Source organism: Salinivibrio costicola subsp. alcaliphilus (genome assembly GCF_001996185.1).
In the GTDB taxonomy this organism is placed as follows: Bacteria; Pseudomonadota; Gammaproteobacteria; order Enterobacterales; family Vibrionaceae; genus Salinivibrio; species Salinivibrio costicola.
The window spans coordinates 1-41,127 of record NZ_MUFR01000034.1 but is presented as its reverse complement, the minus strand read 5'-3'; the positions used below and the strand labels follow the sequence as shown (position 1 = coordinate 41,127).

At 49.2% G+C, this 41,127-nt stretch carries 37 protein-coding genes and 1 pseudogene; 20 read left to right on the top strand and 18 right to left on the bottom strand.

From position 1 onward, the window contains the following. Positions 1-76 precede the first annotated feature (76 nt). Positions 77-781 (top strand): substrate-binding periplasmic protein, encoded by a 705-nt coding sequence (locus tag BZJ21_RS11830; protein WP_077669874.1) that lies wholly within the window; start codon positions 77-79, stop codon positions 779-781. A gap of 13 nt (positions 782-794) precedes the next feature. On the opposite strand, the gene BZJ21_RS11825 is transcribed toward BZJ21_RS11830, so the two are convergent. The 4 genes from BZJ21_RS11825 to BZJ21_RS11810 all read right to left on the bottom strand — a co-directional run bounded on the left by BZJ21_RS11825 (position 795) and on the right by BZJ21_RS11810 (position 5,172). After that, the gene (locus BZJ21_RS11825) at positions 795-1,991 is read right to left on the bottom strand and encodes an acetate/propionate family kinase (RefSeq protein WP_201788223.1); all 1,197 of its coding nucleotides are present in this window, start codon (positions 1,989-1,991) and stop codon (positions 795-797) included. Between the two features lie 6 nt (positions 1,992-1,997). Beyond that, a complete protein-coding gene (locus tag BZJ21_RS11820; RefSeq protein WP_077669872.1) occupies positions 1,998-3,419 on the bottom strand; it encodes a bifunctional enoyl-CoA hydratase/phosphate acetyltransferase in 1,422 nt (473 codons plus the stop codon). A gap of 43 nt (positions 3,420-3,462) precedes the next feature. Next, positions 3,463-4,236 (bottom strand): enoyl-ACP reductase FabI, encoded by a 774-nt coding sequence (gene fabI, locus BZJ21_RS11815; RefSeq protein WP_077669871.1) that lies wholly within the window; start codon positions 4,234-4,236, stop codon positions 3,463-3,465. A gap of 348 nt (positions 4,237-4,584) precedes the next feature. After that, positions 4,585-5,172 (bottom strand): nucleoside triphosphate pyrophosphohydrolase family protein, encoded by a 588-nt coding sequence (locus BZJ21_RS11810; RefSeq protein ID WP_021023764.1) that lies wholly within the window; start codon positions 5,170-5,172, stop codon positions 4,585-4,587. Between the two features lie 220 nt (positions 5,173-5,392). On the opposite strand from BZJ21_RS11810, the gene BZJ21_RS11805 reads away from it, so the two are divergent. Continuing rightward, a complete protein-coding gene (locus BZJ21_RS11805) occupies positions 5,393-5,902 on the top strand; it encodes an outer membrane beta-barrel protein (RefSeq protein WP_021023765.1) in 510 nt (169 codons plus the stop codon). A gap of 92 nt (positions 5,903-5,994) precedes the next feature. Here BZJ21_RS11805 and BZJ21_RS11800 read toward each other — a convergent pair whose 3' ends face one another. Both BZJ21_RS11800 and BZJ21_RS11795 read right to left on the bottom strand, forming a co-directional pair. Next, a complete protein-coding gene (locus BZJ21_RS11800) occupies positions 5,995-6,741 on the bottom strand; it encodes an SDR family oxidoreductase (protein WP_021023766.1) in 747 nt (248 codons plus the stop codon). A gap of 16 nt (positions 6,742-6,757) precedes the next feature. Beyond that, a complete protein-coding gene (locus BZJ21_RS11795; RefSeq protein WP_077460856.1) occupies positions 6,758-8,353 on the bottom strand; it encodes a methyl-accepting chemotaxis protein in 1,596 nt (531 codons plus the stop codon). Positions 8,354-8,691: 338 nt separating this feature from the next. Between BZJ21_RS11795 and BZJ21_RS11790 the strand changes: the two genes are divergently transcribed. From BZJ21_RS11790 to yddG, 3 genes are read left to right on the top strand one after another with little or no spacing between them, the layout of a single operon-like run. Then, complete coding sequence (locus BZJ21_RS11790; RefSeq protein ID WP_077669870.1) at positions 8,692-9,027, top strand: hypothetical protein; 336 nt, start codon at positions 8,692-8,694, stop codon at positions 9,025-9,027. A 13-nt stretch (positions 9,028-9,040) separates the two neighbouring features. Next, positions 9,041-12,436 (top strand): EAL domain-containing protein, encoded by a 3,396-nt coding sequence (locus BZJ21_RS11785; RefSeq protein ID WP_077669869.1) that lies wholly within the window; start codon positions 9,041-9,043, stop codon positions 12,434-12,436. A gap of 56 nt (positions 12,437-12,492) precedes the next feature. After that, positions 12,493-13,407 (top strand): aromatic amino acid DMT transporter YddG, encoded by a 915-nt coding sequence (gene yddG / locus BZJ21_RS11780; RefSeq protein WP_077460854.1) that lies wholly within the window; start codon positions 12,493-12,495, stop codon positions 13,405-13,407. 38 nt (positions 13,408-13,445) lie between these two features. On the opposite strand, the gene BZJ21_RS11775 is transcribed toward yddG, so the two are convergent. The 4 genes from BZJ21_RS11775 to BZJ21_RS11760 form a co-directional block, all read right to left on the bottom strand. Beyond that, positions 13,446-14,234, bottom strand: coding sequence for an iron ABC transporter ATP-binding protein (locus BZJ21_RS11775; protein ID WP_021023770.1), 789 nt, complete (start codon positions 14,232-14,234; stop codon positions 13,446-13,448). Positions 14,235-14,239: 5 nt separating this feature from the next. Next, on the bottom strand, positions 14,240-15,187 hold the full coding sequence (locus BZJ21_RS11770; RefSeq protein WP_021023771.1) for an iron chelate uptake ABC transporter family permease subunit: 948 nt from the start codon (positions 15,185-15,187) through the stop codon (positions 14,240-14,242). Then, positions 15,180-16,100: an ABC transporter permease gene (locus BZJ21_RS11765; protein WP_025744503.1), complete on the bottom strand. Its 921-nt coding sequence runs from the start codon at positions 16,098-16,100 to the stop codon at positions 15,180-15,182. Before BZJ21_RS11765 ends, BZJ21_RS11770 begins: the two co-directional genes overlap by 8 nt. Positions 16,101-16,236: 136 nt before the next feature. Continuing rightward, entirely contained in the window at positions 16,237-17,151 is a 915-nt protein-coding gene (locus tag BZJ21_RS11760; protein WP_021023773.1) for a siderophore ABC transporter substrate-binding protein, read from the bottom strand. A gap of 481 nt (positions 17,152-17,632) precedes the next feature. On the opposite strand from BZJ21_RS11760, the gene BZJ21_RS11755 reads away from it, so the two are divergent. The 5 genes from BZJ21_RS11755 (at position 17,633) to BZJ21_RS16315 (ending at position 21,314) form a co-directional block, all read left to right on the top strand. Continuing rightward, positions 17,633-17,803 carry a XapX domain-containing protein gene (locus BZJ21_RS11755; RefSeq protein ID WP_021023774.1) on the top strand — a complete coding sequence of 57 codons (171 nt, stop codon included), beginning with the start codon at positions 17,633-17,635 and terminating at the stop codon, positions 17,801-17,803. A gap of 22 nt (positions 17,804-17,825) precedes the next feature. After that, positions 17,826-18,536, top strand: coding sequence for a purine-nucleoside phosphorylase (gene deoD / locus BZJ21_RS11750; protein ID WP_077460852.1), 711 nt, complete (start codon positions 17,826-17,828; stop codon positions 18,534-18,536). Positions 18,537-18,554: 18 nt separating this feature from the next. Further along, positions 18,555-20,021, top strand: a complete 1,467-nt coding sequence (locus BZJ21_RS11745; RefSeq protein WP_028569712.1) for a lactate dehydrogenase — start codon at positions 18,555-18,557, stop codon at positions 20,019-20,021. 121 nt (positions 20,022-20,142) lie between these two features. Further along, positions 20,143-20,997: an HTH-type transcriptional regulator HdfR gene (gene hdfR, locus BZJ21_RS11740; protein ID WP_077669868.1), complete on the top strand. Its 855-nt coding sequence runs from the start codon at positions 20,143-20,145 to the stop codon at positions 20,995-20,997. Between the two features lie 140 nt (positions 20,998-21,137). Then, positions 21,138-21,314: a hypothetical protein gene (locus BZJ21_RS16315; RefSeq protein WP_158009955.1), complete on the top strand. Its 177-nt coding sequence runs from the start codon at positions 21,138-21,140 to the stop codon at positions 21,312-21,314. Positions 21,315-21,398: 84 nt separating this feature from the next. Here the strand turns inward: BZJ21_RS16315 and nagZ are convergent, their stop codons facing one another. Then, the gene (nagZ, locus tag BZJ21_RS11735) at positions 21,399-22,403 is read right to left on the bottom strand and encodes a beta-N-acetylhexosaminidase (RefSeq protein ID WP_021023779.1); all 1,005 of its coding nucleotides are present in this window, start codon (positions 22,401-22,403) and stop codon (positions 21,399-21,401) included. A gap of 143 nt (positions 22,404-22,546) precedes the next feature. On the opposite strand from nagZ, the gene BZJ21_RS11730 reads away from it, so the two are divergent. Continuing rightward, positions 22,547-23,659 (top strand): anhydro-N-acetylmuramic acid kinase, encoded by a 1,113-nt coding sequence (locus tag BZJ21_RS11730; protein WP_077669867.1) that lies wholly within the window; start codon positions 22,547-22,549, stop codon positions 23,657-23,659. A 9-nt stretch (positions 23,660-23,668) separates the two neighbouring features. After that, complete coding sequence (murQ, locus tag BZJ21_RS11725; protein ID WP_077669866.1) at positions 23,669-24,592, top strand: N-acetylmuramic acid 6-phosphate etherase; 924 nt, start codon at positions 23,669-23,671, stop codon at positions 24,590-24,592. 194 nt (positions 24,593-24,786) lie between these two features. Here the strand turns inward: murQ and BZJ21_RS11720 are convergent, their stop codons facing one another. After that, complete coding sequence (locus BZJ21_RS11720) at positions 24,787-27,360, bottom strand: EAL domain-containing protein (protein WP_077669865.1); 2,574 nt, start codon at positions 27,358-27,360, stop codon at positions 24,787-24,789. A gap of 346 nt (positions 27,361-27,706) precedes the next feature. Between BZJ21_RS11720 and BZJ21_RS11715 the strand changes: the two genes are divergently transcribed. The 5 genes from BZJ21_RS11715 to cspE (BZJ21_RS11695) all read left to right on the top strand — a co-directional run bounded on the left by BZJ21_RS11715 (position 27,707) and on the right by cspE (BZJ21_RS11695) (position 32,990). After that, positions 27,707-28,723: a sugar-binding transcriptional regulator gene (locus BZJ21_RS11715; RefSeq protein ID WP_077460847.1), complete on the top strand. Its 1,017-nt coding sequence runs from the start codon at positions 27,707-27,709 to the stop codon at positions 28,721-28,723. A gap of 180 nt (positions 28,724-28,903) precedes the next feature. After that, positions 28,904-29,854 carry a transaldolase gene (gene tal / locus BZJ21_RS11710; protein WP_077660599.1) on the top strand — a complete coding sequence of 317 codons (951 nt, stop codon included), beginning with the start codon at positions 28,904-28,906 and terminating at the stop codon, positions 29,852-29,854. Positions 29,855-29,952: 98 nt separating this feature from the next. Next, positions 29,953-31,947, top strand: a complete 1,995-nt coding sequence (gene tkt, locus BZJ21_RS11705; RefSeq protein ID WP_077669864.1) for a transketolase — start codon at positions 29,953-29,955, stop codon at positions 31,945-31,947. Between the two features lie 279 nt (positions 31,948-32,226). Continuing rightward, positions 32,227-32,439: a transcription antiterminator/RNA stability regulator CspE gene (cspE, locus tag BZJ21_RS11700; RefSeq protein ID WP_077460844.1), complete on the top strand. Its 213-nt coding sequence runs from the start codon at positions 32,227-32,229 to the stop codon at positions 32,437-32,439. A gap of 338 nt (positions 32,440-32,777) precedes the next feature. Further along, positions 32,778-32,990 carry a transcription antiterminator/RNA stability regulator CspE gene (cspE, locus tag BZJ21_RS11695; RefSeq protein WP_021023787.1) on the top strand — a complete coding sequence of 71 codons (213 nt, stop codon included), beginning with the start codon at positions 32,778-32,780 and terminating at the stop codon, positions 32,988-32,990. 226 nt (positions 32,991-33,216) lie between these two features. Here cspE (BZJ21_RS11695) and BZJ21_RS11690 read toward each other — a convergent pair whose 3' ends face one another. The 6 genes from BZJ21_RS11690 to BZJ21_RS11665 are packed head-to-tail and all read right to left on the bottom strand — an operon-like array spanning position 33,217 to position 38,092. Further along, complete coding sequence (locus BZJ21_RS11690; protein WP_021023788.1) at positions 33,217-34,389, bottom strand: tetratricopeptide repeat protein; 1,173 nt, start codon at positions 34,387-34,389, stop codon at positions 33,217-33,219. After that, the gene (locus BZJ21_RS11685; protein ID WP_077669863.1) at positions 34,389-35,021 is read right to left on the bottom strand and encodes an energy transducer TonB; all 633 of its coding nucleotides are present in this window, start codon (positions 35,019-35,021) and stop codon (positions 34,389-34,391) included. Before BZJ21_RS11685 ends, BZJ21_RS11690 begins: the two co-directional genes overlap by 1 nt. Then, on the bottom strand, positions 35,018-35,425 hold the full coding sequence (locus BZJ21_RS11680) for an ExbD/TolR family protein (protein ID WP_021023790.1): 408 nt from the start codon (positions 35,423-35,425) through the stop codon (positions 35,018-35,020). The genes BZJ21_RS11685 and BZJ21_RS11680 overlap by 4 nt, the downstream gene beginning before the upstream one ends. Further along, the gene (locus tag BZJ21_RS11675) at positions 35,425-35,973 is read right to left on the bottom strand and encodes a MotA/TolQ/ExbB proton channel family protein (protein ID WP_077669862.1); all 549 of its coding nucleotides are present in this window, start codon (positions 35,971-35,973) and stop codon (positions 35,425-35,427) included. Before BZJ21_RS11675 ends, BZJ21_RS11680 begins: the two co-directional genes overlap by 1 nt. Continuing rightward, positions 35,970-37,319 (bottom strand): MotA/TolQ/ExbB proton channel family protein, encoded by a 1,350-nt coding sequence (locus BZJ21_RS11670; RefSeq protein ID WP_077669861.1) that lies wholly within the window; start codon positions 37,317-37,319, stop codon positions 35,970-35,972. The genes BZJ21_RS11675 and BZJ21_RS11670 overlap by 4 nt, the downstream gene beginning before the upstream one ends. Then, on the bottom strand, positions 37,316-38,092 hold the full coding sequence (locus BZJ21_RS11665) for a DUF3450 domain-containing protein (RefSeq protein WP_101494588.1): 777 nt from the start codon (positions 38,090-38,092) through the stop codon (positions 37,316-37,318). Before BZJ21_RS11665 ends, BZJ21_RS11670 begins: the two co-directional genes overlap by 4 nt. A gap of 224 nt (positions 38,093-38,316) precedes the next feature. Here BZJ21_RS11665 and BZJ21_RS11660 point away from each other — a divergent pair, with 224 nt between their 5' ends. The 3 genes and pseudogenes from BZJ21_RS11660 to BZJ21_RS11650 all read left to right on the top strand — a co-directional run. After that, the gene (locus tag BZJ21_RS11660) at positions 38,317-38,583 is read left to right on the top strand and encodes a type II toxin-antitoxin system TacA family antitoxin (protein ID WP_021023794.1); all 267 of its coding nucleotides are present in this window, start codon (positions 38,317-38,319) and stop codon (positions 38,581-38,583) included. Continuing rightward, positions 38,574-39,080 carry a GNAT family N-acetyltransferase gene (locus BZJ21_RS11655; RefSeq protein ID WP_021023795.1) on the top strand — a complete coding sequence of 169 codons (507 nt, stop codon included), beginning with the start codon at positions 38,574-38,576 and terminating at the stop codon, positions 39,078-39,080. The genes BZJ21_RS11660 and BZJ21_RS11655 overlap by 10 nt, the downstream gene beginning before the upstream one ends. Positions 39,081-39,951: 871 nt before the next feature. Further along, positions 39,952-41,031, top strand: a pseudogene (locus BZJ21_RS11650) (DNA phosphorothioation-associated putative methyltransferase); the annotation flags it as partial. Between the last annotated feature and the right edge of the window lie 96 nt (positions 41,032-41,127).

Here is a 41,127-nt window from a genome sequence, read left to right as displayed (position 1 = left end):
TTACTGTGACTCTTCCTGAGATCGCAGGGTCTTTGACGTCTCGTATTAACGATAACTTTCAGATGTTCAATCATGCATCTTCAAGTTAATTGGGTATATATATGCAATACCGCATTGGCCACCATGGAGTGATACCAGTGAGTATCCCTACCAAGGTATTGATGTTGATGTGGTTAATGCTTTAGCGAACAAGATCGCTGTTGATGTAGAAACCGTTCAATGTGCATGGAAACGATGTCTGCGTTTGTTAGAAACGGGTAAAGCAGATATCGCGACAAATGTACTGAAGCGAGCCTCTAGAGAGCGCTATCTTTATTATCTTTCGCCGCCTTATCGAACCAATCTCATATACGCTTTCTATACTCACAAAGGCAGTATGATATCGATTAAACATCAATCTGATTTGTACTCTTACTCAGTGTCACTCGAACGAGGCGCCAGCTTTACATCCGATTTTGATAACGACTCGAATATTACTAAACGCCCTGTTAGTCAAATAGACTTTGCGATTAAACAATTAATCAATCAACGTGCAAGTGTGGTGATTGGCGAAAGTCATCAAATTGACTACATGGTGGCGAAGTTCGATCAAAACGATGTGCTTGAAAAGCAGCCTTTGACCTACTCCGAAGCCCTTGAAAGTTACATTGTCCTAAGCAAAACGTCATCAAATTCGCATTTAAAAAAACAGCTTACCGATGCGCTGAAACAACTGGTCGCATCGGGAGAGATAACAGAGATTATAGATAACCATAGCCGCAAAGCTACTCGCACTGACTAACGATTGTTCGTGGTTATTCCATATCGATCATCGCTACGCAATCCATCGCGATCACGCGTTCTTCATCGGTCGGGATCACCCAAACGCCCACCTCACTGTCAGCGGCTGAGATACAGATTTGGTTCAGTTGATTCGCCGATGCATCTAACCTGATGCCAAGCCAACCACATTGGCGCACGACACTGTCTCGTACGGGTGCTGCATGCTCGCCAACACCCGCCGTAAACACCAAATGATCGAGTCCTCCCAAGGCGGCAGTCAAACTCCCGATCTCTCGGGCGATACGATAACAATAATGGTCGATCGCCTGCTGGGCTCTGGGTTTATCACTACGTAATAATGTTTGCATATCACTGCTGATCCCAGACAAGCCTAACAGGCCAGACTCCTTGTAAAGGAGTTTGCTTACCTCAGCGACCGTCATTCCTTCTTCACCGATGAGGTGTAAAACCAATCCGGCATCAATTGCGCCACAGCGCGTCCCCATGGGTAACCCTTCTAGCGCTGTAAACCCCATGGTCGATGCAATACTCTGTCCTGCTTGGATCGCACATAAGCTGGCACCGTTACCCAAGTGGGCCACAATCACACGTGCTTGGGGATCATAATTAGGAATCATGGAAGGTAAGCAACGGCAAATATAATCATAGGAAAGCCCATGAAAACCGTACCGTTGAAAGCCGCGATCGTACATCGCATAAGGCAACGCAAATTGGCGAGCCTCTAAAGGCTGCTTCGCATGAAAGGCGGTATCGAAGCAGGCAATTTGAGGCGTACCTGGCAATCGCTCGTCTAGCGCTCGAATGGGTGCGAGGCTATAAGGTTGATGCAATGGCGCCAAAGACGTCAATGCGTCCAGTAGCGTCACTTTATCCGGGTCCAGGCGGGTGGCGCAATCATAGTGCATCCCCCCATGAACCACACGATGTCCGACCGCAATGAGGCGTTCGAGCACATTATGCTGCCCTAACCAATCGAGTAACGACATAATAGCCGCCTGATGATCGTTGGCCTCAGCCGGAGCAGTGGCATAGGCATGATTCCCGGCATGCATGATCACCGCGGTTCGTTCTGTCCCTAGTCCAGAGAACTGCCCCCGAAATACACACACTTGCTGATCCGTGTTGTCAGAATTAGACATTGCGCCAGCGTCGAACAACGCAAACTTTAGGCTCGACGAACCACTGTTGATTACGAGTATATTTTTCATCATCCACTAGACACGCGACTTATCGAGCGATTTTCGTTGATAGTCCGCCAGTAATAACGCTAGCGCGCTTGACGCAATTCGCGTTAAAGCGTCATCGGCTCGACTGGTTAACATAATGGGCACTCTTGCGCCCACCACGACACCGGCGCCTTTGGCATCGGCAAGATAGCTGAGTTGTTTCATCAGCATGTTGGCCGCTTCTAGGTCGGGAGCCATCAAGATATCAGCACGCCCTGCCACTGGCGATTCAATACCTTTTGTTGCACGCGAGTCCTCAGAAACGGCACTATCAAAGGCCAGTGGACCATCAAGGATCCCACCCGTGATCTGACCACGTTCAGCCATTTTGCACAGCGCGGCAGCATCAATCGTCGCATTCAACTTCGGATTAATCGTTTCAACGGCTGACAATATGGCCACCCGCGGATGGGCGTTCCCGATCGCATGCGCCAGCTCAATCGCGTTTTGAATGATATCGCGCTTTTGCGCGAGCCCTGGGTAAATATTGATCGCAGCATCGGTAATAAATAACGGTCTTGGATAGGTCGGAACATCGAATGCCATTACATGGCTTAAACAACGTTCAGTACGCAATCCTCCCTCACGTTTGACAACCTCGTGCAACAGTTCGTCAGTATGCAACGCACCTTTCATTAATGCTTCAATTTGACCCGCTCGTGCCATTTGCACGGCGCGCTCTGCAGCCGCGTGACTATGCGGAGTATCGACAATTTCGAAGTCCTGAATATCCACTTCGGCGGTGTCTGCAGCGGCGAGAATTTTATCTCTTGGCCCCACCAGCGTTGGAATGATTAGTTGCTGTTTTGCCGACGCAACCGCGCCACGAATAGAACTGTCATCAACGGGGTGGACAACCGCCGTATGCATGGGATCAGGATGATCCGCTGCGGTAAGAATCGCGTGTAACTGCCCGCGCTCAGACAAGCGCACTTCTGGCATGACTGTCCGTTGACGGCTTACTTTTTTAGTGGGGGCTAATACGCGTGCTTCGCCTTCGATGACGGTATCGCCGCGTTGATTTTCGCAACGACAGGCAAACACAATATGATGGCGTTTATCGTCCATTTGGTCGACGCGTACGATTACTCGAAGTACGTCGCCAAGCATGACCGGTGCTTTAAAGGCCAACGTTTGGCCTAAATAAACCGTCCCAGGCCCGGGTAACTTGGTACCGAGCACCGTTGATATCAATGCGCCGCCCCACATGCCATGGGCAATAATCTCTTGGAAACGGCTGCTTTTGGCAAAGTCATCATCCACATGAGCAGGATTGACATCACCGGACATTATCGCAAAAAGCTTAATGTCCTCCATGGTTAAACGTTTTTCTAAAAACGCCTCATCACCGATTGAAATTTCATCGTACGTCTTATTCTCGATGACCTCCTCGTTATGTGTCCCTGTCATAGTAAGCTCCTTAATCGTCTATAACGTCGAAAAATACGCTGATTTAAAAACGAAGATGATGACCGGCGTCGACGTAGTGCGTTAGCCCTGTCAGTACACGCCCTGCATCAGCGGTAAGGTAAACAACCGCATTCCCCACATCCTGTACCGTTGCCAGTCGACGTAACGGCGATCGCGTTTCACCGTCTACCGCCAACGCTTCAAATTCTTTTAATCCAGAGGCGGCACGCGTACGAATTGGGCCTGGAGAAATGGCATGAACACGGATACCTTGCGGCCCAAGTTCAGCGGCGAGATAGCGCGTGGTCGATTCGAGCGCGGCTTTAACCGGTCCCATCAAGTTGTAATTATCCACGGCTTTTTCTGCGCCATAGTACGACATGTTAAATAATGTGCCCCCAGCTGACATAAGAGGCTCTGCCCGCTTAGCCATGCGAATGAACGAATGGCAGGAAATATCCATCGCGAGCGAAAAGCCTTCTCGAGAGCAATCCACCACCCGACCGTGTAAATCATCTAACGGCGCAAACGCGATCGAGTGAACAACAAAATCAATCCGCCCCCATTTTTCTTTGGCACGCGCAAATAGCACATCCAATTGGTGGTCATCTTGCACATCACACAACATCATTTCAGGATCCCCCATTGACGGCTTCAGGGGGGTGACAAAGCGCTCTGCCTTAGGTGACCCATACGTCACCAGTACGTCTGCGCCTGCTTGGTGTAACGCTTGGGCGCAGCCAAAGGCAATGCTATTTTCATTCGCCAGGCCCGCCACAATGCCGACTTTACCTTCAAGTGAGAAAGGATGTTCCACGATGTTCTCCCTAGATTTATAACGAAAGCGTGAGCCGCTCCACGTGAGGCGTTCAACACATAGAGCAGTTACACTAAAAAATGTGCTGCCTACTTTAGAGGACTCACAAGCTTTTAACTTAGACCCAAATCAGGACTAAAGGCAAAATTATAGATGAAATGAGAAGCAATCTTTGTAAGAAAACAAGACACTTTTGCAAAACTTTAATGACAAGCCTGCACAATAGGCTCAATGGAGAGCTTTTACTCAATTTAAGTAGGCGTGTGATAAATGAGCTCTGAGCCCATGACGAAAAAACGCCGCTTTTTATAGAAAAAGCGGCGTTATGCTAGCGTATATCGCGTGAATTTAAGCCAATTCGGCCATTACACATTTTGCAAGATCTGCTGGGCGATAGTACACGGACTTCATGACCTTGCCTTGACGAATCAATTTACCGTCAACCGTCACATCTGTTGCGCATTTGGCAATAATCCCGTCATCTTTGGGGCTTGCCACAACCTCAATGCCTTTTTTCTCATAGTAGGCTTGGGTGTCCGCGAACGCCTGCGCATCGCGGCAAACTTTACTCATATTACTGCTATGCACTTCGTCCCAACAGGTTATGAAATCGATCCCGAGTCGATTAGCAATTTGCAATAAAATATCAACCATATAACTGACTTCAAGTTGATCACGATACCCGCGCGACCCCATCTGTACGGCGCGTCCCATGAGGACATAAACACTGTCGACGATAGCATCAACTTGTTCAACCAGTGAGTCAGCCTCAGCCAGTTCGGTCATCTCCTCAACCGCCAATGCCGTATGAAGATCATCTGCTTTGTCGTCTAATGAGGTTGGATCGTTACAAGGCAAGTCAAACGTGATTCGAAAGGCTTCAATATCACGGTAAAGGTGGTCGTAAATCGCTTGATCGAGAACTGCAAATTTCATGTTTAAAGCCCTTTGAGAAACAAACACGCATGGCGTCATGCTGGTACACAAGGGGCAATACAATAGCACTGCTGGCGGGGAGTTAAAATCAATTGCGCAGATTCTTTAATATGACCTAGCGCTACAGCGCAAATATTACTCAAGCTTGGTGTCTGCTCGCCGTTACCGTTTTATAATGAGAAAACACGTCAGGCGAATCTCGGCCAAAAGGATTGTTATTATGACCAAACGCTTATCGCTTGCTACGCTTTGTGCGGGCATGTTACTCGCCACAGCAGCACAGGCCCAAACATCGCCACTCAGTATCGGCGCTAGCGCCAGTGTTACCGATGTTAAATACGGATCTCAAACAGAGACAGGTCACACCTGGGAAGTGAATGGCACGTGGCGGCTGACCGATTATACCAGCCTGTATTCAGGGTATGGTGAAACCAGTGCCGACTTTGATAACGCCAATGGTACAGAAACAACGTTGACGTCCACCTATATTCCCGTTGGCGTACAAGTTAACTTCCCTATGACGATCGGCAGTGTCTACCTGCGTGGTGGGGGAAACTACTATCAAACCGAATTTGGGACGGATAAAGACATCGGTTGGGGCGCCAGCGGAACAGTTGGCTTTGAGTTACAACCGACCGTCGGACCTAAAATGAACTTTGAGCTCACCTATGCCGATCGCGGCGATGCCGAAACGAGCTCCGTGAGTGTCGGTACCAGTATCGGCTTTTAACCGCTCATAGCAGGGTGCCAAACAACGGTCGTTACGATATAGATTATCACCGCGCGACATAACGCGCGGTGATATCATCGAAATACGGCAGACTACATGCCACCAGCAACATCAAATAAACTACCCGTCGAATAAGATGCATTATCTGACAGCAGCCAAGCAATCATTTCTGCTACTTCCAGCGTCGACCCCCCACGACCAAGCGGGATATTATCAGCCACACGCGCGACACGATCAGGCTCTCCTCCTGCCGCATGCATATTGGTATCAATTGGACCTGGGCGCACTGCGTTGACACGAATCCCTTCACGGCCCACTTCTTTCGCTAGCCCCATAGTCAGTGTGTCTAATGCGGCTTTGGTCGCGGCATAATCAACGTATTCATTGGGTGATCCGGTTTTAACCGCTGCGGAGGAAACATTAACGATAGCGCCGCCGTTACCACCACGAGATTGCGCCATGCGATGCACCGCCTCTCGGCAGCACAAAAAGGCACTGGTAACATTGGCTTGAAACATCGCGTTGATCCGCTCCGCATCCATACCGCTGACAGACGATTGCGGCAACATGATACCGGCATTATTCACCAATGCGGTGATATTCCCTAAGCGGTTATCCGCTTCACTGAACAACCGCTTGACACCTTCTTCACTCGACACATCGGCCTGAACGGCGATCGCGTTTACTCCAATCGCTTGAAGTTCATCAACAAGCGCAAAAGCAGATTCACTGTTGCTCAAATAGTTGATGCAAATGGCATAACCACGCTGTGCCAATAACTTCGCCGTCTCGCGGCCAATGCCGCCACTTGCCCCGGTTACAATCGCAACTGGATTCATTGCTACTCCTTTTCGCTCATTCTGCTGATACCGGTGGGTAGTATCCCATTCTCACTGCGCCCCAATGTTTACCTGCAACAAAGAGCGGGACAGAAAGGTCATGCATGACTTCACCGGTATCGCGCTTATAGGTTTGCAGCAGCATGGTATCAGTATGTTGCCCACAACGCCTACCTGTACGGTCATCAAATAAGCGTTTAGTCCGGTTACCGGTGATATCTTGCGCATAATCACCGGTTAATGGCTGACAAAAACGTTGATTATGCGTGGGAACATAACCGTTCGTGTCATTGGCTATCACGTAAACAATATTGTCATCGATGTCCAAAATAGGCTCTTGAATCGGCGGTAATAATCGATCACAAAACGTATCGAAACGGGTGGTGTATTTTTGTGGATGCGTATTGGCAATGGGTTGATAGTGGCGGTCAAACAAATCGGAAGGACTAATCTCGCCCTTCGCAAGGGCCTGTTCAAAAGCCGCTTCAATCCGATCTCGACATACACTCGCCGCTTTGAAAAAACGCTGATGAGGGCTAGCATCGGAGAGCTCAGCAAAAACCGCATTGGTTTTTTCTGCGGTATCCATTAATCCCTCGGCTTCTTTACTCAAGACCGTGACTTGCTCATCACTGATTTCAAGTCCAGATCGGACCTGTACCAGCGCGGATGCAATTTGCTCTAAACTGGCGCTATTCTGTGATGACCCATGGGCTATCTCTTTTACCGCTTCTTCAACCTGATCGGCTCCCGAAGAAAGCTCGGTTAAAATGTGCCCGACACGCTCAACATTTTCAGTGCCTGACTCGACATCGGATGACAAGGCTTGAATATGTGCCATCACATTACTCGACTCTGCCATAATGTGTTTTATGATTGTCGCGACTTCACTTGTGCTCTGTGAAGTCCGCTGCGCAAGCTGTCGTACTTCATCAGCCACCACCGCAAAACCACGCCCCTGCTCACCAGCTCGAGCGGCTTCTATTGCGGCATTTAATGCCAGCAAGTTTGTTTGTTCGGCGATATCATCAATAACTTGTGCGACGGCACTGACTTTATTGACGTTGGCGTCCAGAGCTTCAATTCGCGCAACCGTTTCGGCGGTTTTTTGGTTAATATCTCGCATCTCAGCAATGGATGCGGTCAGTTCATTTACACCCTGCTGACTAAGATCCCGCATACGAGTCACTTGCTCAACCGATTCAGTCTCGACTTGGCAAGCACGCGAAAGAGTTTGCTCAATATGTTGCGCTTTATCGGTAATCTCTACCACCGCAGAAAACTGCTCTGTCAAACGAGCCGTTAAAATGTCAGAGCGATGCGAGACTTCTGCGGCCGTCATCGCGTTCATTGTGGCACGCGTTGCTAATCGTCCAACGGTTTCAGTAGGAATGTCTAGTGTAGCGTTTTCAACTGCAGATTCTTGCTCGTGTCGCGGGAACAGATAGAGCTTTACGGCAAGACCTATGCCCACAGCTTGACAGGCCAATATCAACACAACCCATGTAAATTGCGCCGATACTACAACCCATCCTCCAAATATAGACAGCGCACAAACGACGCCAAATGCGACCCAAAATCCCATTTTGTTATCCACTACGATCCTTGTCATTTTCCACCTATAATCCTTATCTTTGGAACGGATTAGCACACTCAGTACGCTAAAAACCTAACGGTTACAGACACCTGCTAATACCGAGAGACTTTCAGCCTTGGTCCATTACAGATGCCATATTTTTTGGGTCATCGCGGTGAACACGATCAAATTTAGACTAAAGCCGTATGTCTAACATCTTGGGGATTAACTGTTGCGACGCAGTTGCGATACAAAAATAAATGCGACTCATAAACATCGAGAGTGTCTTTGTATGATAATTACCACAAACGTGATTAAATCCCACGCAAAATGCGCTAAGCTCTCCCTAGATTATTGTTATTAATGAGAGAACCATGATCCCCCATCGACGAATTCGCCAATCGATTCAGGCCTTTTTTATTTTAGTCACGATGAGCTTTTCGCTGGTATGGTTCTCATTAGCGGTGCTGCCAGAAAGCGAACAATTCGCCGTGATTTGGTACGTATCGGCTGCCGGCGCATTCGGGTTTAGCTGCTTTTCAGGCTACGTGAGGCTTGTCGCAGCCGCAGGCTTTTTCACCGGCGTCTTTTATGCCGATACTATGATGGGGATTCCCGCTTCACTCAGTGCCAGCATGGCGGCTGTCAACACTGCAACCGCCGGATTAGGTTTGCACCATTTACCGATTAACGTACAAACGTTACGGTAACCCGTTCGAGAGTATGTGGCCCTTTATTCGAGGTTTAGCGCCCACACTTATCATCAGCCCTCTATTTGGTGCGACACTCGGTGCCAGTGTTCAGTCAATAGGAACCCATCAACCGTTCGATTACTTAGTACTTCGGTGGTTTATTAGCGAATTTGTCGGTTTTGTCGCCCTATTTCCTCTCTTGTTAGTCGTCAAAGAGAACCTCAGCGAACGACCTAATGATCGACTTGCGAAATCGAGCACGTTTTGGATCGCCTTGATAGCCCTGTGCTTGGCCGCGCTCAGTGCAATCAGCCTGTTGTTATATCTTTCACCTCACCCGTTTTTGGCGCTAACAGCGCTGTTTTTGTTGGCGGCAACACTGCAAAATCGCCTGATTGGCTTAGGCTGTATCGCGTTAACATTACTAAGCTTTGACATTTTATCCGCCCTCGGTGCACTGACATTTCAAGTAGAAGCGGATCAAAAAGCCTCACTGTCTCGCATGGCGATGGCTGGTGCCGCCATGATGGTCGGGGTGATAATGACACAATTCGCATATAGCTATCGACGTCATCAAAAGCATCATCTGGAGCAACATGCGTTATTAACCCAAGCGATGCATAACTCCCTTATTGGTATGGCCATACTCGACCCTCGCGGCATCGTTCAAGACGCTAACGCGAGCCTTGCGCAGTTTTTTGCCTGTGAACCGCGTGTATTGCTTGGCTCCCATGTTTCTATTTTTACCCGCGAGCAAGATCAAGCGGCATTAAAAGACTATTTTAATGAACTGATCATGGGTCATACCGATAATAAACGGCTGGAGAAGCGCTTCCTGCGCGCGGATGGGGAGCAAGTATGGGGAAGGCTCTCTGTCACTGCGGTCCGTGACAAACATGCCGGCCATGTGACGCATCTCATCAGTCAAGTCGAAGACATTAATGCACTGAAAGCGGCACAGAGAGAGCAAAAACGCTGGCTAGAACGTTGGCGTTTTGCTTTAGATATCAACAAACTCGCCGTATTTGAATTGAACATTCATACTGGCGTTATTCTGTTTTCAGGTTGGTCAGCGCCACTATTGGGGATCAGTGCAAAAAGCATCCAAACCTACCAAGCCTGGACCGCCCGAATCCATCCAGACGATTTACACGGCTGGGAGCAAGCCATGCGCCTGCTGGTTGAAGGGCGTACTGATCGTATGATCGAAGTATTTCGCTTTCAAAATGATCAGGGAGATTACCGATATCTACGGCAAGCGTCGGCGCGACAAACCGGTGAAGAGACAGAAACCGTGCTAAGTACGGTAATCGATGTCACCGAACAGCACCTAGCCAACCAACAAACCGATACCTTACGCCGCCGCCTTGAAGCCGCGACCAAAGCGGCTAACATTGGTATTTGGGAGTACAACGTCGCAGACGACACGCTCGAATGGGATGCGCAGATGTATGCGCTCTACGATATACCCGTCTCTGACGGTAAAGAAACATTGGCCACTTGGCAACATCGCCTCCATCCAGATGATGCCGATAGGGTCAAGCGTATACTCGGCAAAGCCCTCAAATATCAACAACGTATCGATACCCAATTCCGGACTCTCGATACTCACGGTCGAACGCGTTACCTGCGTGCTCTTGCCAGTGTACAAATCGATGATAGCGGCAATACCATACGATTGATTGGCGCCAACTGGGACAATACTGAAATCAATGAACTCAACCAAACCCTTGCCCAAGAGCGCGAACAATTAAACGTAGTGATGAATTCCATCAACGATGCCGTAATCACCACCGACGACCAGGGTCATTTGGCCTATCTCAACCATACGGCGCAGCGACTGACTCTCAATGGTGAGGCTCGACCCCTTGGACAAACCATCGACGACATTTTCCAACTGTATCGTCAACAACAGCGCGTGTTGCTTTCGAGTTTACATGACAATCAAACCGCGACCTTTTTTGAAACACAGATAAAAGATGCCTACCAGCTTGTGTTAGCCAATGGGGAGTGCGTCTATGTCTCCGTGGCAGTATCGCCGTTAACTAGTCATCAAGGCTATGTGTATATTTTACGTGATGTGTCTGAAGAACATGCGTTAATGGCGCAACTCGACTACAACGCTAACCACGATCCACTGACACATTTACCGAACCGCCGGGCCTTTGAAACCATCATGGAAAGGCACCTTACACAACACCATGACGATACCCCGTCGGTACTTGCCTTTGTCGATCTCGACCTGTTCAAAATCATCAACGATTCTGTCGGCCACCATGCGGGCGACGATGTTCTCTGCCAAGTGTCTCAAGCATTGGCTGATAACATTCGCAGTGATGACACCGTTGCACGACTCGGCGGCGACGAATTTGCAGTCCTCCTCACACACTGCAATATGCGGGATGCTAAACAGACAATTGCCGATTTAATCAGTCGGCTCGAGAATCTATCTTTTTCTTATGAAGAGCGGATTTTCGCCATCAGTGCCAGTGTCGGCTTAGTCAATATCGGTGATGACGCCTTAACTCTGTCCGACTTAATGAGCCGCGCTGACGTTGCCATGTATGAAGCGAAGTCAGCGGGCCGTGGACAAATCGTCGACTATAACGATATATCAGGCTTCGCCCAAGGCCGCCACAACGATATGCAAATGGTCGGAAAAATTACCCGCGCATTGGCTGAGGATCTATTTACCCTGTATGGTCAACAAGTCGCTCCCGCGAAAGGACCAACCATTGAACACTGGTATGAACTATTAGTGCGGATGATTGACACGGATGGCAATATCATGAATCCGGGGCAATTTATCCCCGCCGCAGAGACCTTTGGTTACATTCGTGACATTGATGCGTGGGTGGCCAACTATGTGCTCAATACTCGCGCCCAAGAATTGGCCGACTCTGGCCTTAAATTTAATCTCAACCTCTCCGCGCACTCAATCAGCGATCCCAAGTTCCAAACACATTTGAAAGCCCTGTTAGCCTCATCCGTCTTTCCCGCTGAGCGCTTGTGCTTCGAGATCACAGAGTCAGCCTTAATTAGCCACTTAAATACCGCCGTTTCATTTGTGGATGAGTTACGCGCCTATGGGGCTCACATCGCACTCGATGATTTTGGCGCCGGCCTATGTTCTTTCCATTACTTGAAACTCTTTAACGTTGATGTCGTGAAAGTGGATGGCCAGTTCGTTGCCAACCTCACCGATAACGAAAACGACATTGACCGCGTGATCCTCGAATCTATCGTCAGTATCTGTGACACCATGGGGTATAAAACTGTCGCGGAGTGGGTGTCTGATGAAGAAAAACTCGCGCGCGTACAAGAGATCGGCATTCATTATGTGCAAGGGTTTTTAATCGACTATCCCACGCCACTTGATACCTTGCTTGCCAACAAAGTATCGAACAAACAAAAAGATGCTGAATAGGGTTGCGAGACGCCGAAAAGATAGGCAATTTAAGCTTTTTGCTTGGACTGCCTGTTATGAATCAATACACGCTTGCAGGGTGTGGTGCAATCCTACTGTGGAGCAGCAATGTCGCATTGATCCGCCACGTGACCGAATTACTTGGCCCTGTAGGTGGCGCTGCCGCCATTTATACTATCGCGGCGCTCTGCTTAGTGGTTTTTGTCGGTACGCCCAAACTCAGCGATTTTCCACGTCGCTACTTAATTGTCGGCGGCGTGTTATTCGTGGTCTACGAATTATGCTTGTCGTTATCCCTAGCATGGGCTAATACGCGCACACAAGCGATCGAAATGGGCGTCATTAACTATTTGTGGCCGTGCTTAACCGTCTTCTTTTCCGTGCTTATTACTCGCCAAAAAGTCAGCCTTTGGCTTTATCCTGCCTTAATGATCGCGTTTTTAGGCGTTATCTGGACAGTAGGCGGCAAACAGGGGGTTTCTTGGCATCATTTAGTCGCCAATATTCACTCAAACCCATTGAGCTATATCCTAGCTTTCAGTGGCGCCATCATTTGGGCCATATATTGTAATCTGACCCGCATGAGTGCGCAGGGAAAAAACGGCATCACGTGGTTCTTTATAGCAACGGCCATCACACTCTGGGTCGGTTTTGCACTCTCTGATGCGCCTGCGCTTTCCGGTTCTTGGTCGGAGGCAGTTTATGTGCTCGTGGCCGGTGCGGCAATGGGAGGAGGTTACGGGCTGTGGAACCTTGGTATTCTTAAGGGCAATTTGGTGTTCTTAGCAACCTTGTCTTATTTTATCCCGATCCTATCAACGTTTTTATCAGCGATTCTCTTGTCGACCGAGCTGACGCTCTCCTTCTGGCAAGGCGTGGCGATGGTGACACTCGGCTCATTGGCAAGCTGGTGGCTGACGCGAGCGCCGACCACCAGCAACAAGACCTCGAGTACCGCTAAATCACACTAGTGACGATGTATCCAGCCGCTCTTGCGGCTGGATACAGTTTACTGTGCCAAGGCTAACGCCGGTGTTGCCGCGCCATAATAGAGGCAAATACGCTGACCATTGATTTGTTCAACCTCAAACTCAATCTCGTAAATACGCTCCATCACTGGCTTGGTCACTACCTCATCAACGGGACCGCTCGATACCACTTCACCATCTTTCATCGCGACCATATTGTCCGCATAACAAGCGCTAAAGTTAATATCGTGCATCACGACCACCACGGCCTTGTTATATCGATGTGCCAGGTCTCTGACCGTCTTCATGATCGCCACCGAGTGACGAATATCGAGATTATTGAGCGGTTCATCGAGAAAGATATAATCGGTGTTTTGTGCCACCACCATCGCGATGAATGCCATCTGCCGTTGGCCCCCACTTAATTGATCAATAAAGCGGTCTTGTAACTCCGTTAACCCTAATTGAGCTAACGCTTCATCAATCACCGTATCATCATCCGCAGTCAGTCGCCCTTTAGAATGGGGAAAACGACCAAATGCCACGAGCTCACGAACACGAAAGCGCATATTGACATTATTCGCCTGCCGCAACACCGCCAGCCTTTTTGCTAATGCCTCATTGCTCCATTCACTGAGCGGTTTATCGCCAATCAAGACTTCACCTGCATCACTATCAGTGAGTCGACTCGCCATAGAGAGCAGCGTACTTTTCCCCGCACCATTTGGACCAATTATCGCGGTCACGTTACCCGGTGGGAACAACGCACTGGCCTGATTTACCACCTGGGTTTGCCCGTAGGCTTTCGACAATCCAATTAATTCAATCATAATGGTTAAAACTTGTTTTTCGTTAGCAGGTACAAGAAATAGCTTCCACCAACAAAGTTAATAATCACACTGACAGTGGTTTCAAACCCGAACCACTGCTCAACAACATACTGACCGGTTAACAACAAAAAAACTGCCAATACACTGGTCGCAAGAATCAAAAAACGATGCTGATAGCTCACAAACATTTGCCGGGCAAGGCTGACCACAATCAAACCAAAGAACAATACAGGCCCGACCAAAGCCGTCGATACCGCAATCATGATGGCGATGATCACCATCACCTTCAGTGTGAGTCCGCGCATATCGACGCCTAAACTGGTGGCATTATCTTCACCAAGTAAGCAAACATCCAGCTGATTGGCATAGCGGTAAAGCGCCAACAAACACAGCCCTAACACCGGCACACTGATATACACCAGATCGCGATTCGCATTGTTGAAACTGGCAAACATGGCATCTTGAAGTACCGCAAATTCACTGGGGTCAACTAATAAGGTAAAAAACTGGCTAACACTGCCAAACACACTCCCGAGTACGATACCAATTAACAACAAGGTATAGACGTTAGCGCGATGCCGACGAAAATACAGCGTAAATAGCACGCTCGCCGTCACCGTCATCAATGCCACACTCACCGCAAAGTTTAAATAGGCATTCACCAAAAACAGACTGGTTGAACCAAAGATCACCAGTAACAGGGTTTGCAATAAGACGTACAAACTATCAAAACCAAGAATTGAGGGCGTCAATATTCGATTATTGGTGATGGTTTGAAACACTAATGAAGAGGCCGATATTGCGATCGCTGCCAGCGCAATCGAAAGCACCTTCGGCGTACGCCTAGAAAGAAAGTAAGCATAATTATCCGCGGTAAGGCCATGCCCTAAGAAATAACCGGCGACCAGTAAAACGCCCACCGCAACAAGAGAAAGTTTGAGTCCATCACGCATTGGCTTTATCCCTCATCACTAAGTAGATAAAGACCACACCACCCAAAATCGAAATGATCATGGCAATAGGGACTTCATAAGGGAAGATAATTACGCGGCCTAAAATATCGCAACTTAAGACCAGTACCACCCCCCAAAAGGCGGTCCAAGGCAAATTACGCTTAATGTTATCGCCCATGAACAATGAGACAACATTCGGCACAATCAGGCCAAGAAAAGGGATCACGCCGACGATCATCACCACGGCCGACGACAACAAGGCAACCACCATGACACCAAACAGCACCACTTTTTGATAATCCAAACCAATATTCTTGGCGAAGCTTTCTCCAATACTGGCGGCGCTAAATTGGCTCGCATAGGCATAGGCCACGGCACATACAGGCATGGCAACAAACAAGATTTCATAGTTCCCCGCCAACACCGATGAAAAATTGGCCACCGTCCACGCTTGTAAGGTTTGAATCAAATCGTATTTGTAAGCCAGGAACTGAGTAAGAGACGAGACCACGTTGCCGTACATAATCCCGATCAAAGGAACAAGCACGGTATTTTTAAATTTGAGGCGCTGTAAGAAACGGACAAATAGCCAAGTACCTGCCATCGCCGTACCGACAATCACGGTCAGGTCAAGCCATTGGTTTGCACCACTAAAAACCACGAGCGTAACCACATAGCCAAGCAGCGCGCAATCAATGGTGCCCGTGGTATCTGGGGAGGCAAAGCGGTTTTGACAAATCTGCTGCATAATCAGGCCGGCCACACTCAGCCCAGCCCCGGCAAGACAAATAGCCAGCAGGCGCGGAATACGACTGGTGGTAAAAATGGTCCAGGCTTCTGAATCACCGGCCCACAAACTATCCAAAGAAACGTGGGCGACACCGATAGATATCGACAATAGCGCCAGCACCATAAGGATAGGAATAGAAAGATACTTCACAACACGACTACCATTGGGTCTGAAACCACAAAGACCCGGGAGAAGCCCGGGTCAACTTTTATCTGTAAAAAAGCAATCTATACAGAAAGCGATGCGTCATCAAAAACGATTAAAGTACGCGATTGACATCGTCGATCATTTTATCCATCGCCGTCATCCCAGCCATGGTGATATACCAAGCAGTTGGATCTAAGTAGCTGATACGTTGATTTTGGTGCGCCGGTGTCTTATTTACCAATGGGTTATCGAAACGCGCTTTAGCTTTTCCCTGTCCCTCACCAATCGCTTGCTCACGATCAAGCACCAGCAACACATCTGGATTGGCATCGGCAATGTATTCAAAAGAAATCAGGTTGCCGTGAGAGCCAGCCACTTCTACGTCATCACTTTTCGCAGGTTTTAGTCCCAGCTCGTCAAAAACCAGACCAAAGCGGCTTTTCTCACCAAACATCGCCACTTTACTGCCGTTGCTCATCACCATAAGCGCGTTGAAGTTATCTGCCACCGCTTTTTCATGTGTTTGTGCAATTTTGGTATTTACCTGGTCGATAATGGCTTCCACTTTTTCTTGTTTGTCGAAGACATTACCCAGCATGCGCCAGTTTTGCTGAACACTCTGCCAATAATGGTCATAATCGGCTTGGAACATAATGGTTGGCGCAATTTCTTCTAATTCACTCATCAGCGACGCCATACGCGCCTCTGCGATGATCAAATCCGGTTTTGCCGTAAAGATTGCCTCATAATCAGGCTCTTTAACGGTCCCTACCGCTACATACTTATCATCTTGGTAAGTTTTTGCTAAGTAATCTGGCATCAGTGATTTCACCACGCCTACAGGTTCAACCCCCAGGCGGTCAAGCACATCGAGGCTACCTTGGCCAAGCACAACCACACGCTGCGGTACACCGTCAATCTCAACGGTACCCATGGCATGGTGGATGGTTTTTGCAGCAGCGTGACCACTTAATACCAAAGAAACGGTTAAAAGAATGAATTGGAAAAATGAACGAAAAGCTTGCATAGCCCTTTCCTCGCAAAAATTGATGGCAGCATGCTAACGCAGTTAAAACGCCAAGTCACGAATAGAAGTGAGAATTATTCATATTCATAACTCTATTGATAAAGCCGGATCAACACACCATCACGATAAGGGCGTCAGTTACTAAAACTGTTTTGATCTTGCGCAAAATAAAGACAGATATCAGCCAGTGTTGTGTCTATTTCCCGTTTTTATCCGCGAATAAACCATCGAATCGGACCTATTTGGTTACAACGCAAGCGATTGCACCGACACTATCAACATATTTAGTAATCATTGGCCGGTTTACGGGTTAACATGGATATAGTTGTGATCAAGATCGCGCGGATATATGCGCTGGTTACATACACTAGACTCATCTCGAGCGGTATGACTGAAACGATAATTAAAGACAGCTAAGACTGTCGCAAATTCGGTACCGGATTGAGCTGAACTGCATCTAACGAGTTGTTTGAGGGTTATAATGAACGAAATTTTACTTGCGGTCGTCGCTGGCGCCATTGTTGGCTTTTTCTTCAGCGCGATCAAGTTACCATTGCCTGCTCCCCCGGTGATTTCTGGGATCATGGGCATCGTTGGTATCTACCTTGGCGGCATGGCTTATCAAGCCGTGATCGAACGCTTTTTCTCTTAACTTTAGATAATTGGAGCACACTATGGCTACCCCACATATTAACGCTGCAGACGGCGCATTTGCTGAAACAGTCCTGATGCCAGGTGATCCACTGCGCGCGCAGTACATTGCCGAAAACTTTCTAGAAAACGCGGAACTGGTCACTGATGTCCGTAATATGTTCGGTTACACCGGCACTTACAAAGGCAAAAAAGTATCGGTAATGGGTCACGGTATGGGTATCCCATCGTGCTCCATCTACGTCCATGAGCTGATCAAAGATTACGGTGTTAAAAACGTCATTCGCGTCGGCAGCTGTGGCGCAGTAAAAGATGATGTCAAACTGATGGACGTGATCGTTGCACAAGGCGCTTCCACCGACTCAAAAGTAAACCGCACCCGTTTTGCCGATCATGACTTCGCCGCTATTTGTGATTTCCATCTTATGGAAACTGCCGTTGGTGAAGCGCGTAAACAAAACGTCTCTGTGCGCGTTGGTAACGTATTCTCTGCGGATCTCTTTTACAGCCCAGAAGCCGATCTGTTCAACAAAATGGACAAACTTGGCATTCTTGCCGTTGATATGGAAGCAGCGGGTATCTACGGTGTTGCTGCAGAGCTAAACGCGCGTGCTCTCACCATTCTGACCGTGTCTGACCACATTATTCGTGGTGAAGCACTGAGCTCAGATGAGCGTCAAAAGTCGTTTAATGAAATGATGACTGTCTCGCTCGAGACCGCGATCAACCTGTAAATGTGGGTTGGAGGAAACGTGCCAAGCGGTAAACTGCCACCCGCTGCCGGTCAATTGCAGCTGAATTTTTGTAAAACCTTGACCTGTCCTAACTTTGGGTCAATGGATGAGCAAGATTATTTGGTTCAGCGCTCTAATCCGGCACGCCCAACGCTAGTATGCCGAGAATGCGGGGCGTTTCCTCCTCTGCTCAACAACCAGCAAGTTCATGCCGAGTTGATAGCCCAACGTCAACTCCATGCAGATGGACTATGTGCCTGTACCAACCCCGCCTGTGAGCACTTAGGTAAGCCAGTCTTAACCTACCGTCACTGTTACCATGCCTTTGGCTACAGCGGCGATAGACAACGTTATCGGTGTAAAGGCTGTCAAAGTACCTTTGTCGACCGTTGGTCTGGGATTAACAAAAAGAGTGAGCTGCAACAAAAGTTGCTGGCCTTCCTTTTCACGGGCCATACCGTGCGAGAGATCTGTCGTCGGCTTTCTCTCAACCCAAAGACCTTTTATGATCACCTGAATCAAATAGCTGCGCGTTGTCGACAAAAACTTGCCGCGTACGACACACGCTTTTTATCTGATACCTCAACAGGCCACCTCGCGAGTGTTCATGCACCGCTGCAACCTAACAGCGAAAATGGCGTACAATGGCTAGCGACCGGAGAGGCGCATAGCGGCTATATTTTGCTTCAAGATGTCAACTATCATTCGTATGATCATGACCATCTCACCGAGCATCATGACCCGTATCAAGACGCTTGCCGCTTTATGGCGACCACCAATGCAGGCCAGCGCTCGGAGCCAACACCGCGCCCTGACGGCTTACTGGGTCGCGTTGACGCAAAATACCGAGAGGTGTTTTCACGCTCAAATGTGGAAGACCCTTACACCCAGCCGTTGCACTTTATTTACCCTAATCGTGGTACCCTGATTCGTCCTCAATACACCACCTATGCCCATTATTTAAACCTCAAGCCTTTTATTGATCATTGGCAACACATTGTGGTGTTTTCTCCGCAGGAGCCCTTATTGCGCTCGGCTTGTTTATCCGTTTTCGAAGCCGATATTCGTGACAAACGGGTAAGCCATGTTTACGTCGAGCAAGATCCTTATTGGCAACCCGGCTCAGAGCCAGAAAAAATTGATATTGTGTTACTCAGTTGGTGGCGCGATCGCTGGGCGTTTACGCGCAGCGGTGCAGGGAGCAAAGCCATTTGCGATCATGGGCAAAATAAGGGCAGAGAAGCCTATTGGTTAACCCATGCAAGCTGTGATGCGATGAAGAAATATCAACAACACTTCCATCAGCAATTTGCACTGTTGGTTAATGAGCCACGACGCCGTTTACGCCCTGGAGGGTTACTGCCGTTACTTGATATTTACCGTGCCTGGCACAATTTGTGTTGGCAAGATCACGCCCACGTCACGCCTGCTCAGCGTCTTGGATTAACCGATCGCCCGCTCACACTCGCGGACCTCATGCTTTAACGTCTCACCGCCCGATTGTTATCGATAGTTCAACCTAACGCCCGCGTCGTCTCCCTTGACGATATCGCTGTTTCGCGTTATTTATCTCGATACTAAAAATCCAGTCACGAGGGTATAAGTATTGGATATTCAACTGCTGCGTACATTTATTGAAGTCAGCAAGACCCGCCATTTCGGTCATGCGGCGGATAATCTTTATCTGACCCAATCCGCAGTCAGCTTTCGTATTCGCCAACTCGAAACCCAGTTAGGCACCGCACTGTTTATTCGTCAGCGCAATAATGTTCGCCTGACAGAAGCAGGTGAGCGTTTATTTCCCTATGCAGAAACCATGCTGCAAACTTGGCAACGCGCGCAACACGATGTCAGTGCCATACAAGCCGCCAGTGCCCAATTAACATTTGGGGCGTCACCGATGTTATGGGAGCTTGATGGCGTAAGCGCATGGATAAATCAGATAGGTGCAGACCATACCGACTGGCTACTCCGTGCTGAGTCAACGCCAAGGCAATTACTCGCTCACCATTTAATTGAGAAGCGCATCGACGCGGGCCTAACGTCAGAATTACCAAAACTTGAAGGGCTGCAGTCTCATCACCTTGGCAATTATCAATTACAGTTGGTCAGCCACGTCGCTCATCTTCATCTGGATAAGAGTGATGAACTACCGCTTATCTATCTTGACTGGGGCACACAATTTGCGAGTGCACAAAGCCAAATAGCGCAGTTACAGCGCCCACCGGTGTTACACACCCAGTCGTGCCACCTAGCGTTAAACTATTTGCTCACACATGGCGGCATCGCATTTCTGCCTTCCTTGGCGATTCAACAGTACCTAGACAGCAAACGACTTCATTTAGTTGATAAAGTACAAGCGCTTACCCATCCTCTTCACCTTATCTGGCTGACGAACAACGATAAAAGCAATTTAATCAGTCAGTTAATAGAATCAAACGGTCAGCTTTACGCCGGTTAAAAAAACGGTCGTTTGCGGCGAATTTCACTAGTCGGTGGGGCATTTTTCGGCTATCTTAAAATTGTTAGGCAACAACATACTGCCTAATCATCCGGCTACACGTAGCCTTAAAAATCAACAAGCGTTAGGAAAGCACCACCATGGCACAGTGGGATCAATGGTTAAAACACGGCTCTCAACAAAAAGAGAAGTTTAAATCTCGCCACCACGACGATTTTGATGACGATATGTCACACGGCAAAAAAGGCAAAAAACGTCAAAGCAAACGCGCGCACCGACCTCAGCAAGAGGACAGCTACTTCGGTGATGACCGCTAACTGCGTTGATACGTTTGTCGTCAAAATTAAAAAAGGCAATGCGTCGGCGTTGCCTTTTTGTTGCCACTTATCACCGAGACGGTGTTAGGCTTGCATCGTTCGCCAATGGGTATCGAACGCCGTTAATACGGCATGTGTCGTTTGCCACAATGGATTTTGCTTAAGTGTCTGCCAATCAATCGGCGTCCGTACGCGGAGTGCATCTGCCATTGGCACGGATTGAATCGGTAATGCATCTAAAACCGACACCGCACTTGCGCGATCATTGCAGATCAGCGTCATATCACACCCTGCATCCAGTGCTGCCTTAGCACGAGAAGGGGCATCACCAAACACATGCGCCCCACCCATGCTTAAGTCATCCGAGAAGATAATCCCTTTAAATCCGAGTTGCTGACGCAAAATATGAGTTAGCCAATAGCGTGAGCCACTGGCAGGCTGTGTATCATGCTGCGGATAGACCACATGCGCAGGCATAACCGCATCCAATAAGCCTTGTTCAATAAACGCTTTAAAAATAGCGAAATCAGACGACTGCAGAATATCACGCGGATCTTCAGGGGTAACTAAATGAGAGTCTTCTAACACAGCACCATGCCCCGGAAAATGCTTCCCGGTCGTTGCCATGCCGGCACGGCGCATACCCATTGAAAAGGCGCTGGCGTATTGCGTCACCACCTGTTGTTCTTCACCGAACGCGCGATCTTTAATGGCGGCACACGCAAAGCCGCGATCAAGCACAGGTGCAAAGCTCAAATCAATCCCATGCGCAATTAACTCGGCGGCCATCAACCATCCAGCTTGCTCAGCCATCTCAGTGGCTGCACCAAGTGCATGATAAGACTGTGCGGCCGGGATCGGCGTAAATGCCTCTCGAAAGCGTTGAACGCGTCCACCTTCTTGATCCACCCCAATTAAGATATCTCGGCCTGCCGCCGCACGAATAGACTGTGTCAGTGCGCGAAGCTGCGCGGAATCGTAATAGTTGCGGGCAAACAAAATCACGCCACCGACGCTCGGATGCGCGAGAATTTCTTTCTCTTCATTATCGATTTGCTCTGCGTGCACATCGAGCCAAACGGGTCCCATTATGTCTCCTTCATCCTGCGTTTATCACAGACGAATAATCAAGCACTTTGCGAGATATCGCAATCTGTTTATACTCGCTGTTTGTGTATACCCATTGCGCATTACTGCTATCGTACCGTCGTCATTATGCAAGGAACAGCCACATGTCATACTCTGGAGCCGATATCTATATTGGTGTCATGTCAGGAACCAGTTTAGATAATATCGATGCCGTCGCTGTCAGGTTTAACCAAGCCGGTCAAGTCGAGTCAATTGCGCGACACAGTGATCCGATACCGCAAGACATCAAAGCCACGGTGATTACGTTAAGCCGAGGTCAGCCTGTGTCAGTGACAACGCTCGGTGAGCTCGATCGTCGCTTAGGCGAATGTTATGCCGCGGCGATTAATTCCTTGCTCGAACACGCCGCCTTATTGCCTAAGCATGTCGCCGCGATAGGCTGTCATGGACAAACGGTGTATCACCAGCCAAGTGGGGATTACCCGTTTACCATGCAACTTGGCGACGCCAATGTGATTGCCGCTCGAACCGGTATTACCACTGTTGCCGATTTTCGTCGCAAAGATATGGCGTATGGTGGCCAAGGTGCACCACTGGTGCCCGCATTTCATAACGATTACTTTTCCGATAGCGAACAACCGACTGCGGTGGTCAATATCGGCGGCATCGCCAATGTCTCAATGATATGCCCTGATCGCCCGTTATATGGCTACGACACCGGACCCGGTAACATGCTAATGGATGCGTGGACACAACGACATCGCCATCAAGCCTATGATCGAGATGGTGAATGGGCGGCAAGCTGTGCGCCTTATCAGCCCCTGCTCCAACGGCTACTGTCGGATGCTTACTTTTCTCGCCCTGCGCCCAAAAGCACAGGTCGAGAATATTTTAACCTCGACTGGCTCGACCGTCAGTTGCTCGCGTTTTCGCTCTCCCCCGATCAGGTACAAGCAACACTTTTGGCACTCACCGTTGAGAGTATCGCCATAGCCATACGACCGCTAAAGCGCGGACGCATCTTTGTTTGTGGTGGGGGAGCACATAATCAAACGTTAATGCTCGCGCTGCAACAAGCCATGCCCAACTGGGCAATCGCTCAAACCGATGAAGTCGGGATCCGTTGTGACGATATGGAAGCCATTGCCTTTGCATGGCTTGCTAAACAAACACTCAACCACCAGCCTGGCAACGTCCCTGCCGTGACCGGCGCCAGCCAAGCGTGTTGCTTAGGTGCCATCTATCTACCCTATTAAGGAACATCAATGACAGCCCCCAGCGTCGAGCAACTCAAGCATTTATTATCCGAAACGCGTAATCCCAACACTTACGGACTCGATCAGCAAGATACACTTGGCTTGGTGACCATGATTAATGCCGAAGACCAAGGCGTCGCACTTGCAGTCCAATCACAACTTCCCGCTATCGCTGACGCTGTCGACCACATCGTAGCCGGGTTTAACGCGGGAGGCCGGCTTATCTATATTGGCGCGGGCACCAGTGGACGCCTGGGTGTATTAGATGCCGTTGAGTGCCCGCCTACATTCGGGGTCAGACATGAACAGGTAATTGGCCTTATTGCCGGAGGCGAAAAAGCGATGTTTATCGCCCAAGAAGGAGCGGAAGATGATCCAAAGGCAGGTGTCGCGGATCTAGACGCCCAACACCTCAGTTCGAAAGATGTTGTCGTCGGTATTGCCGCCAGCGGCCGAACGCCGTATGTGGTTGGCGCGCTTGAATTTGCTAAGCAACAAGGTGCTGTCACCATCGCCTTATCATGTAACCCCAACGCCACGATCAATGCGCATGCTGATATCGCGATAACGCCCGAGGTCGGCCCAGAAGCACTCACCGGCTCAACCCGTATGAAGTCTGGCACCGCGCAAAAGTTAGTACTGAACCTATTAACCACTGCCGCCATGGTCAAAATCGGTAAGTGTTATCAAAACTTAATGGTCGATGTAAAAGCCACCAATCAAAAACTGGTGACACGCTCAACCCTGATCGTGATGGAAGCGACAGGTTGTGATGAAGCGACCGCGGTTCAGGCTCTGTCCCATGCCGACGGTGAGGTTAAGGTAGCCATTTTTATGGTGTTAACCGGGCAGGATCCGCATTTAGCAAGAAAGCATATTGAGCAAGCTAAAGGACATTTACGCGATGCACTCGCGATGACGCCACAACGCTGATCCTCATAATATCCGTCGCTCTTGCGAACGATAGCTCAGACAAACGATAGTTCTTACAAACAATAGCGCTTACAAACGATAGCTCTTACAAACGATAGCTTTGCGAACGACAGCTCTTACGAACAACAGCGCTTGCAAATGACATCGCTAGTAAACGACAGCCTCGCGAACGGTTTACACTTTTTGAGATCCACCTATCCAGATGAAGAGCGCCGATTTCGTTCGCGTATCACTGTACTCGGCTGCGCACTGTCCATACGTTCCACGTACGCTTGGTATTGGCTAAACGGTAAGGGGCGTGAATAGTAGTAGCCCTGCGAAACGTCCACACCATAACGCCGAAGCAAGCTCTCGGCCTCTTCACTCTCAACCCCTTCGGCAACCACCATCACCCCTAACGATCGCGCCATATCGGTGGTTGCACGAACAATACTTTGGTGGCGGCTACTTTTGGGAAGATCTCGCACAAAGCTGCGGTCAATCTTAAGCTCAGTAAAAGGCAATTGAGATAGAAAGTACAAAGACGAATACCCTGTCCCGTAATCATCGATAGAGACTTCAATACCGTTTGCCGATAGATCTGCAATCAACTGCTTGAGCCAATTGTAATCTTCCACCATGATCGATTCGGTCAGTTCGAGTGAAATTAAATTCGTGGGTATATGGTACTCTCGAGCCAGTTCAACCACACGATTGGCTAAATCAGGGATATAGATATCAGACGCACTAATGTTGACCGAAAGCCGACGACAGTGGCCACGGTTAATAAGCTGCGCTTGCTGCTGAAAAGCACGCTTAATCACCCAAAGGGTAAGACTATTAATAATCCCGACATCCTCGGCCATTCGTACAAACACCTCAGGCGATATCTGGCCATACTCTGGGTGCGTCCAACGTGCCAGCACCTCTGAGCCATGGATAGAGCCTGTGCGTAAATCAATTTGCGGTTGGTGATAGAGATCCAACCCATCATTCTCAATCGCATCTCTTAAATCCGTGACGAGCGAGACATGTAACTGATGGTGTCGCTGCTCATGGGAATTAAAGTGCGCATAGGTGCCAACAAAAGGACGGTGCTGATCAATGGCATTTAACGCTCGGCTAATGAGTAATCCTGGATGATCACCATCGGTTGGGTAGTGACAGACACCGATACGCACATTGACTTGCGTAACAAAGGATCCCACGCATAAATCACCATTTAAGCTATCAACCACAGCAGTTAGCACCTGGTCACACGTCTTGCGATCCACATCCTCAATTAAAAAAGCAAACACCCCTTCTTTTAGGCAGCCCAAGCGGTGGCTGGGCATATCACTGTCCGTTTTGATCGCTTGTACCGGCTGAACCGCTAAGGTGTCATTCATACGTGTAGCAATCGCATTGATATATTCATCGCGTGCACTTTCATCTAGATAAGGCAATAAATTGTTATAGTTATCAATCGATAAACAGCACAAATTGAAATTGTTGTTGCGGCTAATGAGGTCGCTGATCACCATGTGCAATACGTTGTTATTAGGAAGGCAACTCAAGGTATCATGAGTCAGCGCTCGCATTTCCTGCATCCTTTGAAAACGAAACCGCTCGGCAAGCGCCAGAGAAAATAGAATCATGGTTAGCGCAAGCGCTAGCATCAAGACATAACTTGACAACAGAGTGTACTCAATGTAATTCAGCATCAGTGCGTAGAATGTCAGTCCACCAGCCATTGCGGGTATCCAACACAAAATAAATAGAAACAACCAGTATTTACTCGGCTGCCATTGCTGCCACAAGTAATAAATAATCACTCCGTAGACTGGGATTTGCGCAATGAGAACAAAAGAGGCAGACATATAAGCCGGCGTAATAAAGCTCAGTAATGCGAGACCGAGCAGCCCACCCGTCGTGATTAAAAATAGAGATCGCGCGCGTTGATGAATAGGACTACGCGTAAAATCTAAGAAAAAATAGGTAAACCATAACCCGACCGTTAATAAACAAACAGTGAGTGCCACCAAGTGATTACTGATAAATATCTGGACAAAATCAGGGACAAAGTAACGACTAAAGCCATGATTCACACTCACCACTAACGCACTCAACACAGTTGCAAACACATAAATTAAGTACACGCGCTGCCGACTGTATACATAGACACCGGCGCTATAGAGTGCCATCAGCATGGCAAAACTCACAAATCCGCCCCATACCAAATGCAGCGATTTGGCGAAATGGTCATAGCGCCCATGATCCATCACCCATAGTGGCATGGTTGCCATGTCTCGTGACGTTACTTTGATCAAAAGCTGATTAGCATGCTCAGGGAGCAAGGTCACGGGCACAGAGGACGGCAAGGGCAAGCGGTTCAGTCTTTCTGGTGTAATATCGCCCGCTTTTACACGCGAGCGAATCTGTTCACCATCGAGGACGTGATAAGCGTCAAGATAATCAATTGAAGGGTTATCAGTGATCACATGTATCGGCCGCTCAGTGAGGCCCGTATAGTCAAAGCCGATGTTGATCCAGTACGTTTGGTAAGCTAATTTCCATGGAATGTGGGTTGGCTCTGATACCGACGTGAAAGGGGCATGTGCCATTACATAATCCAGTGATAGCTCGTTCGTCTCGTCAACAAAGTAACTATAGTTTACGTCAAGAAGAGGCTGCTCTTCGGTCGTACCCTCACTGAGATCAGCAATCCACACCCCGAACGTACTCAAGGCGAGTAATGCGAGCAATGTCGCCCCCCAGATCAGGGGTTGTCGTGATTGTAGTGCGTGCATCAAGCCACACTCCCTTAGCCAAAGACAAGCTCGTCATCATGCTATTTTTCTACGTAGCCGCGAGTCTCTTCTACACAGCCGCTAGTAGTTTTGTTTGAACGAGCACTAATAAACTTAGATAGCAATGGCTACTTTTTCAAACAGAGCACACCACGCATTCTCGTTTGCTCGCGATTTCAACGATATTCTCGTCAATCGATAACCGAGCACCGTAACAGCTTATGAACATTGGTATCGCGACAGAACATTTGTTCGTTTTGTATAACAGGCGTATACTGGTAAGCATTGCATTCATCGTGCCTTTAAACGCAACCTAAGGTACCGTTCAGTCGCGAGACCATCGAGCATGAGCATATCAACGCCCCCTGATCACTATCACGAAGACACCGACTTATTAACTGAAATCGCCATTTTGTACTATCAACAAAGCGCGACTCAGGAAGAAATTGCTCGCAAATATAAAATCAGTCGCCCCAAAGTAAGCCGTCTTTTACGTAAAGCACGCGAAGAAGGTATTGTGGAAATCACGGTCAAATTCCATCCCGTACACAGTGCCCAGCTCGAACAGCGATTGATGGCCAGGTTTAACCTTAAACGCGCCTTAATTTCACTCGACCAACCGAGCGCCGAAGAACAACGTACACAAGTCGCGACCTTGGTATCCTCTTATCTTGACGGTAACCTTAACGATGGCATGGTGGTTGCGGTGGGCCAAGGTCAAAATGTCGCAGCGGTCGCCGATCACCCGGGGGTTGTCTCGCATCGTCAAGCCCGGTTTGTTTGCGCAATAGGCGGCACACACCGCAGCGGTGACGCGTTTAATGCCGATCATATCTGTCGACGATTAGCCAAAAAGTTTGGGGGGAGCAGTGAAACCCTATACGCCCCAGCGTATGTGGATAATGAGTCGATTCAACAGGTGTTCGTGTCCCATCCGAATATCAGTGAAACCTTGAACCAGGCCAGAAAAGCAGAGTTTGCACTGGTCGGCATTGGCGATATGGATGAGAATAGTCATATGGTCAAATTGGGTTGCTTTACCGCACGCGAGTTTGTTGAAGCACGGGTGAATCATGGTATTGTCGGAGACATCGGCGGTTTTGATTTCTTCCGACTTGACGGACAACCCACGGATAACCTGATGCGTGGTCGTGTGGTTGGACTGGCGATGCCAGATTTGGCACGTATTCCGAGTGTTATTGCCATGGCGAGCGAGAGCCGCAAAGCCTTATCGATACTCGGTGCGCTGAGAACGGGCGTTATCGATGTACTCGCGACCAGTGCAAGCTGCGCAATGGCCCTGCTGAATATGTCGGAGCCTGCACCTGATGAAAGCGTGTTCACATTTCAACAGGATGAGTAAATTCGTGACAAAAGAGTGAGACGTAACTCTCTTTATATCGCAATACAATTGACAAGTGGCGTAAAAAACTCAAAGATCGTCACATCATTTGCTCAGACGCGTTGCATCTGTTCATATTCAGATCAAGCGTTAGCACGTAACTCGGCGTCTGGGCCTACCACGTAAAGAAGGTGAGTGAAGATGAGCAACAAACTGGACCAACTCCGAGCCCTAACCACCGTTGTCGCAGACACAGGCGATATCGAAGCGATTAAAAAGTACCAACCGCAAGACGCAACCACCAACCCTTCGCTGATCCTGAAAGCCGCGCAAATCAAAGAGTATGCGCCATTGATTGATGAAGCGATTGCGTATGCGAAATCACACAGCAGTGATGCCGACCAACAAGTCGCCGATACCTGTGACCGCCTCGCAGTGAACATTGGTAAAGAGATTCTTAATGTCATTCCTGGTCGCATCTCCACAGAAGTCGATGCCCGTTTATCCTATGACACCGACGCAAGCGTTGCTAAAGCACGTAAACTGATCAGCATGTACAACGAAGCAGGGATCAGCAACGATCGTATCCTGATCAAACTGGCTTCAACCTGGGAAGGCATTCGTGCCGCTGAAATCCTGGAAAAAGAAGGGATCAATTGTAACCTGACGCTATTATTTTCGTTCGCACAAGCGCGTGCCTGCGCAGAAGCCGGCGCTTACCTGATTTCACCGTTTGTTGGCCGTATTATGGATTGGTACAAAGCCAAAGAAGGCCGTGATTTTGAGCCTGCAGAAGACCCAGGCGTGAAGTCCGTTACCACCATTTATAACTACTACAAAGCACACGGCTACGACACCGTTGTGATGGGCGCAAGCTTCCGCAATGCCGGTGAGATCCTAGAATTAGCCGGCTGTGACCGCCTCACGATCAGCCCACAATTGTTGCAAGAGCTAAGCGATGCTGAAGGCGATATTCCTGTGAAGCTAAAAGACACAGGCGCCACCGAGCAACGCCCAGCAGCAATGACCCATGCGGAATTCTTGTGGGAACACAACCAAGATCCGATGGCCATCGAAAAACTTGCTGAAGGCATCCGAAACTTCGCGGTCGATCAAGGTAAACTTGAAGACATGATTCGCGAACAACTGTGATCCAACCCAAAGCGTGATTTAACACAATAAAAGCGGTTTAGGCCGCTTTTATGATATCGTTTTCTCTTATTTCACCTGTTCAACCTGTAGGTAAACACATGGAACGCAAAATGTTAGCCAACGCCATCCGCGCCCTTGCGATGGACGGTGTTCAAAAAGCCAAATCTGGTCACCCAGGCGCCCCAATGGGCATGGCCGATATCGCCGAAGTATTGTGGCGTGACCACATGAATCATAACCCGCAAAACCCAGATTGGGCTAACCGTGATCGCTTTGTGCTCTCAAACGGCCACGGCTCAATGCTGATCTATTCATTGTTGCACCTGACTGGCTACGATCTTGCTATCGACGATCTGAAGCAATTCCGTCAATTGCACTCGAATACCCCAGGCCACCCTGAATATGGCTATGCACCGGGTATTGAAACCACCACTGGCCCACTCGGCCAAGGGATTACCAACGCCGTCGGTATGGCCGTTGCTGAAAAAGCACTGGCAGCACAATTTAACCGTGACGGTCACAACATCGTCGATCACCACACCTACGCATTCTTGGGTGATGGCTGCTTGATGGAAGGCATCTCTCACGAATCGTGCTCACTGGCGGGCACGCTAGGTCTCGGTAAATTGATCGCATTCTGGGATGACAACGGCATCTCAATCGACGGTCACGTTGAGGGTTGGTTCTCTGACGACACCGCTAAGCGTTTTGAATCTTACGGTTGGCATGTGATCCCCGCTGTCGATGGCCACGATGCGGATGCGATTCAAGCTGCATTGAGCGCTGCGAAAGCCGAAACCGGCAAACCGACGCTGATCTGCACCAAAACCACCATCGGTTATGGCTCGCCAAATAAATCAGGCAGCCACGATTGTCACGGCGCGCCGCTGGGTGATGACGAAGTACAAGCCGCACGTGAATTCCTAGGTTGGGAACACGCGCCTTTCGAGATCCCACAAGACATCTATGCACAGTGGGACGCCAAAGAAGCCGGCGCAGCTAAAGAAGCAGCTTGGAACGAGCAGTTTGCCGCATATCAAGCACAATACCCTGAGCTTGCCGCCGAGTTTACCCGTCGTATGAACGGTGAACTGCCAAGCAACTGGGACAGCGAAACTCAAAAACTGATTGCGGATCTGCAAGCCAATCCAGCTAAGATCGCATCACGTAAAGCGTCGCAAAACGTCTTAGAAGCGTTCGGCAAACTGCTACCAGAACTGCTCGGTGGCTCAGCCGACTTGGCACCGTCTAACTTGACCATGTGGTCAGGCTCGAAAGCGATCACCGCAGACGACGCGAGCGGCAACTACCTGCACTATGGTGTGCGCGAGTTCGGGATGACCGCCATCATCAACGGTATTGCCCTGCACGGCGGGTTTGTTCCTTACGGGGCGACCTTCCTGATTTTCATGGAGTATGCACGTAATGCCATGCGCATGGCGGCACTGATGAAAACGCAGAACATTCAGGTTTACACCCACGACTCAATTGGCTTGGGTGAAGATGGCCCAACTCACCAGCCGGTCGAGCAAATGGCTAACCTGCGCCAAACGCCGAACATGAGCACCTGGCGCCCTTGTGACCAAGTCGAATCGGCAGTAGCGTGGAAAGCCGCGGTAGAGCGTAAAGACGGCCCAAGTGCGCTGATCTTCTCGCGTCAAGGCCTGGCTCAGCAAGCGCGCGACGAGACCCAACTGGCGAACGTTGCCAAAGGCGGTTATATCCTCAAAGACTGTGCAGGCAAACCTGACCTGATCTTTATTGCGACTGGCTCTGAAGTAGAGCTGGCTGTTGAATCAGCTGCTCAGCTAAGCGAAGCAGGCAAACAAGTCCGTGTGGTCTCTATGCCAAGCACTGACTTGTTTGATAAGCAAGACGCCGCTTATCGCGAGTCGGTATTGCCATCAGACGTCACCGCTCGTATTGCCATTGAAGCGGGTATTGCTGACTACTGGTACAAGTACGTTGGCCTAGACGGTCGCGTCGTCGGGATGACCACCTTCGGTGAATCCGCGCCCGCTGACGAGCTGTTCAAAATGTTCGGCTTCACGGTTGAAAACGTGGTTAACACTGCAGAAGAGCTGCTGTCTTAACAGCACACTGATTGCACGTTAACCCTGCTAAGGCCAGTCAACGATGACTGGCCTTTTTTTTGTCCAAATGAACATCATCGCTTTACAAGTGAACAGATTGCTGTACGGTGGTCACAGCTCTGGAACACGGAGCGTCAATGATTCATCAAGTAAAAGGCAACATAAGCTGCACTATTATCTGTATTATAGAGTTTCTAACGTTACCCGCTTTCGCTTCTAGACATGTCATCGACTCCGTTCAAAGCTATCCTAATTTTTGTAATTTAAGAGAGAATGATTATGTCTAATCAAGCAACTGGTATCGTCAAATGGTTTAACGAAGAAAAAGGGTTTGGTTTTATCACCCGCGAAAATGGCGAAAAGGACGTGTTTGTCCACTTCCGCGCTATCGTTGGTGACGGTTTTAAAACCCTGACTGAAGGTCAACAAGTTAACTTCACCGTTGAACAAGGCCAAAAAGGCCCACAGGCCTCTGAAGTTTCTGTCGCATAAGAAATCAGACCTGATTGATAAGGGGCGCTTAGGCGTCCTTTTTTTTCATCTCAATTTGGCTATCCTACCGAATCACAAGCAAAAATTGCTTTGTTTTCCCCGCAAACATAGAGCACCTGAAAATTAAATATCATAAAGGCTTTACATGTGGGTGGATTGCTGTATTGTGGTGTCAGCTCTGGAACACGGAGCGTCAATGATTCATCAAGTAAAAGTCAACATAAGCTGCGCTATTATCAATATTATAGAGTTTCTAACGTTACCTACTTTCGCTTCTAGACATGTCATCGACTCCGTTCAAAGCTATCCTATTTTTAGTAATTTAAGAGAGAATGATTATGTCTAATCAAGCAACTGGTATCGTAAAGTGGTTTAACGAAGAGAAAGGTTTCGGTTTCATTACTCGTGACAACGGTGAAAAGGACGTGTTTGTACACTTCCGTGCTATCGTTGGTGACGGTTTCAAAACCCTAACTGAAGGCCAACGTGTGAACTTCACCGTTGAGCAAGGCCAAAAAGGCCCACAGGCGTCTGACGTTTCTGTAGCATAAGAAACCGAGTCTGATTGATAAAGGGCGCCTAGGCGTCCTTTTTTTGTGTCTATGATTCGGGAATAGCCCGTATATCGACACAAAACCAAAAAGCCCCAGCCATTTGGCATACTGCCTGGCTGGGGCTTTTTGTTAGTTAGCGTTGTTTTTTCACTTGGTATTATAATCGCCTCGCATCATTATCGCTTCACCCGTGAACGCTTGGCCGCTTAGCTTTGCTGCATTTTTAGCTCTTCTGCATTTGTTGACGCTTTTTCAAAAAGGTCAGCCAGCTTTCTACTGCATCATCCGGCGCAATCTGTTTGGCAAGACGCGCTTGTTTCAGTGCCTGCTCATACTGCTTCAGCTTGTAGTGAGCTTGGACTTTTGCCAACGCAATATCTTTGTCCGAGGCGCCTTTATCAGCATGCTCAAGCGAAGTAAGCGCTTGCTGATACTCACCTTGTTGGATCTGCATTAACGCGAGTTGCCAGTGGTATTGGCTGTCTTTTTTCACCGCCTGTTTCCATGCCCCGATCGCTTGTGGCCATTCCCGAGCCTGCTGCCAAAGGCTTGCCTGTTGCGCCAGCGTTTGCGCATCTTGCTCTGAGGCGGGTAAACGTTTTAGCCATTGCGCCGCACGCTCTGGTACGCCCTCATTGGCATAGAGCTGGGCAACCGTACGCTGTTCGCTTGGCTCAAGGGTAATACCTTGGCGCTGCGCCAGTAAGTAAGTGCTAATTGCCTCTTTTGGCTGTTGCAATCGCACATAGTTTCCGGCCAGTTGCCGCCACCACTGCTTATTGTCAGGCTCACGCTTAATCAACGCTTTCAGCGTCGGTGTGGCACCACGCCATTGCTCAAGCTGAAGCTGAGCCCCTAATTTAAGTGATAAGGCCGATACACTGGCAGTGCTTGTGACCACATCTTGATAATCGGGATACGCCTTTAATACCTGGCTCCACTGTTCACGCTGATAATGTGCCTGCATAATGCGCAGCCACACATCTTCACTTTGATCCGCCTTTTCTTTGGGGATCGCGCGAGCCAACGGGTAGTAATATTGCAGCGCCGACGCATACTGGCCATCGATCAGCAATAAATCGGCTAACATGCGCTTGGTTTGCCACGCTTGTGCATCTTGCAGCTGCTCACTGTCCACCGCACGCTGAATATGCACAATGGCTTGGTCATTATTGCCATATTGCCAATAAAACACCCCTAATGAGCGATCCACAAACGCTTTGTCATACGCCCGACTGACACTCAAATTATCGAGCAGCGCAATGGCTTCACCCAGTTTTGCATCTTGCTCAAGGGTTTGTGCTTTTTCAATCGCGCGTGCCACCGATGGCGAAAGCTGCGCGGCAGCAGGCACCGACATCAATAGCAACGCGCCAATAAATAGTCTTTTCCACATCAGCGTAAATTAAACTCCAATTTGACCTGTTGCCCGGGTTGCGCCACCGCATTACCGTCGACCACTTTCGGCTCGTATTTCCACTTCCGTAGGGCACGTAATGCCTCACGTTCAAACACACGCGGTGGATTGGCATCGACCACTGTTAAATCTTGCGGGCGACCCGATGGAGCAATGGTAAAACGCACCACCACATAGCCTTCTAAGTTTCGGCGCATCGCACGCGGCGGGTAATTGGGCTCCACCCGGAACAATGGCATCGCTTGTTGGTTATTGGGGCCGGTATTCAGATTTAGCTCACCCAATGAAGGCGCTTGTACCATCACCCCTTGGATCCCACTTTGCAGATCCAAATTAGGCATATCAGGCTGTGGTGATGAGGTAGACTGCGATTGCGTCTGCGTCACCGGCGTGGGTGTGTCAGGCACTTCGGGCGGTTTAGGCCGCTCTGGCACAGTCCGCTGGCGACGCTGCACCTCGGTATCCGGCTCTTGCATAAAAATATCGATGCGCGTTGACGACGATGTTTCCTGCGGACGTTGACTGCTATGACCTACCATCAATGCCATCAACATAAAAAGCCCTAAGGTAAACACCAACGCCACCGGCATTGAAATCAACCATCGCTTCATTGCGGTGACTCCGTTGCCAACGCAATACTGCCAATACCCGCCCCTTTTGCCGCATCCATCACCTTGACGACCGTGCCATTGTACGCCAGTTCATCAGCCTGAATCACCAAAGACGCATCCGGTTTATCCAGCAATAAGTGCTCTAGCGTGGCTTCAACACGCTCAACATCCACGAGACGTTTATCGATATAGATCTCGTTAGAGGCCGTCACCGCAATAAATATACCGGCCTCTTTCTGGCTGGTGGCGTGACTCGCTTCTGGACGGTTCACTTCAACGCCTGACTCGCGCACAAATGAGCTGGTGACAATAAAAAAGATCAACATGATGAACACAATGTCCAACATGGAGGTTAAATCAACTTGCGCTTCTTCGCGCTGTTTTTGGGCTCGAATCAATCGCATTACTGACTCCGAAGCGCCTGCTCGAGCGCAATTTCGCGGCGCTGACAGGCTTTAACTAAACGAGCATGGGCAAACATCCCAGCTAAGGCCGCAACCATTCCCGCCATGGTGGGTAAGGTTGCCATGGAGATCCCTGATGCCATCAAACGTGGGTCGCTAGTGCCTTGACTTGCCATCACATCAAACACAGAGATCATACCGGTCACCGTGCCAAGCAATCCGAGCATCGGGCAAATCGCCACCAAGGCTTTAATAAATCCTAAATAGCGCCCCAACTCATGCTGGGCTTGAAACAAGACCCCTTGACGAATGGCTCGGGCATACCAAGAGCGCTGATCGGCGCGCGCCTGCCAAGCACGCACCCATGCATCACGTTGTGCGGGAAAGCGAGAGAACAAATACAACAGCCGTTCAATCACCAACAACCAACACACAAACACGACCGCCCCGAGCCACCACAACACCGGGCCACCTTCCGCCATAAAGTGGCGCAAGGTGCTCCCCAAGTCTTGCTGATTCAGCTGTGAGAATAACTCGACGTCTATCATGCCGTTGGTCCGATTGCCGCCTGATTGTCTGTGGTTTCCGCTTGCTCGGCGACTAAACTAATGCTTTGTTTTTCGAGCATGCCGCGAATATGGTCCGCCTGCCCGCTGAGAATATTATGCGCCAACAGCAAGGGAATCGCCGCAATCAGACCCAATACCGTGGTCACCAGGGCCATTGAGATCCCATCGGCCATGACTTTCGGATCACCATTACCAAACTGGGTGATCACCTGGAAGGTTTCGATCATCCCTGTCACCGTCCCCAACAGGCCTAGCATAGGGGCAAGCGCCGCCAAGAGTTTGAGCATCGACAGGCCTTTTTCACAGCCGTGCTGCTCATCGACCACCGCTTCAAGTAAGCGTAACTCGAGCGATTCGACATCACGCTGGGGCGCATCGTGATAGACCTTAAGCACACGGCCAAGCGGGTTATCTTCGGGGGTGTCTGGGTGCTTCAATTGGCGATGCATTTTGGCATGAATCGACAGCAACACTGCCCCGCGGTATAGCGCAATGAGCAAGCCGACGGCCAACAAGGTGGCAATCACTTTGGCAACAAAGCCGCCTTGTGCGAAGCGATCGCCCAGGCTCGGCGCATTTTCTAGCTGGCCGAGCAACGTGCCACGGGCCGGATCAATCAGTACCGTCTCACCCACTGAAGACACCGCTTGCTCAAGGGTTGACGTGGTTAACGTATTGTCCGGTTGGGCGCGATACGGCACGGCGACTTGGCGATCGGCTTGCCAATTTAGGTAACCTTGATCATTCACTAAGCCGACGTTGCCCACACGCACCACCGCTTGCTCCGATGCCACACCTTGCGCATTCACTACCGGTAACGACACGGTTTGCAGCTCACCGCTGGTTTGCATTTGGGTCAGCATCCCTTGCCATAGAGCATTGAGCTGCTTGAGTGATGGCAATGTATCGGCTGCGACAATATCCGAGACGGTTTGATTAAATGCCGGCTGAGTGATCGCCACATAGCTGGACACGCCATCGGTTTGAATGGTTTTACTCGCTTGGCGCACCACGCCAAATAGCTCACCTAAACTGCCCGACTCTAAGCGAAGTTTGTCTTCCAACGACGCCAATTGCTGCTCGTTGTCACTAAAAGTATCACTGAGTTTTTCGGTTTCCGTCTCCAGCGCATTCCGGGTTGCCTTGAGCTCATCACGCTTTTGGCGCAGCTCTCGTTCCGTCATCGCAAATTGTGCTTCACGCGCTTGGTTGTGCTCACGTGCCTGCTGCTGAGCTTGCTCAGTTTGTCCGACCAAATCATCAGCGTGAGTCAAAGGGGCAACCGCGACCAAACAGGCGGCGGCAATCAGGGTTTTCCAGCTCATGATTTCACCCCTTGGTTGGCACTTAATGGCAACGATAACAACGACGGGGCCACTTGTTTTTGTGCCACCGCAAAGGCCTTATCCACCGCTTCACCGGCGCTAGCATCTAGCTCGACCCAGGTTTCATCGCGGGTGCTCCACACCCAATGCTGCTGACCATCGAGGCGACGCGCCACCAGCGACACACGGCCCAGATGCAAGACATCCACTTGATGATCGCGGCCGTTAAGCACAATGGTATCTTGGTAGGCATCGAGTTTGCTGCCGTAATCACGCTCTATCTGATATGCCTCAAGAATACGACGGAATTTTTCTGAGTCCGCCACATCGGCGCGGCCCATCATCGCCTTCAGTTTTTCAACACGTGCTTGGCGTTGATCGGCTTTGAGCGGAATGTCGTTAGCAAGCCACTGCTCAAGCCCTCCGAGCATGCGATACATCAACGGCACAATGCCTTGACGCGTCTCTTTGATCTCGGTGATTTGATCGCGCAGGCTTTGTGCTTCTGCCTGTTGGTTGCTGACTAAGTTTTGTAAGTGATCACGGTAGATTTCGAGGTTACTGATTTGCGCCTGGATTTGTTCAATTTCTTGGCGCATGGCTAAACTGCTGTCCGCGCGGCGGTTAATACGAGATTGCGACTGAGCCGCTTCTTGGGTGGTGTTACCCTCGATGGCTTGCGCCTGTTCGAGCTGATCCGCACTAGCAACGGGCGTCAGCGCCAAACAAGCGGCCACTCCCCAAGCAAGGCGAAAAGAAGACGATTTTATCATGGTGATATCTGCAAACATGCTTAATGACAGGGCTTTCGCCCCAAACAAAAGTGAGAATAGTTTCTATTTGCGTGTAATGTACCGAGTTTGGCGGAAAAGATCTAGCCTAGCAGTAAAGGAGCTCGGAGAATATTGCGGCTTATCCGTAAATGACAACGTATATCTATTGACTATATACAAAAACCATTTAGAGTGTATATTAAATAGATACACAGGATGGTGTTATGGCTACAAAAACAGCGCCAATCAACATGCGGGTACAGCCATCGGTAAGAGACATTATCGATGCTGCGGCAAGTTTGAAAAAAGTCGATAGAACCGTATTCATTCAGCAAGCAGCGCTTAATGAAGCGCATAGCATACTGGCCGAACAACGGGATTTTGTCCTTGAAGCAAAGGCGTTTGAAGCTTTCGACAACGAACTTCGTGCAGAGCCGCGAGCGCTTGAAGGCGTGAAGGATCTGTTCAATAGGAAAGCGCCTTGGGAATAAGTGCCCCCACACTACTGACTGATGAGCACCAGATTAATGCCTTTCAATGTGGCATTGAAGCACTCGATACATGGTTAAGAAAACAGGCGTTAAAGAGCCAAAAGCGCGGAACCGCGAGAGTGTATGTTGCCAATGACACAGCAGCCCACCAAGTGATTGGGTACTATGCCATTGCCATGGGTTCAGTATCGAGAGAGCACGCATTTAGCTCACTACGGAGAAATAGCCCTGACCCGATTCCTATGGTGATTTTAGCAAGGCTTGGGGTGGATAACGCCTATCAAGGTCAAGGCATTGCAGCCGGTCTTTTAAAAGATTGTATCATTCGCTCAATACAAGCAATGAACGCTGTTGGTGGCGCGGGCATTTTAGTTCATGCCATTGATACCAGTGCGCAAACGTTCTACAAAAAATTTGGCTTCAAAGAGTCAACGTTTGACCCTTTAGTACTCATGGCACGCATCTGTGATATCGAAAAATCATTGTCCATAGACTGAGGTGATGACTCGCTGCCATGATTCAAACTCCTTATGCATTGTCACGCCAGAGAGTAGGAACGAGTGATCAATACGCTGTTTTTTCCGAGGTGTTTTCTCTCGTTCCCACGCTCCTGCGTGGGAATGCATACCTCGCTACCACTCACGACAAACCGCCAGCAGCCCCGACGCGCCCTCGTAATCTCTGGCACTCGAATAACGCCAGTGAGCTGCTTCATCAACATAGCCCATCGATGTTGCCATTGGCGTAGATGACACAAGCCCTGGTACTATGTCAACAATAATGCACTATCCCGCCTGGGCGCCTGCCACGATCGACGTCAATATTTGGCTTCGATGCCGGATGGCACCACGGCTATCCGCGCGTGTGATTCTTTATTCAACGCACTTCACAGTTTAGCCAGCGCTAACCCAAGAGTGACAACAAATCTATCCATAAGTCTGGTCTATTCAGTAGAATACACCTCCATGATTTTTGACTGGCGGACAATTCGGTGGGTTACAAAATAGTTCGACTGACCGAACTCATGACGTATGGATTTGGGTAACCGTTCAGCACTTACCGCTAGAGCTAATCAATCTGGCAGTGGCCGGCGGATCGGTTGGTTGGTTGGTTGGTTGGTTGCAGTCACAGTGCGCATGCCGTAATCAATATCGAAGACACTTATGTATCCGAGCAGGTAAAACCTGACCGTTCGAATGAGTCGCCACCACTATCCTGATACCAGGGGCAATGAGATAACTGGCGCAATCCGATCACTTAGAGTAAAAATAAGAAGAGAGAAAAAAGGCAGGATCAGGTAATCGGAATAAACCGAAATGAGAGATCGCAATCACCAAAATACGCAATATGAAGGGCTTATTGGTTAAGATGAACTTTATAACATTTAAACAACTTATCAAACAAGTTCACGTAGGAAAACAACTTCCCGACTCGGTATACCTGCACCGAGATGCAATGAGTGAACTTCCTCCCGCTCTAAAAAAATTCGTACCGGCAGTTGCTCAAGCAGTAAACTTACCGGACAACCAATGGAATCTAATTAAGCTGTATAAAAAGGAATTCCGTTTATCGTTACTGCACTACCCAACCTTTTATACTGATTCCTATCCAGCGTTAGAGCAGAGCCTAAATGTAGATCTGAGCAAGCTGAGCCATAAAGTGACTTGTTACCGCTCTTCAGAAAATCCACCGATCCTTCATCGAAAAGAAACGATGATTCTACCGAGCAGTGATCATTTTGAGCTCTTTACCGCGCTGACTAATGAAGGCGAGGAGGCGGGCCTATACGAGAACCCCCGCACTATTGGCTTCAAACAGTCGTGGTTAAACCTGATCAAAAAAAAAGGATACCGATTAGTCGATGGGAGGTTACTGAAAAACGATCTGGATACATCGCGTGATACTCCACAAGAGCCCGGGATAGATCGCTACAAAACCGCCATTGTACGTCATGAGCTATCAGGACCAATGAAGACATTGGCTAAACAAGGTTACCTAGATGGACGGTTTTCTATTTTCGACTACGGGTGTGGCCGAGGAGATGACCTAAGAGAGCTTGAAGCGCATGGGCTCGATGTGTTGGGCTGGGACCCGGTTTTCTCGCCTGATAACGATAAAGTTAATTCAGACATTGTGAACTTGGGGTTTGTCCTAAATGTTATCGAAGACCAAGATGAGCGCCTTGAAGCACTATTGAGCGCTTGGGAGTTCGCAAACAAAGTACTGGTAGTTTCTATCATGCTGGCTAATGATTCGTACATCGCGCAGTTCCAGCCCTATAAGGATGGGGTGATTACGTCGAGAAACACATTCCAAAAATACTACGCACAGTCAGAATTCAAAGGATACCTAGAACGTTCTTTGCAAGAAGATGCTATTGCTGTTGCACCGGGCATCTTCTACGTATTCAAAGATAAGCTAGAAGAACAACGTTACCTCCAAAGTAAGGTAAGCGGTTAATAAACCCCACATACCCATAAGACACGGGCTTTGCCATAGTACCTTTTTGAGCGGAGGTACCATGAAACAAGCACAAAAACGCGC

Coding starts and splice junctions, on each gene's coding strand:
- BZJ21_RS11800 (WP_021023766.1), bottom strand. CDS start 6,741: ATGAATCCAGTTGCGATTGTAACCGGGGCAAGTGGCGGCATTGGCCGC.
- BZJ21_RS11770 (WP_021023771.1), bottom strand. CDS start 15,187: ATGCGTGATGGACTCAAACTTTCTCTTGTTGCGGTGGGCGTTTTACTG.
- BZJ21_RS11790 (WP_077669870.1), top strand. CDS start 8,692: ATGATCCCCCATCGACGAATTCGCCAATCGATTCAGGCCTTTTTTATT.
- BZJ21_RS11775 (WP_021023770.1), bottom strand. CDS start 14,234: ATGATTGAATTAATTGGATTGTCGAAAGCCTACGGGCAAACCCAGGTG.
- BZJ21_RS11680 (WP_021023790.1), bottom strand. CDS start 35,425: ATGCGATTGATTCGAGCCCAAAAACAGCGCGAAGAAGCGCAAGTTGAT.
- BZJ21_RS11715 (WP_077460847.1), top strand. CDS start 27,707: ATGAGCATATCAACGCCCCCTGATCACTATCACGAAGACACCGACTTA.
- BZJ21_RS11670 (WP_077669861.1), bottom strand. CDS start 37,319: ATGAGCTGGAAAACCCTGATTGCCGCCGCCTGTTTGGTCGCGGTTGCC.
- tal (WP_077660599.1), top strand. CDS start 28,904: ATGAGCAACAAACTGGACCAACTCCGAGCCCTAACCACCGTTGTCGCA.
- BZJ21_RS11810 (WP_021023764.1), bottom strand. CDS start 5,172: ATGAAATTTGCAGTTCTCGATCAAGCGATTTACGACCACCTTTACCGT.
- BZJ21_RS11795 (WP_077460856.1), bottom strand. CDS start 8,353: ATGACAAGGATCGTAGTGGATAACAAAATGGGATTTTGGGTCGCATTT.
- yddG (WP_077460854.1), top strand. CDS start 12,493: ATGAATCAATACACGCTTGCAGGGTGTGGTGCAATCCTACTGTGGAGC.
- BZJ21_RS11675 (WP_077669862.1), bottom strand. CDS start 35,973: ATGATAGACGTCGAGTTATTCTCACAGCTGAATCAGCAAGACTTGGGG.
- deoD (WP_077460852.1), top strand. CDS start 17,826: ATGGCTACCCCACATATTAACGCTGCAGACGGCGCATTTGCTGAAACA.
- BZJ21_RS11760 (WP_021023773.1), bottom strand. CDS start 17,151: ATGCAAGCTTTTCGTTCATTTTTCCAATTCATTCTTTTAACCGTTTCT.
- BZJ21_RS11685 (WP_077669863.1), bottom strand. CDS start 35,021: ATGAAGCGATGGTTGATTTCAATGCCGGTGGCGTTGGTGTTTACCTTA.
- BZJ21_RS11805 (WP_021023765.1), top strand. CDS start 5,393: ATGACCAAACGCTTATCGCTTGCTACGCTTTGTGCGGGCATGTTACTC.
- cspE (WP_021023787.1), top strand. CDS start 32,778: ATGTCTAATCAAGCAACTGGTATCGTAAAGTGGTTTAACGAAGAGAAA.
- murQ (WP_077669866.1), top strand. CDS start 23,669: ATGACAGCCCCCAGCGTCGAGCAACTCAAGCATTTATTATCCGAAACG.
- BZJ21_RS11720 (WP_077669865.1), bottom strand. CDS start 27,360: ATGCACGCACTACAATCACGACAACCCCTGATCTGGGGGGCGACATTG.
- BZJ21_RS11785 (WP_077669869.1), top strand. CDS start 9,041: ATGTGGCCCTTTATTCGAGGTTTAGCGCCCACACTTATCATCAGCCCT.
- BZJ21_RS11820 (WP_077669872.1), bottom strand. CDS start 3,419: ATGACAGGGACACATAACGAGGAGGTCATCGAGAATAAGACGTACGAT.
- BZJ21_RS11825 (WP_201788223.1), bottom strand. CDS start 1,991: ATGAAAAATATACTCGTAATCAACAGTGGTTCGTCGAGCCTAAAGTTT.
- BZJ21_RS16315 (WP_158009955.1), top strand. CDS start 21,138: ATGGCACAGTGGGATCAATGGTTAAAACACGGCTCTCAACAAAAAGAG.
- BZJ21_RS11755 (WP_021023774.1), top strand. CDS start 17,633: ATGAACGAAATTTTACTTGCGGTCGTCGCTGGCGCCATTGTTGGCTTT.
- cspE (WP_077460844.1), top strand. CDS start 32,227: ATGTCTAATCAAGCAACTGGTATCGTCAAATGGTTTAACGAAGAAAAA.
- BZJ21_RS11660 (WP_021023794.1), top strand. CDS start 38,317: ATGGCTACAAAAACAGCGCCAATCAACATGCGGGTACAGCCATCGGTA.
- BZJ21_RS11765 (WP_025744503.1), bottom strand. CDS start 16,100: ATGGTGCTGGCGCTATTGTCGATATCTATCGGTGTCGCCCACGTTTCT.
- tkt (WP_077669864.1), top strand. CDS start 29,953: ATGGAACGCAAAATGTTAGCCAACGCCATCCGCGCCCTTGCGATGGAC.
- nagZ (WP_021023779.1), bottom strand. CDS start 22,403: ATGGGACCCGTTTGGCTCGATGTGCACGCAGAGCAAATCGATAATGAA.
- BZJ21_RS11730 (WP_077669867.1), top strand. CDS start 22,547: ATGTCATACTCTGGAGCCGATATCTATATTGGTGTCATGTCAGGAACC.
- BZJ21_RS11665 (WP_101494588.1), bottom strand. CDS start 38,092: ATGATAAAATCGTCTTCTTTTCGCCTTGCTTGGGGAGTGGCCGCTTGT.
- BZJ21_RS11690 (WP_021023788.1), bottom strand. CDS start 34,389: ATGTGGAAAAGACTATTTATTGGCGCGTTGCTATTGATGTCGGTGCCT.